This window comes from Pseudomonas sp. Kh14 (assembly GCF_900291005.1).
Classification (GTDB): domain Bacteria; phylum Pseudomonadota; class Gammaproteobacteria; order Pseudomonadales; family Pseudomonadaceae; genus Aquipseudomonas; species Aquipseudomonas alloputida.
Map to the genome: position 1 here is coordinate 1 of NZ_OLKJ01000021.1, position 57,362 is coordinate 57,362.

General features: G+C 62.5%; 47 protein-coding genes, 4 tRNA genes and 1 pseudogene (1 of these 52 running past the window's edge). 31 read left to right on the plus strand and 21 right to left on the minus strand.

The window, feature by feature from the left end:
* The first annotated feature begins 861 nt into the window (after positions 1-861).
* A complete protein-coding gene (locus FQ668_RS09065) occupies positions 862-1,305 on the plus strand; it encodes an Hsp20 family protein (protein ID WP_019437397.1) in 444 nt (147 codons plus the stop codon).
* An 88-nt stretch (positions 1,306-1,393) separates the two neighbouring features.
* Here FQ668_RS09065 and FQ668_RS09070 read toward each other — a convergent pair whose 3' ends face one another.
* Positions 1,394-4,690, minus strand: coding sequence for a bifunctional diguanylate cyclase/phosphodiesterase (locus FQ668_RS09070; protein ID WP_014591911.1), 3,297 nt, complete (start codon positions 4,688-4,690; stop codon positions 1,394-1,396).
* A 61-nt stretch (positions 4,691-4,751) separates the two neighbouring features.
* Positions 4,752-5,630 carry a LysR family transcriptional regulator gene (locus FQ668_RS09075; protein WP_019437396.1) on the minus strand — a complete coding sequence of 293 codons (879 nt, stop codon included), beginning with the start codon at positions 5,628-5,630 and terminating at the stop codon, positions 4,752-4,754.
* Positions 5,631-5,761: 131 nt separating this feature from the next.
* Between FQ668_RS09075 and leuC the strand changes: the two genes are divergently transcribed.
* From leuC to FQ668_RS09205, 21 genes are all read left to right on the plus strand, one after another.
* Positions 5,762-7,195, plus strand: a complete 1,434-nt coding sequence (leuC, locus tag FQ668_RS09080) for a 3-isopropylmalate dehydratase large subunit (RefSeq protein WP_010953002.1) — start codon at positions 5,762-5,764, stop codon at positions 7,193-7,195.
* A complete protein-coding gene (leuD, locus tag FQ668_RS09085) occupies positions 7,192-7,836 on the plus strand; it encodes a 3-isopropylmalate dehydratase small subunit (protein WP_014591909.1) in 645 nt (214 codons plus the stop codon). The genes leuC and leuD overlap by 4 nt, the downstream gene beginning before the upstream one ends.
* A gap of 118 nt (positions 7,837-7,954) precedes the next feature.
* Positions 7,955-8,719, plus strand: coding sequence for a class I SAM-dependent methyltransferase (locus FQ668_RS09090; RefSeq protein WP_019437395.1), 765 nt, complete (start codon positions 7,955-7,957; stop codon positions 8,717-8,719).
* A 54-nt stretch (positions 8,720-8,773) separates the two neighbouring features.
* Complete coding sequence (leuB, locus tag FQ668_RS09095) at positions 8,774-9,856, plus strand: 3-isopropylmalate dehydrogenase (protein WP_003247194.1); 1,083 nt, start codon at positions 8,774-8,776, stop codon at positions 9,854-9,856.
* Positions 9,857-9,919: 63 nt separating this feature from the next.
* Positions 9,920-11,032, plus strand: a complete 1,113-nt coding sequence (gene asd, locus FQ668_RS09100) for an aspartate-semialdehyde dehydrogenase (protein ID WP_019437394.1) — start codon at positions 9,920-9,922, stop codon at positions 11,030-11,032.
* A 938-nt stretch (positions 11,033-11,970) separates the two neighbouring features.
* The gene (locus tag FQ668_RS09115; RefSeq protein ID WP_014591908.1) at positions 11,971-12,975 is read left to right on the plus strand and encodes an aspartate-semialdehyde dehydrogenase; all 1,005 of its coding nucleotides are present in this window, start codon (positions 11,971-11,973) and stop codon (positions 12,973-12,975) included.
* Between the two features lie 71 nt (positions 12,976-13,046).
* Positions 13,047-15,782 (plus strand): FimV/HubP family polar landmark protein, encoded by a 2,736-nt coding sequence (locus FQ668_RS09120; RefSeq protein ID WP_019437492.1) that lies wholly within the window; start codon positions 13,047-13,049, stop codon positions 15,780-15,782.
* A gap of 194 nt (positions 15,783-15,976) precedes the next feature.
* Positions 15,977-16,837, plus strand: coding sequence for a tRNA pseudouridine(38-40) synthase TruA (gene truA / locus FQ668_RS09125; RefSeq protein ID WP_019437491.1), 861 nt, complete (start codon positions 15,977-15,979; stop codon positions 16,835-16,837).
* 61 nt (positions 16,838-16,898) lie between these two features.
* Positions 16,899-17,519: a phosphoribosylanthranilate isomerase gene (locus tag FQ668_RS09130; RefSeq protein ID WP_010953008.1), complete on the plus strand. Its 621-nt coding sequence runs from the start codon at positions 16,899-16,901 to the stop codon at positions 17,517-17,519.
* A 221-nt stretch (positions 17,520-17,740) separates the two neighbouring features.
* Positions 17,741-18,634: an acetyl-CoA carboxylase, carboxyltransferase subunit beta gene (gene accD / locus FQ668_RS09135; protein WP_004574892.1), complete on the plus strand. Its 894-nt coding sequence runs from the start codon at positions 17,741-17,743 to the stop codon at positions 18,632-18,634.
* On the plus strand, positions 18,634-19,941 hold the full coding sequence (gene folC, locus FQ668_RS09140; protein WP_019437490.1) for a bifunctional tetrahydrofolate synthase/dihydrofolate synthase: 1,308 nt from the start codon (positions 18,634-18,636) through the stop codon (positions 19,939-19,941). Before accD ends, folC begins: the two co-directional genes overlap by 1 nt.
* Positions 19,925-20,569 carry an SPOR domain-containing protein gene (locus FQ668_RS09145; RefSeq protein WP_019437489.1) on the plus strand — a complete coding sequence of 215 codons (645 nt, stop codon included), beginning with the start codon at positions 19,925-19,927 and terminating at the stop codon, positions 20,567-20,569. Before folC ends, FQ668_RS09145 begins: the two co-directional genes overlap by 17 nt.
* Before the next feature lie 196 nt (positions 20,570-20,765).
* Positions 20,766-21,323: a CvpA family protein gene (locus FQ668_RS09150; RefSeq protein ID WP_010953011.1), complete on the plus strand. Its 558-nt coding sequence runs from the start codon at positions 20,766-20,768 to the stop codon at positions 21,321-21,323.
* A 42-nt stretch (positions 21,324-21,365) separates the two neighbouring features.
* Complete coding sequence (gene purF, locus FQ668_RS09155; protein ID WP_003247207.1) at positions 21,366-22,871, plus strand: amidophosphoribosyltransferase; 1,506 nt, start codon at positions 21,366-21,368, stop codon at positions 22,869-22,871.
* Positions 22,872-22,887: 16 nt separating this feature from the next.
* Complete coding sequence (locus tag FQ668_RS09160; protein WP_012053270.1) at positions 22,888-24,099, plus strand: O-succinylhomoserine sulfhydrylase; 1,212 nt, start codon at positions 22,888-22,890, stop codon at positions 24,097-24,099.
* Positions 24,096-24,869, plus strand: a complete 774-nt coding sequence (locus FQ668_RS09165) for an SDR family oxidoreductase (protein WP_019437488.1) — start codon at positions 24,096-24,098, stop codon at positions 24,867-24,869. Before FQ668_RS09160 ends, FQ668_RS09165 begins: the two co-directional genes overlap by 4 nt.
* A gap of 218 nt (positions 24,870-25,087) precedes the next feature.
* Positions 25,088-25,163: transfer RNA gene (locus FQ668_RS09175), tRNA-Val, on the plus strand.
* Between the two features lie 65 nt (positions 25,164-25,228).
* Positions 25,229-25,302 (plus strand) — tRNA-Asp (locus tag FQ668_RS09180).
* Positions 25,303-25,480: 178 nt separating this feature from the next.
* Positions 25,481-25,554: transfer RNA gene (locus FQ668_RS09190), tRNA-Asp, on the plus strand.
* Between the two features lie 220 nt (positions 25,555-25,774).
* A tRNA-Asp gene (locus tag FQ668_RS09200) sits at positions 25,775-25,851 on the plus strand.
* A 200-nt stretch (positions 25,852-26,051) separates the two neighbouring features.
* Positions 26,052-26,936, plus strand: coding sequence for a DUF2242 domain-containing protein (locus tag FQ668_RS09205; protein WP_014591902.1), 885 nt, complete (start codon positions 26,052-26,054; stop codon positions 26,934-26,936).
* 308 nt (positions 26,937-27,244) lie between these two features.
* Here the strand turns inward: FQ668_RS09205 and FQ668_RS09210 are convergent, their stop codons facing one another.
* From FQ668_RS09210 to FQ668_RS09260, 11 genes are all read right to left on the minus strand, one after another.
* Positions 27,245-28,285 carry an AraC family transcriptional regulator gene (locus tag FQ668_RS09210; RefSeq protein ID WP_019437487.1) on the minus strand — a complete coding sequence of 347 codons (1,041 nt, stop codon included), beginning with the start codon at positions 28,283-28,285 and terminating at the stop codon, positions 27,245-27,247.
* 4 nt (positions 28,286-28,289) lie between these two features.
* Entirely contained in the window at positions 28,290-29,408 is a 1,119-nt protein-coding gene (locus tag FQ668_RS09215; RefSeq protein WP_019437486.1) for a nitrilase-related carbon-nitrogen hydrolase, read from the minus strand.
* Positions 29,409-29,580: 172 nt separating this feature from the next.
* Entirely contained in the window at positions 29,581-32,136 is a 2,556-nt protein-coding gene (locus FQ668_RS09220) for a fimbria/pilus outer membrane usher protein (protein WP_144180030.1), read from the minus strand.
* Positions 32,137-32,219: 83 nt separating this feature from the next.
* Positions 32,220-32,966 carry a molecular chaperone gene (locus FQ668_RS09225; RefSeq protein ID WP_014591898.1) on the minus strand — a complete coding sequence of 249 codons (747 nt, stop codon included), beginning with the start codon at positions 32,964-32,966 and terminating at the stop codon, positions 32,220-32,222.
* A gap of 72 nt (positions 32,967-33,038) precedes the next feature.
* Positions 33,039-33,638: a fimbrial protein gene (locus FQ668_RS09230; protein ID WP_012053263.1), complete on the minus strand. Its 600-nt coding sequence runs from the start codon at positions 33,636-33,638 to the stop codon at positions 33,039-33,041.
* Positions 33,639-33,755: 117 nt separating this feature from the next.
* Positions 33,756-34,403, minus strand: coding sequence for a response regulator (locus tag FQ668_RS09235; RefSeq protein ID WP_012053262.1), 648 nt, complete (start codon positions 34,401-34,403; stop codon positions 33,756-33,758).
* A 69-nt stretch (positions 34,404-34,472) separates the two neighbouring features.
* On the minus strand, positions 34,473-37,685 hold the full coding sequence (locus FQ668_RS09240; RefSeq protein WP_019437484.1) for a hybrid sensor histidine kinase/response regulator: 3,213 nt from the start codon (positions 37,683-37,685) through the stop codon (positions 34,473-34,475).
* A gap of 84 nt (positions 37,686-37,769) precedes the next feature.
* Positions 37,770-38,963 carry an EAL domain-containing protein gene (locus tag FQ668_RS09245; protein ID WP_144180033.1) on the minus strand — a complete coding sequence of 398 codons (1,194 nt, stop codon included), beginning with the start codon at positions 38,961-38,963 and terminating at the stop codon, positions 37,770-37,772.
* Positions 38,960-41,767, minus strand: a complete 2,808-nt coding sequence (locus FQ668_RS09250) for an ATP-binding protein (RefSeq protein ID WP_144180036.1) — start codon at positions 41,765-41,767, stop codon at positions 38,960-38,962. The genes FQ668_RS09245 and FQ668_RS09250 overlap by 4 nt, the downstream gene beginning before the upstream one ends.
* A 69-nt stretch (positions 41,768-41,836) precedes the next feature.
* Positions 41,837-42,826, minus strand: coding sequence for a fimbrial protein (locus FQ668_RS09255; RefSeq protein ID WP_144180040.1), 990 nt, complete (start codon positions 42,824-42,826; stop codon positions 41,837-41,839).
* Between the two features lie 25 nt (positions 42,827-42,851).
* A complete protein-coding gene (locus tag FQ668_RS09260; protein ID WP_014859530.1) occupies positions 42,852-43,556 on the minus strand; it encodes a molecular chaperone in 705 nt (234 codons plus the stop codon).
* A 197-nt stretch (positions 43,557-43,753) separates the two neighbouring features.
* Between FQ668_RS09260 and FQ668_RS09265 the strand changes: the two genes are divergently transcribed.
* A complete protein-coding gene (locus FQ668_RS09265) occupies positions 43,754-44,098 on the plus strand; it encodes a hypothetical protein (protein WP_019437482.1) in 345 nt (114 codons plus the stop codon).
* 129 nt (positions 44,099-44,227) lie between these two features.
* Here the strand turns inward: FQ668_RS09265 and FQ668_RS09270 are convergent, their stop codons facing one another.
* The 3 genes from FQ668_RS09270 to FQ668_RS09280 are packed head-to-tail and all read right to left on the minus strand — an operon-like array spanning position 44,228 to position 46,194.
* A complete protein-coding gene (locus tag FQ668_RS09270; protein ID WP_019437481.1) occupies positions 44,228-45,067 on the minus strand; it encodes an oxidoreductase in 840 nt (279 codons plus the stop codon).
* Positions 45,068-45,110: 43 nt separating this feature from the next.
* Positions 45,111-45,398 (minus strand): putative quinol monooxygenase, encoded by a 288-nt coding sequence (locus FQ668_RS09275; RefSeq protein ID WP_014591890.1) that lies wholly within the window; start codon positions 45,396-45,398, stop codon positions 45,111-45,113.
* A 31-nt stretch (positions 45,399-45,429) separates the two neighbouring features.
* Positions 45,430-46,194: an SDR family NAD(P)-dependent oxidoreductase gene (locus FQ668_RS09280; RefSeq protein ID WP_014591889.1), complete on the minus strand. Its 765-nt coding sequence runs from the start codon at positions 46,192-46,194 to the stop codon at positions 45,430-45,432.
* 297 nt (positions 46,195-46,491) lie between these two features.
* On the opposite strand from FQ668_RS09280, the gene FQ668_RS09285 reads away from it, so the two are divergent.
* Positions 46,492-47,397 carry a LysR family transcriptional regulator gene (locus FQ668_RS09285; RefSeq protein WP_014591888.1) on the plus strand — a complete coding sequence of 302 codons (906 nt, stop codon included), beginning with the start codon at positions 46,492-46,494 and terminating at the stop codon, positions 47,395-47,397.
* A gap of 137 nt (positions 47,398-47,534) precedes the next feature.
* The gene (locus FQ668_RS09290) at positions 47,535-47,717 is read left to right on the plus strand and encodes a nuclear transport factor 2 family protein (protein WP_019437479.1); all 183 of its coding nucleotides are present in this window, start codon (positions 47,535-47,537) and stop codon (positions 47,715-47,717) included.
* 149 nt (positions 47,718-47,866) lie between these two features.
* On the opposite strand, the gene FQ668_RS09295 is transcribed toward FQ668_RS09290, so the two are convergent.
* The 3 genes from FQ668_RS09295 to FQ668_RS09305 form a co-directional block, all read right to left on the minus strand.
* A complete protein-coding gene (locus FQ668_RS09295) occupies positions 47,867-48,772 on the minus strand; it encodes an AraC family transcriptional regulator (protein WP_019437478.1) in 906 nt (301 codons plus the stop codon).
* Between the two features lie 213 nt (positions 48,773-48,985).
* Entirely contained in the window at positions 48,986-49,240 is a 255-nt protein-coding gene (locus FQ668_RS09300; RefSeq protein ID WP_014591885.1) for an Atu4866 domain-containing protein, read from the minus strand.
* A gap of 29 nt (positions 49,241-49,269) precedes the next feature.
* Positions 49,270-50,007, minus strand: coding sequence for an SDR family oxidoreductase (locus FQ668_RS09305; RefSeq protein ID WP_014591884.1), 738 nt, complete (start codon positions 50,005-50,007; stop codon positions 49,270-49,272).
* Between the two features lie 268 nt (positions 50,008-50,275).
* Here FQ668_RS09305 and FQ668_RS09310 point away from each other — a divergent pair.
* The 6 genes and pseudogenes from FQ668_RS09310 to FQ668_RS09335 form a co-directional block, all read left to right on the plus strand.
* Positions 50,276-50,458, plus strand: a pseudogene (locus FQ668_RS09310) (LysR family transcriptional regulator); the annotation flags it as partial.
* Positions 50,459-50,516: 58 nt separating this feature from the next.
* Positions 50,517-51,440, plus strand: coding sequence for an NADP-dependent oxidoreductase (locus FQ668_RS09315; RefSeq protein ID WP_014591882.1), 924 nt, complete (start codon positions 50,517-50,519; stop codon positions 51,438-51,440).
* 346 nt (positions 51,441-51,786) lie between these two features.
* Positions 51,787-52,011, plus strand: coding sequence for a hypothetical protein (locus FQ668_RS09320; protein WP_178095678.1), 225 nt, complete (start codon positions 51,787-51,789; stop codon positions 52,009-52,011).
* 136 nt (positions 52,012-52,147) lie between these two features.
* Positions 52,148-53,056: an AraC family transcriptional regulator gene (locus FQ668_RS09325; RefSeq protein WP_019437475.1), complete on the plus strand. Its 909-nt coding sequence runs from the start codon at positions 52,148-52,150 to the stop codon at positions 53,054-53,056.
* Between the two features lie 263 nt (positions 53,057-53,319).
* The gene (locus FQ668_RS09330; RefSeq protein WP_014591880.1) at positions 53,320-55,356 is read left to right on the plus strand and encodes an NADPH-dependent 2,4-dienoyl-CoA reductase; all 2,037 of its coding nucleotides are present in this window, start codon (positions 53,320-53,322) and stop codon (positions 55,354-55,356) included.
* 161 nt (positions 55,357-55,517) lie between these two features.
* Positions 55,518-56,411: a 1-aminocyclopropane-1-carboxylate deaminase/D-cysteine desulfhydrase gene (locus FQ668_RS09335; RefSeq protein WP_019437474.1), complete on the plus strand. Its 894-nt coding sequence runs from the start codon at positions 55,518-55,520 to the stop codon at positions 56,409-56,411.
* On the opposite strand, the gene FQ668_RS09340 is transcribed toward FQ668_RS09335, so the two are convergent.
* Together FQ668_RS09340 and FQ668_RS09345 are read right to left on the minus strand one after the other, a co-directional pair.
* A complete protein-coding gene (locus FQ668_RS09340) occupies positions 56,402-56,947 on the minus strand; it encodes a cytochrome b (RefSeq protein ID WP_014591878.1) in 546 nt (181 codons plus the stop codon). The two genes, FQ668_RS09335 and FQ668_RS09340, sit on opposite strands and share 10 nt — an antisense overlap.
* A 223-nt stretch (positions 56,948-57,170) precedes the next feature.
* Positions 57,171-57,362 carry the final stretch of a DUF1853 family protein gene (locus FQ668_RS09345; protein ID WP_041167046.1) on the minus strand. Its footprint extends 831 nt past the window's final position, so the window shows 192 of its 1,023 coding nt (coding positions 832-1,023); its start codon lies beyond the right edge, outside the window — the gene reads right to left on this strand; its stop codon occupies positions 57,171-57,173.

The following is a 57,362-nucleotide window of genomic DNA, read 5'->3' on the forward strand; positions in this document are numbered from 1 at the left end:
TATCAGGTAGTGGCTGCGTGAGGCTTAAAAAAACAATGGGTTGCATTTTGTTTGATGAGAGCGGGTTTACCCGCGAAAGGGCCGGCCCTGCTGGCCAATCCCCACCCGCCGTTCACCGATGCCGCCGCTACCGTATTCGCGGGTAAACCCGCTCCTACACAGATTGGTGGTGGACACAGGTCGGTGATTGGGCGCCGGATCGAGGGTGGACACAGGTCGGTGGTTGGGCACAGGCCGTCGTGTAGGAGCGGGTTTGCCCGCGAAGAGGCCGGCCCTGCTGGCCAATTTTCACCCGCCGTTCACTGTTGCCGCCGCTGCCGTATTCGCGGGTAAACCCGCTCCTACGCCGGATCGAGGATGGACACAGGTCGGTGGCGGGGCACAGGCCGTCGTGTAGGAGCGGGTTTACCCGCGAAGAGGCCGGCCCTACTGGCCAATTACCACCCGCCGTTCACTGTTGCCGCTGCTACCGTATTCGCGGGTAAACCCGCTCCTACGCCGGATCGGGGGTGGACACAGGTCGGTGATTGGGCGCAGGCCGCCGTGTAGGAGCGGGTTTACCCGCGAAAGGGCCGGCCCTGCTGGCCAATTACCACCCGCCGTTCACCGTTGCCGCTGCTACCGTATTCGCGGGTAAACCCGCTCCTACGCCTGATCGAGGATGGACACAGGTCGGTGGCGGGCGCAGGCCGTCGTGTAGGAGCGGGTTTACCCGCGAAGAGGCCATCAAACCCCGTGCAAAAAACAAATTTTTTCTAACTACCCCTTGAAAGCATTTCCCTCGGCCATATCTTTTGAGTACGCGATGCCGAAGCCGGGTCGCGTAATGACTTACTTGCTGAATCTCAGGAGTTTATGACCATGACTACTGCTTTCTCTCTTGCTCCACTGTTCCGTCATTCCGTTGGTTTCGACCGTTTCAACGACCTGTTCGAATCCGCGGCACGTAACGAGGCCGGTAGCAGCTACCCGCCCTACAACGTGGAAAAGCATGGCGATGACCACTACCGCATCGTGGTTGCTGCAGCTGGTTTCCAGGAAGAGGACCTCGACCTGCAGGTCGAAAAAGGTGTCCTGACCGTGACCGGTGGCAAGCGCGACAATAGCGCCGCTGAAGTGACCTACCTGCACCAGGGTATCGCACAACGCGCCTTCAAGCTGTCGTTCCGCCTGGCAGATCACATCGAAGTGAAGGCCGCCGGCCTGGCCAATGGCCTGCTCAGCATCGACCTGCTGCGCATCGTGCCTGAAGAAGCCAAGGCCAAGCGCATTCCGATCAATGGCGAAAAACCAGCGCTGAACTGACCGCGCAGCACTGAAAAAGGGCACCTCCAGAGGTGCCCTTTTTCGTGCTTCTCACATGGTCCCGCGTAGGCGCGCGGCCGTCATGCGATCAGTAATCTGCCGGCGCCTCCAGCAACATCTGCCGAAACTCCAGCAACGGCAATGGCCGGCTGTGCAGATAACCCTGGTACAGATGGCACCCCAGCCGCTCGAGAAACGCCAGCTGTTCGGTCAGCTCTACCCCTTCGGCAATCACCGCCAGGTCCAGGCTGCGCGCCATGGCGACAATGGCGCGGACAATTTCTGCGTCGTTGGGGTCGACCGGTGCATCGCGTACGAAGCTTTGGTCAATTTTCAGCGCATCGACCGGCAGGCGCTTCAGGTAAGTCAGCGAGGAATAGCCGGTGCCGAAGTCATCCATGGCAAAACTCACCCCATAGCGCTTCAGCTCGCGCATCTTGCTGATGGTGTCTTCCAGGTTCTGGATGACGATGCCTTCCGTGATTTCCAGCGTCAGCATCTGCCGCGGCAGGCGGTAATCGTCCAGGCTGCGCAGCACCCGCCCGACAAAGTCGTTCTGGCGGAACTGTCGCGGGCTTATGTTCACGCACAGGCTGAAATCATCAGCGTCGATCAACCCGTCGGTGAGCATGCGGGCGCAGGCGTCGCAGGCTTCGTCGAGAATCCAGCTGCCAACTTCAAGGATCAGGCCGCTTTCTTCCAGTACCTGAATGAACTGCGAGGGCGGTTGCTGGCCCAGAAGCGGGTGGTGCCAGCGCAGCAGTACTTCAGCACCGACGATGCGGTTGTCGCGGGCATCCACCTGCGGCTGGAAGTGCAGCGCCAGTTCGCCACGGGCCAAAGCCAGGCGCAGGTCGTTTTCCATGCGCAGGCGCTCGCTGGCGGCCTTCTGCATGGTGGTGTGGAACAGCTGTGTGGTGTTTCGACCGGAGTCCTTGGCCCTGTACAGGGCGATATCGGCACGCTTGAGCAGGTCGGCCGGTGTGGTGCCGTGGTCCGGGATCAGCGCCACGCCGATGCTGGGCGTTACTTGCAGGCGCTGGCCATCCAGTGACATTGGCTCGGCCAACAGTTCGCGCAGGGTGTCGGCCAGCTCGCGCACTTTCTCTTCCACGTGTTCGCGGCTCCCTTCCAGGCCGCTGAGCAGCACCACGAATTCGTCGCCCCCCAGACGCGCCACGGTGTCCTCCAGGCGCACGCTGGCCTCAAGGCGGGCGGTGATGATCTTCAGCACAGTGTCGCCCACCGGGTGGCCCAGCGAGTCGTTGATGTGCTTGAAGTGGTCGAGGTCGAGGAACAGCAGGGCGCCACGCAGGTTATGGCGCTTGAGCAGGGCGATCTGCTGGCTCAGGCGGTCCATCAGCAAGGCGCGGTTGGGCAGGTTGGTCAGCGGGTCGTGATAGGCCAGGTGGCGTATCTGCGCCTGGGCGTTCTTCAACTGGCTGACGTCGCGGGCGGTCAGCAGCAGGCAATCCACTTCGTTGAGGGTGATCGGTTCCACCGAAACCTCGACCGTGAGGATATCGCCACGCTTGTTGCGCCCGAGCATCTCGCGGTGGTGTACCCGGCCGCGCTCGCGCAACTCGGCCAGCAGCGCGCCGCGCTGCTTGTCGTCGGCCCAGATGCCGATCTCATACACCGTGTGGCCGATCACTTCATCAGTGCTGTAGCCGGTCAGGCGGCAGAAGCCGTCGTTGACCTCCAGGTAGCGGCCGCTGTGGCGTTCGGTGATGGTGATAGCGTCGGGACTGGAGTGGAAGGCCTTGGCGAACTTCTCCTCGCTGGACTTCAGCGCGGCTTCGGCGCGCTGTTGCTGGGTGATGTCGCGCAGGGTGGTCACGCTACAGGGCTGGTCGTCGACGGTGATCAGGCGGCTGGAAATCACACAGGTCAGCGGGTCGCCGTTGCGGTGGTTGAGTACCACGGCGACGTTGCTCAAGGCCTGTTCGCGGATCACCTGCTCGATACGTTTCGCGCGCTCGACGGACTCGGCCCACAGGCCGATTTCCTCGGCGGTACGCCCAAGCACCTGCGCGCTGCTCCAGCCGAAGGTCTGGGTGAACGCCGGATTGATCTCGATGAACTGGCCAGTGTCCTGGCGGGTGACGCAGATCGGGTCGGGGCTGACCTGGAACAGGCTGGCAAACTTCTCTTCCGAGGCGCTCAGGCGCTGTTCGCGCTCCACCTGATCTGTAATGTCGAGCAAGGTGCCCGCCATGCGCAGGGGGGCGCCCTGGTCGTCGCGATACAGCCGCGCGCGGCTTTCGATGTAGCGTGAAGTGCCGTTTTCCAACTGTACCCGGTAGGTGATCTGATAGTTGCCGGCAGGCCCTTCGCGCAGGCTACGGTAGGCCTGTCGCATCGAGTTGCGCTCTTGCTCCGGCACACCTTCGAAGAACGCATCGAACGATTCATGAAAAGGGATGGGCGGCAAGCCATGCAGCTGCGCCGCGCGGGCTGAGCCGTAGAGCATGCCGCTTGGGATGTGCCAGTCCCAGGTGCCCAGTTGCGCCGAGTCCAGGGCCAGGTCCAGCCGCTCCTGGCTGTCCTTCAGGGCCTGCTCGGCACGCTTGCGTTCGGTGGTGTCGACGAATGTACTGATCAGGAAGGTCACGCCTTCCAGCTCGATGCCTTGGGTGCACAGGATGCCGTCATGCACCTTGCCGCTGGTCGCACGAAATTGCACCTCCATGATCAACGGGCCGCCGTTGGCGCAGGTCGACTCCATGATCTGGTGGCGCTGTTCGGGGTTGACCCACAGGCCCAGTTCCAGGCTGGTCTTGCCGATCACCTGACTGCCGGGCCAGCCGAACATGTTTTCGAAGTGCTGGTTGACCTCGAAGATCATGCCATCGTGGCGACGGGTCAGCAAAATGGCGTTGGGGCTCAGGTGGAACAGCGTGGCGAAGCGCTTTTCCGAATTGATCAGTGCTGTTTCCCGTTCGCGCTGGCGGGTGATCTCGCGGATCACGCCGATCATCTGCGGTCGGCCGTGCGGGTCGTGGGTCAGGCTGCCGTTGATCTCCAGCCAGTGCAGGCTGCCGTCCGGCCAGCGGATACGGTGGCGCATGGCTTGCTCCACCGGCTCGCCATTGACCACCGCCTGGAACACCTGGCGCGTGCGGGCGCGGTCCTCCTCGGGCAGCAGGTCGAGGTAATCGATATCGGCGGGCAGTGGCCGCTGTGGATCGAAACCGAACAGGGCCTGGGTGCCCCGCGACCAACTGACCCTGCCGCTTTCGATATCCCATAGCCAGGCACCCAGGCGCGCACCGTTGAGCGCTGCCAGCAGTTGTGGGGCGTTCTGCCAGGCCTGCTCGGACTCCTGGGGATCAGCTGCAGGTATGCGCGGCAGGCGCAAAAAGCGGTTTGCTGATTTGGGCATCGGTACCAGACCTTTGGCGTATGGCGTGTCCTTGGAATCGGAATAGCTGGCTGGCAGCCAGTCAGGTGGGCCCTGAGTGGCTGTCGAGCAGGGCCATGAAAGCCCTGGCCGCATTCGATAGCGTACGCTCCGTGTGCAGAATGTAGCCTAGCTGGCGCGACAGCTGTATGCCGGGCAAAGCGATGGGTGCAACCTGTTCGTCGAGCATGGTGCGTGGCAGCACGCTCCAGGCCAGGCCGATCGACACCATCATCTTGATGGTTTCCAGGTAGTTGGTGCTCATGGCGATGTTCGGCGTCAGGCCCTGGCTTTCGAACAGGCGCTGGACAATATGGTGGGTAAAGGTATTGCCGCCGGGGAATACCGCCGGATGGCGGGCGATGTCAGCCAGGCTGACCGAATGGTTGTTGGCCAGCGGGTGCTCGGGGGCGGCGACAAAGTCCAGGGCGTCATCCCATACCGGCACGGCCTTGACCAAGTGGTGCGGCTCGGGCGCAAGGGTGATCACGGCGATTTCGGCACGGCCATGCAGAATCTCGTCGTAGGCCTGTTCCGAATCCATGAACTGAATATCCAGTGCCACTGCCGGGTACTGGCGGGTGAAAACCCGTAACAACGGGGGCAGGCGGTGCAGGCCGATGTGGTGGCTGGTGGCCAGGGTCAGGCGACCGCTCACGGCCCCGGTCAGATTGGTCAGCGCCCGTCGGGTATCATCCAGGACGTTGAGGATCTGGTAGGCCCGCGGCAGCAGTGCGCGCCCGGCTTCAGTCAGGGTCACCTCGCGGCCCAGGCGGTCGAACAGGCGCACGTCCAGTTGCTGCTCCAGGCCGGCGATGCGTTTGCTGATGGCCGGCTGGGTCAGGAACAGACGTTCGGCTGCGCCGGAAAAGCTGCCGGTTTCGGCAATGGCGATGAAGGCACTGAGGTTGGCCAGGTCCATGGTGTTGTATTCCTTTGGGTTATCCAAAGCATAAAAATTATGAATTTGAGTTATTCAATCTAACCCCCTAGCATCGTCCGTACAAGCCAAGGGGTCTTTGGCATAGAAAGACGCTGATGAGGAACAGTCTGATGGCTGGCAAAACGCTCTACGACAAACTCTGGGAAGCCCATGAGGTCAAGCGCCGTGATGACGGCTCGTCCTTGATCTACATCGACCGCCACATCATCCACGAAGTGACGTCGCCCCAGGCCTTCGAAGGCCTGCGCCTGGCCAACCGCAAGCCATGGCGTATCGACGCCAACATCGCCACACCTGACCACAACGTGCCGACCACGCCAGAGCGCAAGGGCGGTATCGAGGCGATCGTCGACCAGGTGTCGCGCCTGCAGGTGCAGACCCTCGACGAGAACTGTGACGAATACGGCATCGTCGAATTCAAGATGAACGACGAGCGCCAGGGCATCGTCCACGTCATCAGCCCGGAGCAGGGCGCCACCTTGCCGGGCATGACCGTGGTCTGCGGTGACTCGCACACCTCCACCCACGGCGCTTTCGGTGCCCTGGCCCACGGCATCGGCACCTCCGAGGTCGAGCACGTGCTCGCCACCCAGTGCCTGGTCGCCAAGAAGATGAAGAACATGCTGGTACGCGTGGAAGGCCAATTGCCGGCCGGCGTTACCGCCAAGGATATCGTGCTGGCCGTGATCGGCAAGATCGGCACCGCCGGTGGCAACGGTCACGCCATGGAATTCGCAGGCAGTGCCATTCGCGAATTGTCGATGGAAGGCCGCATGACCATCTGCAACATGTCCATCGAAGCCGGTGCCCGTGTGGGCCTGGTGGCGACCGATGCCACTACCGTTGCCTACGTCGAAGGGCGTCCTTACGCGCCGAAGGGCGAGCAGTGGAAGCAAGCGGTCGAGTCGTGGAAGGACCTGGTGTCGGATGACGATGCCGTATTCGACACTGTGGTCGAGCTGGATGCCAGCCAGATCAAGCCACAGGTCAGCTGGGGCACTTCGCCCGAAATGGTCCTGGCCGTCGACCAGCGTGTGCCAGACCCGGCTGCCGAGACCGACCTGGTCAAGCGTGGTTCGATCGAACGTGCCTTGAAGTACATGGGGCTGACCGCCAACCAGGCGATCACCGATATCAAGCTGGACCGTGTGTTCATCGGCTCGTGCACCAACTCACGAATCGAGGACCTGCGCGCTGCGGCGGAAATCGCCAAGGGCCGCAAGGTGGCCGCCAGCGTCAAGCAAGCCATCGTCGTGCCGGGTTCGGGTCTGGTCAAGGCCCAGGCCGAGCGTGAAGGCTTGGACAAGATCTTCCTCGAAGCCGGTTTCGAATGGCGTGAACCAGGCTGCTCGATGTGCCTGGCGATGAACCCGGACCGCCTGGAAAGCGGCGAGCACTGTGCGTCCACCTCCAACCGCAACTTCGAAGGCCGTCAGGGCGCCGGTGGCCGTACCCACCTGGTCAGTCCGGCCATGGCCGCCGCTGCTGCTGTAGCGGGCCACTTCATCGATGTTCGCGAGTTGATCCAAGGGAGCGCAGCATGAAAGCCTTTACCCAGCACACTGGCCTCGTCGCGCCGTTGGACCGTGCCAACGTCGACACCGACCAGATCATCCCCAAGCAGTTCTTGAAGTCGATCAAGCGCACCGGCTTCGGCCCGAACCTGTTCGACGAGTGGCGTTACCTGGACGTGGGTCAGCCCTACCAGGACAACAGCAAGCGCCCGGTCAACGAAGAGTTCGTGCTCAACCACGCGCGCTACCAGGGCGCCAGCGTGTTGCTGGCGCGGGAAAACTTTGGTTGTGGCTCCAGCCGTGAGCATGCCCCTTGGGCGCTGGATGAGTACGGCTTCCGCAGCATCATTGCGCCGAGCTTTGCCGACATTTTCTTCAACAACAGCTTCAAGAACGGCTTGCTGCCGATCATTCTGAACGATGAGGAAGTCGACGAGCTGTTCAAGCAGGTCGAAGCCAACCCGGGCTACCAGCTGACCATCGACCTGCAGGCGCAGGCTGTGACCCGCCCGGATGGCAAGGTGCTGCACTTCGAAATCGATGCGTTCCGCAAGCACTGCCTGCTCAACGGTCTGGACGATATCGGCCTGACCCTGCAGGACAGCGACGCGATCAAGGCCTTCGAAGCCAAGCACCGCGCCAGCCAGCCTTGGCTGTTCCGTGATGCCTGAAGTTCGTAGGTGACAGTGCGGGCCTCTTCGCTCCTACAGACAGTTACGCGGTCGTTGTAGGAGCGGGTTTGCCCGCGAAGAGGCCGGCACAGGCAACAAAAATCTAAAGGAACGAGACATGACCAGCACCCAGCACATCGATGTGGTCCAGCGCCAGTTCGGCGAGCAGGCCAGCGCCTACCTCAGCAGCACCGTGCACGCCCAAGGCAGTGAATTCGCCCTGCTGCAGGCTGAGCTGGCAGGGCAGGCCCATGCCCGCGTGCTGGACCTGGGCTGCGGTGCCGGTCATGTCAGCTTCCACGTCGCCCCGCTGGTTGCCGAAGTGGTCGCCTACGACCTCTCGCAGTCCATGCTCGACGTGGTCGCCAGCGCCGCCGCCGAACGCGGCCTGGCCAATATCACGACCGAACGCGGCGCTGCCGAACGCCTGCCGTTCGCCGACGCGTCGTTCGAGTTCGTCTTGAGCCGTTATTCGGCCCACCACTGGAGCGACCTGGGCCTGGCCCTTCGCGAGGTGCGCCGGGTGCTCAAGCCAGGTGGAGTGGCGGCGTTCATCGACGTGATGTCGCCGGGCAGCCCGCTGCTCGACACTTACCTGCAAACGGTCGAAGTGCTGCGCGACACCAGCCACGTGCGCGACTACTCCGCCGCCGAGTGGCAACGCCAGGTCAGCGAAGCCGGCCTGCACGTGCGCAGCCACACCCGCCAGCCGTTGCGCCTGGAGTGGAGCACCTGGGTTGAGCGCATGCGCACCCCCGAGCCGATGCGTGTGGCCATCCGCCAATTGCAGCAAGCCATGGGCGAAGAAGTACGGCAGTATTACCAGATCGAGGCCGACGGCTCGTTCAGCACCGATGTGCTGGTGTTGTGGGCCGAGCGTTAAGCACTTTTCGGTGGGGCCCGCTTGGCCACGCCGCGTGAATGGATAGAGGAAAGCATGAGCAAGCAGATTCTGATTCTCCCAGGTGACGGTATCGGCCCGGAAATCATGGCCGAGGCAGTCAAGGTACTGGAGTTGGCCAACGACAAGTTCCAGCTCGGCTTCAGCCTGGCGCACGACGTGATTGGCGGTGCCGCCATCGACAAACACGGTGTGCCGCTGGCCGACGAAACCCTGGAGCGTGCGCGCAAGGCCGATGCGGTGCTGCTGGGAGCTGTGGGCGGGCCGAAGTGGGACAAGATCGAGCGAGACATTCGCCCCGAGCGCGGCCTGCTGAAGATCCGCTCGCAACTGGGCCTGTTCGCCAACCTGCGCCCAGCCATCCTTTACCCGCAACTGGCCGATGCCTCGTCGCTGAAGCCGGAAATCGTATCGGGCCTGGACATCCTCATCGTCCGAGAGCTGACCGGCGGCATCTACTTCGGTGCCCCGCGTGGTCAGCGCGAGCTGGAAGGCGGCGAACGCCAGGCCTACGACACCCTGCCGTACAGCGAAAGCGAAGTGCGCCGCATTGCCCGTGTCGGCTTCGACATGGCCCGCGTGCGCGGCAAGAAGCTGTGCTCGGTGGACAAGGCCAACGTTCTGGCCTCCAGCCAGCTGTGGCGGGAGGTGGTCGAAGACGTGGCCAAGGACTACCCGGACGTGGAACTGAGCCACATGTACGTCGACAACGCTGCCATGCAGCTGGTGCGTGCCCCCAAACAGTTCGACGTGATGGTGACCGACAACATGTTCGGTGACATTCTGTCGGATGAAGCTTCCATGTTGACCGGTTCCATCGGCATGCTGCCGTCGGCGTCCCTGGATGCCGACAACAAGGGCATGTACGAGCCGTGCCACGGCTCGGCACCGGACATCGCTGGCCTTGGTATCGCCAACCCGCTGGCGACCATCCTGTCGGTGTCGATGATGTTGCGTTACAGCTTCAATCAGTCGGCTGCCGCCGAGGCGATCGAGAAGGCCGTGAGCCTGGTTCTGGACCAGGGGCTGCGTACCGGCGACATCTTCTCGGAAGGCTGCCGCAAAGTTGGTACGCAGGAAATGGGCGACGCAGTAGTCGCAGCGCTGCGGAATCTGTAATCTCTCTGGCCCGCCCCCCAAAATTCCCGGTGGCGGCCCACTTTTAGCAAAGGTGTAGTTGCGATGAAACGTGTAGGTCTGATCGGTTGGCGCGGTATGGTCGGTTCCGTGCTCATGCAGCGGATGCTGGAGGAGCAGGATTTCGACCTTATCGAGCCGGTGTTCTTCACTACCTCCAATGTTGGTGGCCAGGGTCCGAACGTGGGCAAGGATACAGCGCCCCTCAAGGACGCTTATTCGATTGAAGAACTCAAGACCCTCGACGTGATCCTGACCTGCCAGGGCGGCGACTACACCAACGAGGTCTTCCCCAAGCTGCGTGAAGCCGGCTGGCAGGGTTACTGGATCGACGCCGCTTCGTCCCTGCGCATGCAGGATGACGCGGTGATCATCCTTGATCCGGTCAACCGCAAGGTCATCGACCAGCAGCTGGACGCAGGTACCAAGAACTACATCGGTGGCAACTGCACCGTCAGCCTGATGCTGATGGGCCTGGGTGGCCTGTTCGAGGCCGGTCTGGTCGAGTGGATGAGCGCCATGACCTACCAGGCGGCTTCGGGTGCCGGTGCGCAGAACATGCGCGAACTGATCAAGCAGATGGGTGCTACCCACGCGGCAGTGGCCGATGACCTGGCCAACCCGGCCAGCGCCATTCTCGATATCGACCGCAAGGTTGCCGAGACCATGCGCAGCGAAGCGTTCCCGACCGAGAACTTTGGCGTGCCACTGGCGGGCAGCCTGATCCCGTGGATCGACAAGGAACTGCCGAACGGTCAGAGCCGCGAAGAGTGGAAGGCCCAGGCCGAAACCAACAAGATCCTCGGCCGCTTCAAGAGCCCGATCCCGGTCGATGGTATCTGTGTGCGCATCGGCGCCATGCGTTGCCACAGCCAGGCGCTGACCATCAAGCTGAACAAGGACGTGCCGATCGCCGACATCGAAGGCATGATCAGCCAGCACAACCCTTGGGTGAAGCTGGTGCCGAACCAGCGTGAAAACAGCATGCAGGAACTGACCCCGACCAAGGTCACCGGCACCCTGAACATCCCGGTTGGCCGCCTGCGCAAGCTGAACATGGGTTCACAGTACCTGGGCGCGTTCACCGTGGGTGACCAGCTGCTGTGGGGCGCCGCCGAACCGCTGCGCCGCATGTTGCGGATTCTGCTGGAGCGTTGATCGTTCAGGCTTTACCTGAAAAATACCGCACTGGTGACAGTGCGGTATTTTTTTGCCTTATACATTGGCGAAATGTCTGATCTGACAGAGTCCTTGCCCTTGCTTTTGCTTGTAAGTGCGCGATAGTTCAAGCGACGCAGATTGCGACTTCAGGAGGCCGAGCGCAGGGCTTGCGGAGGGAGGTGACGGGCATGGATGCCCGTCAAGCGCTGGGCCCCAGGATGGGGCCTGCAGCGCGGTCCTCCCGGGAGCAAGCCCGGAGCGAGGGGACCCCGGAGCGTAGCGCAGGGGCCGGATGATGGGAGCCGACGGTTTTTGGTTCCTTTTTGCCACGACAAAAAGGGACCCGCCGTAAGGGCGGAAAGGTGACTATGCTCCACCTGCGTGAATGAATACCTACTCGGTGTGAATGCCCACATCCAAGAAGCAAGAAGCAAGAAGCAAGAAGCAAGAAGCAAGAAGCAAGAAGCAAGAAGCAAGAAGCAAGAAGCAAGAAGCAAATTCGTCTGTTTTGACTCAGCGAACAGTCCATTCACGATGGCGACACATACTCACCTTTTCGCCTTTACGGCGAGTCACTTTTTGTCAAACGCGACAAAAAGTAACCAAAAAACGCTGCGCTCCCATCATCCGGCCCCTGCGCTGCGCTCCGGGGTCCCCTCACTCCGGCCTTGCTCCCGGCAGGACCGCGCCGAAGGCCCCATCCTGGGGCCTCAGCGCTTGACGGGCATCCATGCCCGTCACCTGCCTCCGCAAGGCCTGCGTTCGGCCTCCTGAAGTCGCGAAGATCAAGATCAAGAGCAACAGCAACAGCAACAGCAACAGCAACAGCAACAGCAACAGCAACAGCAATAGGCAACGCTGGGGGAGGCACAGACAAAACCCTTCAATCCGAGTAAAGTGCCGCCCCCGCCGTTTACAGCAAAAGGATCCCTTCCATGACACACCCTTTGGATATCGCCGTCGTCGGCGCCACCGGCAGCGTCGGTGAAGCCTTGGTGCAGATCCTCGAGGAACTGGCATTCCCGGTTGCCACCCTGCATCTGCTGGCCAGCATGGAATCGGCGGGCAGCAGCGTGATGTTCGCTGGCAAGAAACTGAAGGTGCGCGAAGTCGACAGCTTCGACTTCGCCCAGGTCAAGCTGGCCTTCTTCGCCACCGGCGCCGCCGTCAGCCGCAGCTTTGCCGGCAAGGCGCTGCAGGCGGGCTGCACGGTGATCGACCTGTCCGGGGGCCTGGACGACGCCCTGGCCCTGGTGCCGGAAGCCAACGCCGAACGCCTGGCCAGCCTGTCGTTGCCAGCGCGTATCGTCAGCCCATGCTCGGCCGCAGTAGCCCTGGCCGTCGCGCTGGCGCCGCTCAAAGGCCTACTGGACATCGAGCGGGTGCAAGTGATGGCCGCGCTGGCGGTTTCGGCGCAAGGCCGTGAAGCGGTCAGCGAGCTCGCCCGGCAAACCGCCGAACTGCTCAATGCCCGCCCGCTGGAGCCGCGCTTCTTCGACCGCCAGGTGGCATTCAACCTGCTGGCCCAGGTTGGTGCCGCCGACGAGCAGGGCCATACCGCGCTGGAGCGCCGCCTGGTCAGCGAACTGCGCGTGCTGCTCGGCCTGCCTGAACTGAAGATTTCCGTGAGCTGTGTTCAAGTACCGGTGTTTTTCGGCGATAGCTTCAGTGTGGCTGTGCAAAGCCGTCGCCCGGTAGACCTGGCAGCGGTCAACCAGGCCCTGGAGGCAGCCGACAGCATCGAGCGGGTGGAAAACGATGATTATCCGACCCCGGTAGGTGACGCAGTGGGCCAAGACGTGGTCTATGTTGGACGTGTACGTCACGGTGTTGATGAAGACCGGCAACTCAACCTCTGGCTAACCACCGACAACGTGCGCAAAGGCGCCGCGCTCAATGCCGTGCAAGTGGCGCAATTGTTGATTAAACACATGCCGTAAAAGATACTGGCGAGCACTTTTGTCCTGCTCCGCATGCAGGTTCCGGGACGATTCATACAAGGGAAGAGGTCATGCTTCGAATTCGCAAACTGGTTCTGGCCATGGCTGCAGCATCCGCGCTGTCGTCTGGCATGGCGAATGCGCTGGGCCTGGGGGAGCTGACCCTGAAGTCGGCACAGAATCAGCCGCTGGACGCCGAGATCGAATTGCTCGACGTGCGCGACCTCAAAGCCGCCGAAGTGGCGCCGAGCCTGGCGCCACCGGAAGAGTTCAGCAAGGCCGGGGTGGCGTTTCCGACCTACCTTGAAGACCTGACCTTCACACCGGTGATCAACCCCAACGGCAAAAGTGTGCTGCGCGTGACCTCCAGTCAGCCGCTGCCAGGTCCGGTGGTCAAGTTCCTGGTGCAGGTAATGTGGCCGCAGGGCCGCCTGCTGCGTGACTATAGCGTGCTGCTCGACCAGGCCAAGGCGCAGGGCGACAAGCCGGCGGCAGGCAATGTCACACCGGCCATCACCGGTGCCAGCAGCTACACCACCCAGCGTCGCGACACCTTGTGGCAGATTGCCGCGCGTAACACCCAGGGTGGATCGATCCAGCAGACCATGATCGCGATCCAGGCTTTGAACCCGGACGCCTTCATCGGCAACAACATCAACCAGCTGAAGGTTGGCCAGGTACTGCGCCTGCCCGACCAGCAGCAGATCCAGAGCATCACCCAGGGCGAGGCGAACCGTGAGGTGGCCGAGCAGTATGCGGCCTGGCGTGAAGGCCGTCGCCTGGGGCCGCGTGCCCGCCAGCTGGATGCCACCCGCCGTGGCGCCGCCGAGGCTGCACCGTCGCGTATCGCCCAGGGCGACAACCTGCGCCTGGTCAGCCCGGGCAAGCAGGCCGGTGCAGGTCAGGCCAAGGCGTTGAATGACGAGCTGGCCATGGCCCAGGAAAGCCTGGACACCAGCCGTCGCGACAACGAAGAACTGAAAAGCCGCATGGCCGACCTGCAGAGCCAGCTGGACAAGCTGCAGCGTCTGATCGAACTGAAGAACAACCAGTTGGCACGCCTGGAAGGCCAGGGCGCAGCCGGGTCGGCAGCGGCTGCCGCTACCCCGGAGCAGCCCGTGGTCAATCCGGCGCCTGCTGCTGCAGATACCGCACCCAAGCCTGTGCCGGACGTCCAGCCAGCACCCGCCAGCCAGCCGAAGGGTTCACTCGACTCGGTTCTGGGCAACCCGTGGCTTCTGGGGGTGATTGCCGGTTCCAGCATTCTGGTGCTGGCACTGCTGCTGTGGCTGCTGGCGCGTAAGCGCAAAGCCCAGCAAGAAGCCGAGAAGCACCTGCGCATGGCGCGGGCGCTGGAAGAAGAGCAGGGCGCAGGTTTCGACAGCGATACCGAGAGCTTCGACGGCGTAGAAACCCGGGAGCCTGGCGTAACCCTGTCGCCGGCTGTGGTTGCCGCTTCGGCTGCAGCTGCCGTCGCTGCGGAAAAAGTGGCAGAACCGGTCGCTGATGCAGAACCCGAGCCTGAACCGCAAGCAGACCCGCACGCCGCGCTGCTGGCGCAAGTCGACCAATGCCTGGCCGAAGGCCGCCTTAATCGTGCCACCGAGCTGCTGGAGCCCGCCGTGGCCGCCGCGCCGGAGCGTGACGACCTGCGCCTGAAACTGATGGACGTGTACGCCCGTCAGGGTGACCAGAGCGCGTTCGCCGAACAGGAGCGTCAGCTGCCGGCCAGCGAGCAGAATGTTGCCCAAGTCGCCGGCCTGAAAGAGCGTTACCCCGCCATGCTCGGCCTGGCCGCTGCCGGCCTGGGTGCGGCGGCGCTGGCTGCCGAAATGGATGAGCAGTACGTGCAAGAGTTGCTGCACGATGAGCCCGAAGCGCCGGTGGTTGCCGACGTGGTTCCTGGCGAGTTGTCCGGGTTCGAGCCGCAGGAGCAGGCTGAGCAAGAGGCTGTGGCGCAAGCAGGGCCGGACGCTGAGCTGGACGCCTTCGATGAAGTGCCAACGCTCGATGCAACGGACCTGGCCGAGCAGGATCTGGACAGCGCCTTCGACCTGAGCCTGGGTGAAGACCTGGCCGATCAAGACCCGCTGGCCGCGTCCGTGCTGGACGAGCCGATGGCACAGGTGGGCGTACCCGACGAGCTGGTAATCGCTGAGCCTGTGCTGGATGAGCCCGTACAGGAAGAAGCTCAGCCAGAAGAACAGCCCTTTGCCGTGGATGCCGAGCTGCAAGCCGACGCCGACGCTGATTTCGAGGCCATGCTGGCTCAGGCCGAGCCTCAGCCTGCCGTGGACCTGTCTGATTTCGACCTCGACGTCAGCGAGCCGGTTGCCCCGGCTGCCCCGCAGGCGCTGGAGCAAGATCCGCTGGATGTCGCGTCCGAACTGGCTGCCTTCGACAGCGAGCCGGAGTTCGACCCGGTCTCCGAGTTCGACCTGCCATCGGACTTCGACTTGTCCCTGTCGCTGGAAGACGATTCGCCGGCCGCCAAGAGCTTTGCCTCCGAGCTCAATGACGTCAATGCCGAGCTGGACAAGCTGTCGCAGAGCCTCGAAACGCCATCGCTGGAGCCGCATTTTACCAGTGAAGACGCGGTTGCGCAGCCAGAGCTCGAGCCTTTGGATGACTTGGACTTCGACTTCTTCTCCGGCAGTGACGAAGTCGCCACCAAGCTCGACCTGGCCCGTGCCTATATCGACATGGGTGACAGCCAAGGCGCGCGCGACATCCTCGATGAAGTGGTCAAGGATGGCGACGACAGCCAGCGCCAGGAAGCCGAGGACATGCTCTCCCGGTTGGTCTGATGCAAGCAGGGCAGGCCTCTTCGCGGGCTTGCCCGCGCCCACGGGATCCCCACAGGTTGTCGACCTTGTGAGTGACCTGTGGGGGCGAGCCCGCCCACGAAGAGGCCCGCACATGCAGTGCGCATCCACCGGCAGCCCTACGAGGCTGCCGTTGTCGTTATAATCCCCGCCATTCCGTACACCCCACAGGTTTCATGCTCTTGGACATCATCGATACCGCTACCGCCGAATCCGCGGCCGAAGGCTACTCCCGCATCGCCCTGGGCGTGGAATACAAAGGCGCGCGCTACCGCGGCTGGCAACGTCAGGCCAGCGGCGTGCCGAGTGTCCAGCAAGCCTTGGAACAAGCGCTGTCCAAGGTCGCCAACGAGCCAATTTCGGTGATCTGCGCCGGGCGCACCGACGCCGGCGTTCACGGCTGCGGGCAGGTCGTGCACTTCGATACCCGTGCCGTGCGTGACGAGCGCGCCTGGACCATGGGTACCAACTTCAACCTGCCGCACGACATCAGTGTGGTCTGGTCGCGGCCAATGCCGGCCGACTTTCATGCCCGCTTCAAGGCCTGCGCCCGGCGCTACCGCTACGTCATCTACAACGACCCGATTCGCCCGGCGCACCTGGCCGAAGAAGTGACCTGGAACCACCGTCCGCTGGACGTCGATCGCATGGCCGAGGCGGCGCAGTTCCTGCTGGGTACCCACGACTTCAGCGCCTTCCGTGCCAGCCAGTGTCAGGCCAAGTCACCGATCAAGCACATCTACCACCTGCGTGTTACCCGCCATGGTCAGATGATCGTGCTGGACGTGCGTGCCACCGCCTTCCTGCACCACATGGTGCGTAACATTGCCGGTGTGCTGATGGCCATCGGCGCCGGCGAGCGTCCGGTTGCCTGGGCACGCGAGGTGCTGGAAGGGCGCAACCGCCGTGAAGGTGGGGTAACGGCCCACCCATACGGGCTTTACCTGGTGCAGGTGGAGTACCCCGAAGCGTTTGCGTTGCCCAAGCGTTACATTGGCCCACACTTTTTGAGTGGTTACGAGGCGTTGGCAGACTGACGAGCGAAAAGCCATTTGCTAACATCCGCCCTTTCGCCGCAACAATCAGGGTTCTTGTTCCATGAGCAATGTTCGCAGCAAGATCTGCGGGATTACCCGCATCGAAGACGCACTGGCCGCTGCCGAAGCGGGGGCCGATGCCATCGGCTTCGTCTTCTATGCCAAGAGCCCGCGGGCGGTGGACGTGCGCCAGGCGCGGGCGATCATTGCCGAGCTGCCGCCGTTCGTGACCACGGTCGGGCTGTTCGTCAATGCCTCGCGCTGTGAGCTGAACGAGATCCTCGAAGTGGTTCCGCTGGACCTGCTACAGTTTCACGGCGATGAAACCCCGCAGGACTGTGAAGGCTACCACCGCCCCTGGATCAAGGCCCTGCGTGTGCGCCCTGGCGATGACCTGGAGGCGGCCTGTCGGCTTTACGCGGGTGCCCGCGGCATTTTGCTCGACACCTATGTGCCGGGCGTGCCAGGGGGAACCGGCGAGGCGTTCGACTGGTCATTGGTACCGGCGCGTCTTGGCAAGCCGATCATCCTCGCGGGCGGGCTGTCGGCCGATAACGTTGGCCAGGCCATTGCCCAGGTAAAGCCTTATGCGGTGGATGTCAGCGGTGGCGTCGAACAGGCCAAGGGCATCAAGGATGCGGCGAAGATCGAGGCCTTCATGCGTGCGGTGAAACAGGCGTGATGGCAGATGTGACGGCTGGCTGCGCGCCATCGTCCATAGCTTTCGCAGCCCTGCGGGCCGCATGCCAGCACCTGTGGCGGCAAAAAACACATTAGCGGTGGAGTGGCGCGCTGGAAGCCCCGGCGGCCGGTCCACCATCGTTTCATAAAAGATTTTGAGCTCAAGGGCAGGGCAGGGCCGGTGACACCGTCCCCCGCCTGCCAATACTGGAGAAAGAAAGCATGAGCAACTGGTTAGTCGACAAACTGATCCCTTCGATCATGCGTTCCGAGGTGAAAAAGAGCTCGGTGCCTGAGGGCCTGTGGCACAAGTGCCCGTCCTGCGAGGCCGTGCTGTATCGTCCGGAGCTGGAAAAGACCCTGGATGTCTGCCCCAAGTGCAACCACCACATGCGCATCGGCGCACGTGCGCGTATCGACATCTTCCTTGACGCCGAAGGCCGTGCCGAACTGGGCGCTGACCTGGAACCGGTCGACCGCCTGAAGTTCCGTGATGGCAAGAAGTACAAGGACCGCCTGACCGCTGCGCAGAAGCAGACTGGCGAAAAGGACGCGCTGATCTCCATGAGCGGCACCCTGATGGGCATGCCGATCGTGGTTAGCGCCTTCGAGTTCTCGTTCATGGGCGGTTCCATGGGTGCCATCGTCGGCGAGCGCTTCGTCCGCGCGGCCAACTATGCCCTGGAAAACCGCTGCCCAATGGTTTGCTTCTCCGCTTCGGGCGGTGCGCGCATGCAGGAAGCGCTGATCTCGCTGATGCAGATGGCCAAGACCTCTGCCGTGCTGGCGCGCCTGCGCGAAGAAGGCATTCCGTTCATCTCGGTCCTGACCGACCCGGTGTATGGCGGTGTTTCCGCCAGCCTGGCGATGCTCGGCGACGTCATCGTCGGTGAGCCGAAGGCCCTGATCGGTTTCGCCGGCCCACGCGTGATCGAGCAGACCGTACGCGAGAAGCTGCCTGAAGGCTTCCAGCGCAGCGAGTTCCTGCTGGAGCACGGTGCCATCGACCTGATCATCTCCCGTGGCGAATTGCGCCCGCGTCTGGCCCGCCTGCTGGCGCAGATGACCGGTCAGCAAACGCCGGAAGAAGCGCGTGAGGCGGCTGCCGTCGCGTGATGAAACAACGATCCCTGGGCGAATGGCTCGCCTACCTCGAGCAGTTGCACCCCTCGGCCATCGACATGGGCCTGGAGCGGTCGCAGAAGGTGCTTGCCCGCTTGGCGCTGGGCAAGCTGGCGCCGCGCGTGGTGACAGTAACCGGCACCAACGGCAAGGGTTCGACCTGCGCCTTCGTGGCGTCGTTGCTGCGTGCTCAGGGGCTCAAGGTCGGTGTGTACAGTTCGCCGCACCTGCTACGTTACAACGAGCGGGTGGTGATCAATGGTCAAGAGGCCAGCGATGAGCGCCTGTGCGAAGCCTTCGCCGCCGTCGAGGCGGCGCGAGGCGATATTTCCCTGACCTACTTCGAGATGGGGACGTTGGCCGCGTTCTGGTTGTTCTACCAGTCGCAGCTGGATGCGGTGGTGCTGGAGGTGGGCCTGGGTGGCCGCCTGGATACCGTCAACGTAGTGGATGCCGACTTCGCCCTGGTGACCAGCATCGGTGTCGACCATGTTGATTACCTGGGTGATACCCGCGAGCTGGTGGCCTTCGAGAAGGCGGGTATCTTCCGCCCGGGCAAGCCGGCCCTGTGCGGTGATCTGGATCCGCCCGGGCCGTTGCTGGACAAGGCCGCTGAACTGGCCGCGCCACTGTTCCTGCGCGGTCGGGAATTCGACCTGGCCAGCGCCGATGGCTGCTGGAGCTGGCGTGGTACTGCCGCCGATGGCGCGCAGGTCGAGCTGCGTGACCTGCCTTTGCTTGACCTGCCCATGGAAAACGCCACGCTGGCCTTGCAGGCTTACCTGCTGATGGGGCTGCCGTGGGACGCGGGGCAAGTTCGCCAGGCGCTGCTGGATACCCGCATCACTGGGCGTCTCGACCTCCGTAACTTGAACTGGCAGGGCAAACCGGTAGCGTTGCTGCTGGATGTCGGGCACAACCCGCATGCGGCGCAGTACCTGGCCATGCGCCTGGCGGCCCGACCGCTGAAGGGGCGCCGCCTCGCGGTCTTTGGCCTGCTCGCCGACAAGGATCTGGAGGGCGTTATCGCGCCGCTGCAGGGCCTCATCGACGACTGGGCGGTGGCGCCGCTGGATACCCCGCGCAGTCGCCCGGCCGCAGAACTGGCCTCGTCCTTGGCGAACCTCGGTGCCACGGTGAAGTCTTATGCCAGCGTCGACGCCGCCCTTGAAGGGCAATGTGCGCAGGCGACGGGGGATGATCAGATCCTGCTGTTCGGTTCGTTTTTCTGTGTCGGCCAGGCGCTGGAATGGCTGGAGCGGCACGCCCAGGAGGGTGGAATAGATGGCTGTGCTGGATAAAGGGATGAAACAGCGCATGGTGGGTGCGCTGGTGCTGGTGGCGCTGGCGGTTATCTTCCTGCCGATGCTGTTTACCCGCCAGGACGAGATGCGCCAGGTGCACGTCGAAGCTCCGCAGGCACCGGCCATGCCCAGCCTGCCGGAAGTGAAGGTGGAGCCGGTTGCCGTGCCGGAGCCACAGGTTATTGCGCAGGAGGCGCAGCAGGCGCCGGTGGTGATCGACGAGGCCACTGCGCCGGCGAGTACACCCAGCCAGCCAATCACCCCGTCGCCACAGACCCAGGCGCAGGTTCACCCACCCAAGCCGCAGGCGCCCGCGCCCAAGGTGGAGGCCAAAGCTGCTGCAACACCAGCGCCTCCCGCGCCATCGAAGATCGACGCCAATGGCCTGCCCGTCAGCTGGTCGATCCAGCTGGCCAGTCTGTCCAACCGCGCCGGAGCCGAAAAGCTGCAGCAAACCCTGCGTAGCCAGGGTTACAACGCCTATATTCGTACGGCGGGCGGCATGAACCGCGTGTACGTGGGGCCGTTGATCGAGCGCGCCGAGGCCGAGCGCGTGCGTGACGCCATCAATCGTCAGAACAGCCTCAAGGGCTTTGTGGTGCGTTTCCAGCCTGAGCGCAGCTGATTCCCCGGGGCGGCTAGGCCGCCCATTCGCGGGTGGGCCCGCGCCGGCAGGTACTGTGCCGCTGCAAGGCTTACCCAGAACCTGTCGGGGCGGGTTTGCCTGCCAATGGCCCAACACCAATCCAGCTGACATTCCGCTTACTCCCGGCCCGCCGCTCTGGTAAAATGCGCCGCCTCAAACGTCTGCAGGCAACACCGTGGCATTTACCTTGGTTGATTGGGCGATCATCGCGATCATCGCCGTCTCCACACTGATCAGTCTCAAGCGCGGCTTCGTCAAGGAGGCCTTGTCCTTGCTCATCTGGATCATTGCCGGTGCGGTTGCCTGGATGTTCGGCGGTTCGCTCTCGGTGTATCTTGAGAGCTATATCCAGACGCCATCGATGCGCATCATCGCTGGCTGCGCCATTCTTTTCGTCGCCACCTTGCTGGTGGGGGCCATGGTCAACTTCCTTGTCGGTGAGCTGATCCGCGTGACCGGGCTGTCCGGCACCGATCGTTTCCTGGGCATGGCCTTCGGTGCTGCGCGCGGGGCCTTGCTGGTAGTGGTGGCCATTGGCCTGATCAGCCTGGGGCCGGTTCAACAAGACACCTGGTGGCAGGAATCACGCCTGATACCACAATTTCTCTTGGTCGCCGACTGGTCGAAAAACCTGATTCTGGGTTTCACCGACCAATGGACGCCCAGTGGGCTGATCAGCACTCCGGCTGATCTTCCGTTCAAGGAACAGTTGCTCGGGCCGTCCAAGCCCTGAGCACTATTCACTCAAGTTTCATCAAAGTAGGGGTTGCGTCGCATGTGTGGCATCGTCGGTATCGTCGGTAAGTCGAACGTCAATCAGGCGCTGTATGACGCGCTTACGGTCCTCCAGCACCGCGGCCAGGACGCTGCCGGTATCGTGACCAGCCATGACGGCCGGTTGTTCCTGCGCAAGGATAATGGCCTGGTGCGCGACGTGTTCCAGCAGCGCCACATGCAGCGCCTGGTTGGCAACATCGGCATCGGCCACGTGCGCTACCCGACTGCGGGCAGCTCGACCTCGGCCGAGGCCCAGCCGTTCTACGTCAACTCGCCTTACGGCATCACCCTGGCTCACAACGGCAACCTGACCAACGTCGAGCAGTTGGCCAAGGAGATCTACGAGTCCGATCTGCGCCACGTCAACACCAACTCCGACTCGGAAGTGCTGCTGAACGTGTTCGCCCATGAACTGGCGGTGCGCGGCAAGTTGCAGCCGACCGAAGAAGACGTGTTCGCTGCGGTCTCCCATGTGCACAGCCGCTGCGTTGGCGGTTACGCCGTGGTGGCCATGATCACCGGCTACGGCATCGTCGGTTTCCGCGACCCCCATGGCATTCGCCCGGTGGTGTTCGGTCAGCGTCACACCGACGAAGGCGTGGAATACATGATCGCGTCGGAAAGCGTCGCCCTGGACGTGCTCGGCTTCACCCTGATCCGCGACCTGGCACCGGGCGAAGCGGTTTACATCACCGAAGAAGGCCAGTTGTTCACCAAGCAGTGCGCCGAATCGCCAAAGTTGCAGCCGTGCATCTTCGAGCACGTCTACCTGGCGCGCCCGGACTCGATCATCGATGGGGTCTCGGTGTACAAGGCGCGTCTGCGCATGGGTGAAAAGCTGGCCGACAAGATCATGCGCGAGCGCCCCGATCATGATATCGACGTGGTCATCCCGATCCCGGATACCAGTCGCACTGCCGCGCTGGAACTGGCCAACCGGCTGGGCGTCAAGTTCCGCGAAGGTTTCGTCAAGAACCGTTACATCGGCCGTACCTTCATCATGCCCGGTCAGGCCGCGCGCAAGAAGTCGGTGCGTCAGAAGCTCAACGCCATCGAGCTGGAGTTCCGCGGCAAGAATGTGATGCTGGTGGACGATTCGATCGTGCGCGGCACCACCTGCAAGCAGATCATCCAGATGGCCCGCGAAGCCGGCGCCAAGAATGTCTACTTCTGCTCCGCGGCCCCTGCAGTACGCTACCCCAACGTCTACGGCATCGACATGCCGAGTGTTCACGAACTGATCGCCCACAACCGCACCACCGAACAGGTGGGTGAGTTGATTGGCGCCGATTGGCTGGTCTATCAGGACCTGCCAGACCTGATCGACTCGGTCGGCGGCGGCAAGATCAAGATCGAGCAGTTCGATTGCGCGGTGTTCAACGGTGAGTACGTCACTGGCGATATCGACGAAGCCTACCTCGACCGCATCGAGCAGGCCCGTAATGACCTGGCCAAGGTCAAGAACCAGGCCGTCAGCGCGATCATCGACCTTTACAACAACTGATTTTGGGAGCGACGGCATGACGGATCAATGGGATGCCGGGCGACTGGACAGTGACCTCGAGGGTGTCGGTTTCGACACCCTGGCGGTTCGCGCTGGTCAAAACCGTACCCCGGAAGGCGAGCACAGTGAAGCGCTGTTCCTGACCTCCAGCTATGTGTTCCGCACGGCAGCCGATGCTGCTGCGCGCTTTGCCGGCGAAACGCCGGGCAACGTCTATTCGCGCTACACCAACCCATCGGTGCGTGCCTTCGAGGAGCGCCTGGCGGCCATGGAAGGTGCCGAACAGGCCGTGGGTACGTCCACCGGAATGGCGGCGATCCTGGCCGTGGTCATGTCGCTGTGCAGCGCCGGTGACCATGTGCTGGTGTCGCAGAGCGTATTCGGCTCTACCATCAGCCTGTTCGAGAAGTACTTCAAGCGCTTTGGCGTACAAGTGGACTACGTGCCACTGGTCGACCTCACCGGTTGGGAAAAGGCCATCAAGGCCAACACCAAGCTGCTGATCGTCGAATCGCCCTCCAACCCACTGGCCGAGTTGGTCGATATCACTGCGCTCAGCGAAATCGCCCATGCTCAGGGTGCCATGCTGGTGGTGGACAACTGTTTCAGTACCCCGGCGTTGCAGCAGCCGCTGAAGCTGGGTGCCGACATTGTGTTCCACTCGGCCACCAAGTTCATCGACGGCCAGGGCCGCTGCATGGGCGGTGTGGTTGCCGGCCGTACCGAGCAAATGAAAGAAGTGGTGGGTTTCCTGCGAACCGCAGGTCCAACCCTCAGTCCGTTCAACGCCTGGATCTTCACCAAGGGCCTGGAAACGCTGCGCCTGCGTATGCGTGCACACTGCGAAAGCGCTCAGGCCCTGGCCGAATGGCTGGAGCAGCAGGACGGCGTGGAAAAGGTGCATTACGCCGGCCTGCCCAGTCACCCGCAGCACGAACTGGCCAAGCGCCAGATGAGCGGTTTTGGTGCAGTGGTCAGCTTCGAGGTCAAGGGTGGCAAAGAGGGCGCGTGGCGTTTCATCGACGCTACCCGTGTGATTTCCATCACTACCAACCTGGGTGACAGCAAAACCACCATCGCTCATCCGGCGACCACCTCACACGGTCGCCTGTCGCCGCAGGAGCGTGAAGCGGCTGGTATCCGCGACAGCCTGATCCGCGTTGCCGTGGGCCTGGAAGACGTGGCCGACCTGCAGGCTGACCTGGCGCGCGGGCTGGCGGCGTTGTGATCGAAATCAGCGGCAGCACCCCGGGCCACAATGGCCGGGTAGCCTTGGTCACGGGCGCGGCCCGCGGCATTGGTCTGGGCATTGCCGCATGGCTGATCTGCGAAGGCTGGCAAGTGGTGCTGAGTGATCTGGACCGCCAGCGTGGTACCAAAGTGGCCAAGGCGTTGGGCGACAACGCCTGGTTCATCACCATGGACGTTGCCGACGAGGCCCAGGTCAGTGCCGGAGTGTCCGAAGTGCTCGGGCAGTTCGGCCGGCTGGACGCGCTGGTGTGCAATGCGGCCATTGCCAACCCGCACAACCAGACGCTGGAAAGCCTGAGCCTGGGCCAATGGAACCGGGTGCTGGGGGTAAACCTCAGCGGCCCCATGCTGCTGGCCAAGCATTGTGCGCCGTACCTGCGCGCGCACAATGGGGCGATCGTCAACCTGACCTCTACCCGTGCTCGGCAGTCCGAACCCGACACCGAGGCTTACGCGGCAAGCAAGGGCGGCCTGGTGGCTTTGACACATGCCCTGGCCATGAGCCTGGGCCCGGAGATTCGCGTCAATGCGGTGAGCCCGGGCTGGATCGATGCCCGTGATCCGTCGCAGCGCCGTGCCGAGCCGTTGAGCGAAGCTGACCATGCCCAGCATCCAACGGGCAGGGTAGGGACTGTGGAAGATGTCGCGGCCATGGTTGCCTGGTTGCTGTCACGCCAGGCGGCATTTGTCACCGGCCAGGAGTTTGTGGTCGATGGCGGCATGACCCGCAAGATGATCTATACCTGAGCACCTTGTTTAAACTGCGCCGGCTCTTCACGGGTAAACCCGCTCCTACGGTCGGCCATTAACCGTTGTAGGAGCGGTTTTACCCGCGAAGAGGCCGGCACAGGCAATAACCTCACGTTGCTTTTTTGAAAAAAATTCAATGGGGCTATTGACTTAGCTTCGCCACCTGCGTAAATTTCGCGGCCTCAGCGAAGAAAACGCAACAAGCAACATCGCGAGGGTGATTAGCTCAGCCGGGAGAGCATCTGCCTTACAAGCAGAGGGTCGGCGGTTCGATCCCGTCATCACCCACCACTTCCTGAGATGTTCCTGGAGCATCGGGTTCGCAAGAAGCCGATAGCCAGAGAGGAACGCACTGCGCAGCGGTAGTTCAGTCGGTTAGAATACCGGCCTGTCACGCCGGGGGTCGCGGGTTCGAGTCCCGTCCGCTGCGCCNCAGCGGTAGTTCAGTCGGTTAGAATACCGGCCTGTCACGCCGGGGGTCGCGGGTTCGAGTCCCGTCCGCTGCGCCATTTTTCAGTAACAGACGGGTGCCTGGCACCGGTCTGAAGCCACAAGGCACACGCCTTGGGCTGATCCCAGTTTCAATCGGGCGCAAGCCTGAACGATACGCAGCGGTAGTTCAGTCGGTTAGAATACCGGCCTGTCACGCCGGGGGTCGCGGGTTCGAGTCCCGTCCGCTGCGCCNCAGCGGTAGTTCAGTCGGTTAGAATACCGGCCTGTCACGCCGGGGGTCGCGGGTTCGAGTCCCGTCCGCTGCGCCATCTTCGCTTCAAGGTCCCTAGAACACCTTGAAGCAAACACAAGAGAAGCGATCGTGTTATCGCTTTTTTTGTGCCTGCCCTGAGGCCATCGCGCCGGAAGGGTAGACCCAGGTTTCAATCGGGCGCAAGCCTGAATGATACGCAGCGGTAGTTCAGTCGGTTAGAATACCGGCCTGTCACGCCGGGGGTCGCGGGTTCGAGTCCCGTCCGCTGCGCCATCTTCGCTTCAAGGCCCCATGAACGCCTTGAAGCAACGTTAAAGCGACCTTCGGGTCGCTTTTTTCGTTGGTGCGCCTGGCAAGTGCCTGCCTTTACCCAGATTTACACCAGCCTGACAGATTCTTCACCGACCAGCGGTTCCTGTGCCTGCCTGCTGTGTTGCACAATAGGCACTTTCCCGACATACCCGGAATTCGCAATGACCAGATCTTCCGTCTTTGGTGCGCTCGGGCTGGCCCTGGTGCTGGCGGGCGTGACCGGTTGTTCCTCGAAAAAAGCGGCCGTCTACGAGCACGAGAATTTCGATGACTCGGGTACCTTCTCGCGCAGCTTTCCGGTGAGCGATGCCGGCTCTTGCGAGGCCGCCCGGCGTGCTTTGCTTAGCCAGGGGTACATCATCACCAGCAGCGGCGCCAACCAGGTGGCGGGTAACAAGAGCTTTCAGCAAAACAGCGAGAACCACCTGCAGATCAGCTTCAATGTCACCTGTGCACCAGACGTGAGCGACGACCAGCACTCGACCATGTTCGCCAACGCCCTGCAGGACCGCTATGCACTGAAAAAGTCCAACACCTCCGCCAGCCTGGGCGTGGGGGTGCTGGGTTCGGTGTCGATGCCTATCGGCTCCAGTGACGACTCGCTGGTCAAGGTCGCCAGCGAGACGGTGACCGCGGCGCAGTTCTATGACCGCTATTTCGCCCTGGTGGAGAGCTACCTGCCCAAGCCGAAAAAAGTGAGCAAGGCCAAGGTGGAAGAGCCAGTGCCGAAGGTTGAAAAACCGGCGGTTGATCTTGGGCTTCCGGAGCAGGCTGCGGCGAACCCGGTGGCGCCGGCCCCGGCAGCTGCACCTTTGGTTGAAGCGACGCCTGCACCTGCACCGTTGGTTGAAGCGACACCTGCACCTGCACCTTTGGTTGAAGCAACGCCTGCACCTGCAGGGGTGGCCCCGGCCAGCGAGGCGGCAGCGGCGCCGGTGGTGGATGACAGCCAGGGTTCGCAGCCGGTGGCTCCACCGGTGGAGGCTGCGCCGATTCAAGTGCAGCAGGATGCGCAGCCGGCCGAGCCTGCGTCTCCCGCCCTTTGATTGCTAGCCTGTAACGCGAACCCTGTGGCGATCGCCTGAGCAGCCTTGTGCTTGCCTTGCGGTCGTCGCCCGCCGTCCACACCCCTTGTTACAGACGCCCCGCGATAACTTTCTGAACACCTGCTACGTTTACCACTCATAAGCTTGTCATCATCCCTTCATCCCACCTGCTTAGGCTGAAGGCGATACCTACAAAGGCAAAATGAGCAAAGAGGACGCAGGGCAATGGATGAATACCAGGAAGAACTTCTCGAAACCCAGGCTTACGAACTGGACACCCCGGAACCGGCCGACGACGCCACCGAACTCTAGCTCGGCTGCCGCTGGCTGCGGCGGAACTCCCCCGGCGTGAGGCCCGTCCAGCGCTTGAATGCGCGCTGGAAGGCCTCGGCCGAAGCAAACCCCAACAAATAGGCAATCTCGCCAAAGGCCAGCGCCGTGTCACGGATGTAGGTTTCGGCCAGGTCGCGTCGGGTTTCGTTGAGCAGGTCGCGAAAGCGCGTGCCTTCCTCGGCGAGCTTGCGGCGCAAGGTCCAGCTTGGTAGCTGCAAGTGCAGCGCCACTTCTTCCAGGTCCGGTTCACGGCCGCCATTGAGCAGCGGGCCCAGCAGGTGGGTGATGCGCTCACCCAGGCTGCGCACCCGCGTGCGCTGCAGCAGCTCTGCTTCGCACAACTGCAACAGGTGCTGCCAGGTACTCGGGCAATGCCCGGGGTTGGGCAGTTGCAAGGTGGCGCGGCTCAGACGCAGCTGATTGCCGTCGGCGGCGAATTGCACAGGCGTGCTGCAGAGCGTTTGGTAGCGGGCGGCATAGGGGGGAGCGGCAAACTCGATCTCCAGGCGTTCGGCTTGCACCGGGGTGCCGGCAAGGTCGGCCAACTGGGCCAGCCAGCCGGCCAGCAGTGAGTCGACCACAAAGCGGTTGTAGTCGTTATACGGGCTGATGGAGTAGAAGCGCAGCCAGGCGCCTTGGGCATCTTCCTCAAAGCTGGAATGGCCGCGGTAGTTGGCCGCATAAAGCGGCTCGAAACGCAGCAGGGTACGCGCGGCCTCACCCAGGGTGGGGGCCTGGGCCGCAGTGACCCCGGCCAGGCCCGTATGCGCCAGCCGGCTCAGGCGCCCCATACGCAGACCTAAAGCGGCCTCACCGCTCATTTCGATGGCTGCGTGGCCCAGGTGCATGTAGCGGGGTATGGACAGGCGTGCGCCGGCTTCGCCCAGGCGTGTCGCGTCCAGGCCGTAGCGGCGCAGCAATGGCTCAGGGTCGTGGCCCAGCTCGCGTAGAGCTTCGCTCAAAGGCTGGACAAAACCAACCGACAGTTCGCCCAGGCGCACGCGGGGGCGGGCCACGTGCTTACAACCACACATTCAACAGGCGGGCGCCTGGGCTGGGGGGGCCGGCGAGCAAAGCTCCCGACTGGCGGGCAAAGCCCTGGCCATCGCTGCCCTGTTCCCAGAACTGCCCGCGCATGAACACGCTCATGCTGCTGATGCCGGTTCCGGCCACTTCGGTCAGGCGTTGCCAAGCCATCTGTTCACTGACTTCGCCGCGCTGCAAGGCAAGCCCGGCGCTGGCATCCTGATGGCGATTTCCCCGCCAGGGTGCTTGCCAGCTGCCCTTGCCACTGAGAAACGCCGGGTTGGCGACCAGTTGTACGGCTTGTTCAGTCAGTTGCTGGTGGTTTTCCGGGTACCAGCTGTCACTGCCCACCAGTATCCCCAGGCGCCCGGCCGGGGTCTGCACGACCTGCAGCGGGTGCTGGCGGCCGTGGTGGACGTAGCGGCGCATTTCACTGTCGGGATATTGCTGGCGCTGGGGCTGCCCCAGTAGCGAGCCGTCTCCGGCAAACACCACACTGCTGTTGAACAGCGGGCCACGGCCGGTATGCAGTACGCCTTGTTTCACATAAGGTTCGGGCAGCACGATCGAACCGGCCACCAAGGTCACGCCAAATTCCTTGGCCAGGCCGCCGAACAGCTGCTGGTAATCTGCGGCCATCTGCTCGGCCTTCATGCGCAAGTGCGCATCGGCGCGCCAGTCGTCGCCGTCAGCGCCAAGAACCGCGAGGCCATAGCGCAGTGGGTTGCTCAGTTCCAGCCATTGTTGGGCTTCGTGGCTCTGGGTGACTTGATACAGCTCGTTCTTCTCTCCGCGCGCCCACAGCCAGGTACCGATGTGTTCCGGCAGCACCACCACCGTGCGCGGGTTCACCAGGCCTTGGTCGCGGGCTTGCTCCAGATAGGCTGAGAGCTTGCGGTGCAGGCGTTGCAAGTTCTGATAGTCGCCCGGGTACAGCAGTGGTTCGACACCGAGCAGGTTGCCGTGCTCGCCCGGGACGCCATGGTTAAGCGCCAGTTCGATGCGCAGGTCGGACAGATAGTGGCCTTCCGGGCGCTGTTGGGTCCAGAAGCCATAGCCGCAGAGGGCGGCGATCATCACCAGCGCCAGGGCGCTTGCCAGGAGTTTTCGCATCAAGCGTGGGTATTCGCTAAAAATGGAGTGGCCATGCAGGAAATCAAGGACATGGTGCGGCCTTATTCATCAGCATCGGAATCCTTGTTGCGCTGCCTTCTTGCAGAGTCGCGTTTGATCATACCAAAGCTACCGGGCGCTTATGAGCATTCTCTGCAGACAAGAGCGGGTGTCACGGCCGGCAAGCCAGGCGCTGACGTTCATAGTTAACTGCCTTGTCCCGTTCCGGAAGGTTGTAAGGTGCCGCACACTGGCGCTCACCCCACTTGATGGTCAGGCTGCCCTGGTCCTGTTCCAGGAGTAACAATGCCTTGCCGCTGGGGTCGGAAATTGCCAGTTGCTGGCCCGCGGCGTCCTCGACCGAGGCCCCGAACGGTATAAGTTGACCGCGCTCGTCGAACAGCTCGAACTGCACCCGACGCCCGCTCTTGCCGGTATAGCGGGCAAGCACAACGGCGCCGCGGCGAGGCACCAGTTGCTGGGTGGCGTTGTCGATCTCGATGTCGCCCCCCAGGTCACTGGTGTCCAGGCTGATCCAGTTGACCCGATAGGGCTGGGCGTTGGGGATCACCGCATAGCCATTGCGCCCGGTCTCCACACCGCTATAGCTGCTGATCTTTGCGCCCTTCACACCCGGTACTTCGGCCAGGGCGAAGGTCTCGCTGAGCGACTGGCCGAGGTTGATGCCGCCCTGGTGGGCGACCACGGCGCCGGCAATGTTCAGGTTCTGCGAGTCGTAGCCGCGCCCCTGGCTATAGCCCAGGCTGATGTCGGCGACCGAAGTGCGGGTGTTCAGGTTGGCCGATGCCGAGCTGCCGCTGGTGCGGCTGTGGCCGCCCTGGATCGAGTAGAAGGTGTCGCTGGTTTCCGACAGGTAGCCGTTGATGCCGGCCTGGGTGATGTCGTTGCCTTTCTGTGTGCTGGTGGTGACGAACGCCCGCGGTGCGCGGGCCCGGCTGCCGAGTGGGAACGATACCGACAGGTTGAGCTGGGTATCTTGCCCCGAAGGGCCTGAGTTCCCCAGCTCCTTGGTGCGGCTGACGTCCAGGTTGTAGGAGATCTCGCCCCAGTTGTTGCTGTATCCGGCGGTCAGGCTCTGCGAACCGCCGCGGTTCCAGTAGCGCTGGTCGGTGGCCGTCAGGTACAGGCTGCCGAACGCGCGGTTGCGGCCCAGGCTCTGGTTGATGGTCAGGTCGGTGCGGGTCTTGGAGTTGCCACTGCGCTTGATCGCGTTGGCGCTCAGGTCCTCGACATGCTGGGTGAGGGTACGGAAGCCCTCGGTGGAATAGCGGTAGGCCGCGAGGGTAAAGTTGGTGTCGGTGCCGGTGAACGTCTTGGCGTATAGCGCCCGCAAGCTGTTGCCCTGGGTGGTCTGGCCCTGGGCCTTGCTCGAGGAGTGGGTGACATCGAGCGAGAAGGCGCCCAGCAGTGTGTTCAGGCCGCTGCCCACGGCCATTGCCTTATAGTCTTGCGTGGCTTGCAGGCCAACGACGCCGGTCACGTTGTTGGTCAGACCGTAAGCCAGCGTCGTACTGAGCATCTGCGGCGTGGCCAGGCCCTCCGTGTTGCTGTTGTAGCGTCCAGCGGACAGGCTGTACTTGACCTGACCGCCACGGACCATGAGCGGCAGGCTGGAGAAGGCCTGCACGGTGACCCGCCGACGGCCGTCGGCCTCGATGATGGTGACTTCCAGGTCGCCATTGGAGCCGCTGGGGTAGATGTCGCTGATCTCGAACGGGCCGGGCGGCACGTTGGCGGTGTAGAGCACGTAGTTGTTCTGGCGAATCTCGACCCTGGCGCTGGTCTGCGCCACGCCACGCACCACAGGTGCGTAGCCGCGCTCGCTGTCGGCGCGCATGCCTTCGTCCGAAGCCAGCTTCAGGCCCCGGTAGCGCACGCTGTCGAACAGGTCGGTGTCGCTGAAAATGTCACCGGCGCTGAACTGGCCTTTGAGCGCGGTCACGTCGTGCTGCATATAGCTGCGGTTGCTTTTGAAAGTGTCCGGCTGCCCGGTGCCGCTGCTGAAGTTCGACTCGTTGCGCAAGCGCCAGCTGCCCAGGTTGATGCCGTTGCGCAGGCTCAGGTTGTTGGCGATGCGGGTCTCGGCATCGCCGGCGCTGCGGCTGGTGTTGAACTGATAGTTCACGAACGCAGCAGACACCCCGGCGTCCCACAGTTGCGGGTCGACGTAGCCGCGCAGGCCGCGTTTCATGGCGACCTGCGGGATGCTGGCGGACAGGCGCAGGTGACCCGAGTCGTAGCTCAGGCTGGCCTGGTCGATCAGTGCGGCCAGGTCGTGGCAGGCCAGGGCGGTATCCAGGCGCCCCTGTGCCTTGAGCTTGTCCATGTCGATACCCAGTTGCTCGAGCAGTTCCAGGGTCAGGCAGGGTTCCACCCGCCCAGTCTGTGGGTGGCGGTTGAATTCGATGTCACGCCGGCCTACCAGCACGTCGTTGCTGTACAGGTCTACCCGGTAGTTGCCCGGCAGCATGCTGTTGGCCGACAGCAGCAGTTGCAGGTCGACCGCCGATTGCGCGCCCTGCAGAAAGGTGGTGTTGAAGCCCTGCAGGTGGGCGGCGTCCTGCGCCGTTGCAAGGCCGGGCAGTGCGGTGCAGATGACCAATGACAGGGCGTTGAGCTTCCAGGCCGGACGAAGCGTGCCGCCACTGAACGCGTGCGCGCCTGCATCGGCTCCCTCGACAGGGTGGGGGGCGATGGACAGAGACATACCAGAAACCTATTTCATATCGCGGCACGGGCGGGGCACGGGGAGGCCGCACGCGACCAGGGCACAAGGTGGGGGCTACGATTTCACAAGGTGATGGCGGGTTCGGCAGGCTTGGCGCTACCCGGCTGGGCAGTGTTCAAACGCAAGAAATATCCATGTTGGGCGCCATAGTCGTTGATGCTCTTGAACGTCAGCGTCAACGGTCCGTCTACCTGGGAAAATACCGAGGTGAATGTTTTTTGTTCGCCAGGGGCGATCATGGTCGAATCGGCGCTGAGCACGGTTTGTTTCCCGCTCTTAAGTTCGATATCGGCCATCGACACGTGATACAGGCTGGGGTTGTTCACGGTCAGTTGTGGATTCCCGGCGCGCCGGGTCAATTGCCAGACCAGTTGTTCGGGCGCCAGCAGGGCGTTGCCGGGCAAGTTGGCCGGGCGGAAGAAAATCTTGATACGTTGGCGCACCGCCAACTGCAAGGTATTGGCCTTGGTACTGGCTTGCGGAATTTCCTGGACATTGAGCCAGACCACCGACTCGCGATCGGTCGGCAGGCCCTGGCCTTCATAGAGAATGCGCAGCAGTTGTTCCTGCTTGGGCAATACCCTGGCCAACGGTGGAGTAATGGCGAACGGCGCCTGCGCGCTGTCGCCGGCATCCACCCAGGACTGCACCAGGACTTCCTGGTTGCCATTGCGCACGATGACATTGGCTTCTTTGTGCGCACCGTCGAACACGACGCGCGTAGCGCTCAGGGAGATGCTGGCAGTTGCCTGGGCGGCGACGAGCATGCCCAGCAACCCGAGAACGGGATACAGAGAACGACGCAACATGGTTGGGTACCTTGCGGGGGCGAAGAAGTGGCGAGGCTGTTCAGCCTCGCGCAGGGAGCAGCGCCGAAGTGATTACTCGTACTGCAGGATGAATGGCAGGGTGGCGTCACCACGACCGGCGGTGGCAGTGCCGGCGGCGCCAGTGGTCACGTACGCCGCAGAGAAGCTCAGGGTAGCGTCGCCGCCCTCGGCGCCAGTGCCGTGTACATCGCTCTGGATCTTGGCGGTGGCGGCCGAGCTCAGGTCGATCAGGTTGCCATTAGGGTCGAGCAGGGCAATGCCAACGTTGGCAGCAGTGCCGGTGCCTTTGGTCAGGGCCAGGACCTTCTTGCCGGTCACCAGGCCCGAGCCGCCGCTGTTGGCATCGAAGATCATCGCCACCTTGGTGCCGAGGTTGCAGTTGACGTTGAGGTTGAAGTCCTTGCCGGTCACGCGGCCAGCCGTCGGGTTTTCGGCGGTGCCCATGTCCTTGATCGAGACGCTGCCCATGTCTACGGCGATCACGCGGTCGGCGTTGGCGCCATCGACCGAGCAGGCGTCATTGTTGATCACGCCAGTGAAGGAAATCTTGCCGCTGCCGCCGTTGACTGGCCCGGTGGCCTCGACGGCCAGTGCGCCTGCCGAAGCGGTCAGGAGCGAGAGGGTCAGGGCGGCCAGGGAGAATTTATTCATATTGATGTCCACATGAGAGTGAGTAAGTGCTGCAACTTAATGCACGCTCACAATAAGTCAGGTGGTTTCTCTGGCCCATCAGACGAATCTTAATGGTGGAACAATGACGCTCGCTAGTTAATTAAAGATATGACTCGCCAGGCAATAGGCCAACAATTCCTGATCGCTGTTCACTTCAAGTTTGCGCATCGCGGAAACTTTCTGTGCACTAATGGTCTTGGTACTTCGATGTTGGCTGCGGGCGATCTCACTGACACTTTGTCCGGCAACAAACAGGCGCAGTATTTCGAATTCCTTGGGTGACAGGTTTTCCACCCTTTGATCGATGGCGGTGTTACAGGCGATCACCGATTGCCTTGCCGGTGCCGGCGCCCGGTAGGTGCTGTTGCGGGCGACGGCATTGAGGGCCTTTTCGATTTCGCCATGCAACTGGCTCTTCTGGATCACGCCGTCCACGCCCAGTTCCTGCAGCCGTGTCAGGATCAGCGGGTTGGAAATCATCGTCAGCACGAGGATGCGGACGGCGGGATAGTGACGTTTGAGGTAGTCGATCAGTTTCAGGCCGTCACCGTAGGGTGAGTCTGCCGGCATGTTGTAGTCGGAGATGACCATGTCCACGGGTTGGCGTTCGAGCAGTTCGATCAGCCCTTGCGAACAGACGGCTTCGCCGACCACGCTAAAGCGTGGGTCGCGTTCGACCAGTTCCCGGACGCCGAGCAGCACGATGGGGTGATCGTCGGCGATGATGACCTTGAGTTTTTCCATAAAAGACGACCCGTTAGCCGGTGCGGATGGGAGGGTTGTTTCCATGCGCTATCAGCGCTGAAGTTGATTCTATGCGAGGGCATCGAGTATTGCTGACAGCCTGTCCAGCACCCCCCCCAGCTTATCGGCCAGGGCCGCGTCGAGCGGCGACTCGGCCAGCGCGGACTCCAGTGCACAGCACTGCTCGGCCAGGGACCGGGCCTGTACCGCGCCCAGGGCGCCGGCGATGCTGTGCAGGCGCTCGCCAAGGCGCCGCTGGTCGCCTTGCTCAAGGGCCAGGCGCAACTGCTGCATATCCTCGCGCAGGGTGGTGATGAACAGCGCGCGCATGGCGTCGGACACTTGCACGGTATCGGTGGCTGCAGGGGAGGGGGAGGCGTTGAGGCTGTCCGCTTGCGCACGGCTGGGCGCTTCGGCCAGTGCTGGCCGACACAGACGGACCAAATGGCTGCGCAACGCCTGCAGGCTCAACGGTTTTACCATCCAGGCATTCATGCCCACCTCGAGGCAGCGCTGGCCTTCTTCTCGCAGTGCATTGGCGGTGACGCCGATGATCGGCAACCGGGCGTCGTGCTGGCGCAGGGTCCTGGCCAGTTCGTAGCCATTCATCAACGGCATGTTTACGTCGGTCAGGACCAGGTCGAACAGGCCTGGCTGCCAGCGTTGCATGGCCTGTTCGCCGTTGGCCGCGACCACCGTGGTACAGCCCAGCGCCTCGAGTTGCTCCTGCAGGATCGCCTGGTTGATCGGATTGTCCTCGGCCACCAGGATATGCAGGCGCAGAGCGGCGCGTTGCTGTTGCGCGGTGTTTTGGTCATCGGGCGACCCGCCCTGGCGCACGACCGCGATGAGCTGGGCGATGGCCCGCACGTCATGCAGATCCACCCGCCAGCAGCCGTCGATGAACGCGCCGGGGGCAGGGCCGTCGCTGCTGGCGCAGATCCGCTGGCCATGCCAGGTGGCAGCGTCCGGGCAGTCGAGCAGGTCTACCAGCAGGGCCTGGTGGTTGTCCTTCTCCAGGGGGGGAATCGTCAGGGTCGCGGCGATACCCAGACGCTGCAGCCAGTCAACGCCATGCTGGGCAAGCTCCGGTATCGGCGCACGCACATACACCGGGGTCGGGTCGGGCACTACGCTTGGGCAGTCGCTCAGCTCCCCCTGGGCCAGTGGCAGGCTGATGTTGAGGGAAAAGCTGCTGCCCAGGCCCGGCTCACTGACCACCTTGATCTGGCCACCCATCATGTCGGCCAGCCAGCCGCAGATCGGCAGGCCGAGGCCCGCACCGCCCTCGCTGGAGGCGTCGGCGACCTGGTAGAACAGCTCGAAGAGCCTGGCCTGCTGCGCCTGGGAAATGCCAATGCCGCTATCGGCAACCTGCCATTGCAGGCGCACGTGGGTGTCGTCGAGCGCCAGCACGCGGGTGCGCAGTACCACCCGGCCGGTGTCCGTGAACTTGATGGCGTTGCTCAGCAGGTTGTTGAGGATCTGGCGGATGCGTATCGGATCGCCCACCACCTGCGCCGGCAGGCGGGCGTCATGGCAAGCATAGAGCAACAGGCCCTTGCGCTCGGCGAAGGCGCGATAGGTGCGCACGGTGTCTTCGAGCATGTCCAGCGGGCAGAACGGCACGGGTTCGAGCGCCATCTGCCCGGATTCGATCTTGGTCACGTCGAGCACGTCACTGATCAGCTGGAACAGGGTTGCCGAGGAGCGCTGGATAGTGTGCAGGTAGCCTTGCTGGCGTGCATCCAGGTGCGTCAGGCCGAGCAGCTCGAGGGTGCCCAGCACGCCGTACAGTGGGGTGCGGATCTCGTGGCTCATGGTGGCCAGGAACAGGGTCTTGGCGGTGTTGGCGGCGTCGGCGGCGCGCCGGGCTTCGTCGAGCGCCTGGGCGTCCTCGACATGGCGGGTGACGTCGTTGAATGCGTAAAGGCGCACGTCTTCGCCGTGGTAGCGGGTGGATACGAAACCGACCTGCAGGTGGCGGCCTTCGACCTGCAGATAGTGCTCGCCACTGCGGGTGCTGCCCACTGCCGAGGCGAGGGTGCTGACCAGCTCGCGGGTGCCCTGCCATTGCTGCGCCCGCTGGTTCTCCAGCAGCACCTCGTTGTCGGCGCTGCGGACCACGCACAGGCCGGTCGGGGCGGTGTCGATGACCACCCGGCTGAAGGCCTCGCTCTCGGTGATGATCTCGTGAGCCGCGCGCGCAGGCAGGATGACCTGGCGCTGATACCAACGGATGACCACCCGGCCCAGCCCGATGAGGACCAGGAACGTGGCGGCGATGCCGGCCAGCGACCAGAACGCGTAACGGAAGAAGTGCCGGTAGGTCACGGTGTAGATCGCACTCCAGCCACCGTTGGCCTGTTCGTGGAGTCGGAACACCAGGCCTTCGGGCTTGATGTTGAGACCTTCATGCACCCCCTTCAGGGGCGCGGGCGCGCCGATCAGCACCTCGCCGGATGGGGTGATGAGGTTAAAGTGGTCATACACGGTCCAGTCCATGATGCGTTCGAAATCATCGATCTGGGCCAGGTCCACCAGCGATGCAACTTGCGTGGCTTGGCCCTCTGCCTTGCCCGAGCGCAGGGGGACGTTGGCGTAGGCCAGCACGCGTGGCGGGGAGGCCTGGTCCGGCTGCTCGACATAGCTGCGCCAGACGATCCTGCTGCCTGGGCCCCAGTCCTTGTCCTGAGGCTGGCGCGCAATGACCTGCCTGATCACATCGATGAACGGTTCATTCTCCAGCTTGCCCCGCCCGCGTCCTGCGGCGGGAACCGTGATGTCGTAACGGGCATCCGGCGAGAACAGGAACACCTGTGGCGAACGGTACGGAGAGGCCGACCAGAACATGCTGTAGAAGCTGGCCAGGTTCGCCCCCAGGGTGAAGATGTCCGATACTTCGCGGTCAGCCAGGTTGCGTGGGTCGAATTTGAGGCTGAACGGCATGGAAAATGGAAAGATCTGGCCCTTGTAGATGTCCGGCCCTTCCTCGGGCATGGGTGCCAGCGCCGGCTCGAGCGCACGTGGGTAGTCGAGCAGCTCCCCCTTGGCGCTGCGTTGCACGAGGGCCTCGAGGAAGGTTTCCTGCTCTTGGACATTCTCCATCAGCCGGGCGAAATGGATGCTGACCGTGTCGCTGTGTTCGTCGATCAGGCGCTCGAGCGACCAGAGACTGAAGCCGGCCAGCAGCAGCGCCAGGCCCAGCAGGACGGTCATGCCTTTGTTCAGGCGCAGAGAGCTGCGGGCCAGGTTTTCCAGCAGGGCGTTGTACTGTTTCATGCAAGGGTCCGCAAGGGCGTGGGGGCATCGATACCCAACGAATATTACCTTTGATGCCCGGCCGGCGCTGTGAGTTACAGCCGGTCAGTAGGCTGACGGGGGACCGTCGTTGTGCAGCAGGCGCTGGAACTGTTCCGCCGACACGGCATGGGAGATCAAAAAGCCCTGCACCTGGTTGCAGTCGACCTTGCGCAGCATTTCGAGCTCCTGAGGCGTCTCGACCCCTTCGGCGACCACGGTGAGCCCGAGCTTGCGACCCAGGGCAACGATGCTGGCCAAGGCCGAGGCCAGGCTCTCGCTTTCATCGCAACGCTGCACCAGCGCCCGGTCTATCTTCAGTTCGGTGAAGGGCGTCGAGACCAGGCTCATGTACGAGCTGTAGCCTTTGCCGAAGTCGTCCTGGGACAGGCCGAAACCTTTCATGCGCAAGCGGCAGGCGCCTGCATAGAAGTTGCTCAGCTCTTCGGGAATGGAGCATTCCATCAGCTCGAAGCACAGCTTGCCGGGCACGCCTTGGTGGTGCAGGACGAATTCCAGCAGCCGGTCGGCCAGGTCATGGCTATTCAGCAGGTGAGTCGGCAGGTTGATCGAGACCGGGATGTCATAGCCCCGTTCGCGCCAGCGCGCCTGGGCATCCATGGCTTGCTTGAGCATCACCCACAGCAGCCTTTCCTCCAGGCCGAAGGCATTGATCGTTGGCAGGAAGGTGCCTGGCAGCAACACCCCTTGCTCCGGGTGCATCCAGCGCACCAAGGCCTCTGCCGCGACGATGCGACCATTGTGCAAGGACTTCTTGGGTTGGAACCAGGCCTGAAAAGCTCGGTTGTTCAAGGCATCGACCAAGGTCTGGCGATCGAACTCGAGCGTGGCCGGTACTGCCTGGGCCGGTGCCTGATGGTGCAACTGCAATTGGTCGATCAGGCTGCGCAGCGCGGCGGGTTCGACCGGCTTGGAGATCAGCCCGAGCACGTCCACGCCGAGGTTCTTGGCCACCAGGCTCGCCGCCATGAGCATGCGCCGCGAGGCCACGCTCATGATCGCCAGGCCTGGCTTGTGGCGCAGGCCGGCAAGGTGCTGGATGAATTGCACACCGTCCATGCCGGGCATCAGCAGGTCGGTCAGCACCAGGTCGAAGTCACGCTGGCGCAGGCGCTCCAGCGCTTCCTGGCCATCCCGGGCTGCTTCCAGGTTGAAGCTGCCAAGCTCGCTGAACAAGTGTTGCAGGTACATATGCTGGAAGGGGTGGTCTTCGACGATCAGGATGTTAAAGGTCTTCAAGGGCTACCTCGATACGGGGCCAGGCAGTTGAACAGGACTTGCAGGTTGAAGGGCTTGATCAGGCAGCGATCCATGCCGGCGGCCAGGCACAGTTCTTCCTCGCCGCGCAGAGCATTGGCAGTGGCGCCGACGATGGGGCGGGTGCAGCCCAACCGGCGCAGGGCCCGGGTCAGTTCGTAGCCATTCGTGCCGGGCATGTTGACGTCGGTCAGCAGCAGGTCGAAATGCTCGCGCTGCCAGGTTTGCAAGGCCTGCTCGCCATCGCTGACCAAGGTCACGCTGCAGCCGAGCTCCTCGAGCTGGTCTCGCAGGATCAACTGGTTGATGACGTTGTCCTCGGCAACCAGCACGTGCAGCCCGAGCGGCTCGGTCAAGGGGGCCGGCGCGGCGGGGTCCCTGGGACGGCGCAGGCCCTGGGCCTGGCCGACAGCATGGTGCAGGGCGCCCAGGTCGTTGAGGTTGACCTGCCAGTGACCGGCCTCGTGCCGCGCCTCCCAGCAGTCCTGGGCGCTGGCCAGGATTCGCGGGCCAGGCCATTCGGCGACCAGCCAGCGTTCGACATTGCCGGGATGCAGCTCGACCAGCAGTTCGCCGGGCAGGGCGCTGGCTGGCGCCGGCGCGCCGACCTGCGCACGCGCCCCCCAGCGGCAGAGCCAACCACTGATGGCTTCAGCCAGTTCGTGTACGGGCGATACCACGTGAATGCGTTCGCCTAGCAGGTTGAACGGGGCGCTGGCGCGGCCTGACGCCACTTCCAGGGGTAGGGTCAGGCTGAAGCTGCTGCCCAGGCCCAGCTCGCTGACCAGGCGCAGCTGGCCGTTCATCAATTGCGTCAGGCGCTGGCAGATCGGCAGGCCGAGCCCGGTGCCGGGAATGACCTGGCTATGGCCTTCGGTCTGGTAGAACGGGTCGAAGATGAACGGCTGGTCCTGTTCAGCGATGCCCTTGCCCGTGTCCGAGACCTGCCACAACAGGCAGGAGCGTTCGCCGTCGCGGTTGAGCAGCCTGGCCCGCAGCACCACGCGGCCGCAATCGGTGAACTTGACCGCATTGCTCAGCAGGTTGTTGAGGATCTGGCGGATCCGGTTGACGTCGCCGATCAGGTGTTCCGGCAGGCATGGGTCCAGGCAGCTGTAGAGCTGCAGCCCCTTGCTCCTGGCTGCCGCGCTGTAGCCCTGAACCACCTCGCGGACCAGGTCCGGGGCACTGAATTCGCTGAGTTCGAGGGCCAGCTGACCGGCCTCGATCTTGGACACGTCCAGCACGTCGCAGATCAACTGCAGCAAGGTTGACGAGGAGCCTTCGATTGCCCGCAGGTAATCGCGTTGCTGGGCGTCGAGCACGGTGCGCGACAGCAGCTCCAGGGTACCCAACACGCCGTACAACGGTGTGCGGATTTCGTGGCTCATGGTCGCCAGGAACTGGGTCTTTGCTTCGTTGGCGGTGTCGGCCGCGCGCCGGGCGTCCTCCAGCGCGGCCTCGATCTGCTTGCGTGCGCTGATGTCGCTGAACGCGCAAAGCAGCACCGGCTCGCCCTTGTAGCGGGTTGGCGAGCAGCTCAGGTACAGGTGGCGCCCTTCGGCGCTCTCGAAATAGTCGCTGCACTGGCCTTCGTGTCGCTCGAAAGCCTGCTCGATCCATTGCGCGCTGCGCGCGCCGCGTGCCGAGTCCTGGCCCAGCCACTGCTGGGCCAGGTGGTTCTCCAGCACCACCTGGCCATCGCTACGGCGCAACACGCACAGGGCGACGGGGGCGGTTTCGATGACGTCACGGCTGAATATCTCGCTTTCCACCAGTGCACGGATGCGTTCGACCGTGGGGGTGAACAAGCGTTGGTCGAACCGCTGGATCAACACCCGTATCAAGGTGATGCTGAGCACGCAGAACAGCAGGGCACCGAGCAGTTGCTGCCACAGACCGGCAAGGATCGCGGACAGGTCGATCGCGTAGACCAGTTGCCAGTCCGAAGACATCAAAGGTTTGCTGATGACCAGGTACTCTGGCAAGAGCCCCTGGCCGGCGAAGCCGAAGAAGTTGTTACCCACGGGATGGTGCAGCGAACGGTCCAGCGTCGGGCCTGGGGTGTTGGTGAACACCAGCATGCCGTCGGCATTGAACATCATGAATTTACCCGCGCTGGCATCCTCGAGCGACGGCGACACTGCCTGGCTGTCGATTTCCAGGCCTAGCCAGCCAGAGTCCGGGTCGCGTGCGTCCAGGCGCAGGAAGATGAACAGGCGCGAACCTTGGGCGCCCTGGTCGGCCAGCCATAGTTCCCGAGGGGCCGTGGCCCGCAGTTCCGAAGCGCGCAACTGCTCAAGCAGGGCGGGCGAAGGCAGCGAGGCCTGGGCGTCAGCGTTGTACAACCAGCGCATGGGGGCCTGAGCCGCTGTGTCGACATACAGCAGGTTGACCCGCCGGGCCTCTAGGTAGGCACACATGCGCTGGGTCAGCCACAGGCTCCAGCGTTTGCCCGGCTGGCTGCCCAGTTGCAGGTGCACTTCCTCGCCCGGTGCCAGGGGCAGCCAGTCGACACCCGGCGCCGTTTGACGCACGGCTGCGAGGCTCAGGCTCTCCAGCAGCGCCTCGCGGTTGGTGAAGAAGGTATGGGCCTCGGCGATCGCGCTGCTCATGGCGCCATGGCGCCGAGCGATATCGGTGTTGAAGGTAAAGGACAGGAAATTGTAGGCCGCGCCGAGAATGCCGGCCGATAGCACGATCGCCAGCAACCGAAGCAGGCGGCGTGCTGCCTCGGGGTTGGAGAGCAGGGGGTTGATCTGTTGCAGGTAGGCTTTGAGTCGCATCCCGCAAATCTAGGCAGGCCGCTGGCAACTGGACATCAGACGATCCTTAAAGGCCGCCTGGCCGAGGGTTTACTGGTAGTACAGGTCCACCAGCGCCGTGGCTTCGAACGGACCGGGGATGGGCGCCGAACGCCAGATCAGGTCGGCGCGGAACGGGTTGTGGCTCACGCCCGGCGCGGCCAGGTCGACCAGCTTGAACCAGGTGGCGAAAGGCACCGATTGGTTACTGTCCTGCTGGGTCAGGGCGATGCCGACAGAGGTGTTGTTGGTGGGCACCAGCAGCTTGTCGATGATGCTGGCGCTGCCAGCGACCGGGGTGAAGCGGGCGCTGACGGTGTAGGGCGTGTCGCAGGATCTGGTCAGGTCGAGGCTGAAACTGGCCGAGCTGGCGACCTGGCCGACCTGTGCCGAGCTGGCCAGGGCACGGCGGAAATTGACCACCGAAGGCAAGATGGTCAACTCGGGAGAGCAAGGCACGAAGCGGATGTTGTTCATGCCGGTGACGACATAGTTGAGGTTGCTGTCGGGTTTGGGGTTGAGCATGTACCCGCCGTCCAGCTGGAATACCCGGTATTCGCTGAGCGTGCTGGCTTGTCCGTCGGTTGGCGTTGCGCCGTACTTTTCGATGAACACCGTAAAGTTCAGGGTGAAGCGGGCCTTGTACCAGCCTGTACAGTTCGCCCAGTCGCAACCATGAAACGAGTTGTAGCCAGTGGTGACGGCGCCCGAAGTCTGAGTGATTTTCTGCGAGCCGTAGCGAATCCCGACCCGTATGCCCTTGCCTATACTGGCTTTGGCCGGGTTGACATAGAAATAGACATCTTCCTTGATGCCGGTTTCATAGTCGTCGGCGCAGATGACCGGAAGCGAGTGTGGTGCCGACTCCCAGATGATCGTGCCGTCGGGCGCGTCGGCCGGTACCGCCAGTGCAGTGCCCAGTGCCTCCTTGAATACCGTCGCCATGGACGGGTCCAGCTTGCAGGACAGCGCGTAGCTGGTGGCGGGGCAACTGGCGGCGACGAAAAGCAGGCCAAGCAAGTGTTTCCGGATCAGGTTCATGAGTGGGTATCCTGTGGCGGTGTGTTCACGGCAGCGCGATGTGGTGGCGCTTCTGCAGGCCGATATCGGTGAGTTCGCTGAACGCCACGCGACTTTGCGCGGGCAGGGGCGAGGGCGCCTCGAGGGTGAGCGATGCCCCCGGGCGCAGGAGGACGTAGTCCGCAAGCTGGCGCGACTGCCCAGGGCTGTCGAGCTGGAGGTTGACCAGCGAAACATGAAAGGCACTCGGGTTGCTGACTTCGATCAGGCCAGGCTGACGTGCGCGCCATGCCAGGCCCTCGACCGCCTCGCTGGCCGAGCCTGGCAGGCCGGCAGGGCGGTAGAACAGCTTCAGGCGCTGGCGAACGGCGAATTGCAGGGTATTGGCCTGTTCGGGTTTGCGCGGGATCTCGAGGATGTTCAGCCAGAACAGTGACTCCCTGTCCTCGGGCAGGCCCTTGCCGGCGTACAGCACACGCAGCATGTGCCGGCCGTTGGGCGGTATCAATGCCAACGGTTGGACGATGGCGAAGGGCGCATCGGCGCGTTCGTCGGTACTGCTGACCCAGCTTTGCATGACCGTGTCGAGGTCGCTGCGATTGACCACGCTGATGCTTGCTTCCTTGTTCGAGCCTGGGTAAATGAGGCGTGTGCCCTCGACTTTGAGCTGGCCCCAGGCACCGGACGCCAGGCCCATCAGGACCAGCGCCGCCATGGCTGGGCGCGAGAGGGTATGAAGCAAGCGCGACATGGTCAGGGCAGGGCTCCGGTGAGGGTGACTGGGAAGGACCTGGGCATCCTAGACAGCTGGGCCGCCCCCGGCTTTGAGACGTTTCTTAAATTGCCGCGTGGTTTAAATGCCTGCTTTGTGAACTGCCTCACGCGCGCAGACGGCCCGGTCACTGCTCATCCGATAGGCTCAAACGTGGGTATCGGGGAGTGGAAACCATGAGCGGCAAGCGATTCGCATTGAGTGTTGCAATTGGCCTGGCCCTGGTCGGTCAGGCCCAGGCAGGCGCCGTCGTCGCCTCGGGCATGCTGCAGTTCACTGGCAGCATCGTCGAGCCGTCCTGCACGACCACCGTGGGCAGTGCCGGTTGGCGCATGGATGACTGTCCGGCGCTGGCGCGTGACAGCGTCATCGGCATTGAGGGCGTGGACGGCCAGGCACTGCCGGTGCAGGCGGTACGCGTCGATCAGGGGGCCACGGTCGACCAGGCCTACAGGCTGGTCGACGGGCGCGGCGAGCCGCTGACCCAAGGCCATTACGTGGTGATCCTGACCTCACCTTGAGGGGCGGGCAGCCGCTCGCTCACGCCTTGGAGAACATCTTCAGCTTCAGCTTTCAACACAACATGAATTGCCGTACAGGCAATCCGCCAGTTCGTTTGGATGGCGGCTCGGGAAGCGAGCCGCTGGTTCTCAAACCTGTGACTCTGGAAAATCGACGCCGCGAGCGGTGGCTTCCCAGACGCTGAACTCCGTACGCATGGCGGACAGCTTGGCCATCGCCACATCGAATGCTCTGTTGCCCAGCAGCAGGCGGTGTGGTGGCTGAGGCGAAGTAACCGCAGTATGAATCGCCGCAGCTGCACGGGCCGGGTCCCCCTCCTGCTTGCCGACCGAGGCGTGGTAGGCACGGCGCGCCTCACCTGCGGTAACCTCGTAATCCGCTATCGGTTCCGGCACTTCACCCGATGAGCCTGCCCATTGGGTGCGAAATGCGCTGGGCTCGACCGTCATGACACCGATCCCCAGGGGCTCAAGCTCAGCACGCAAGGTTTCCGATAACCCCTCGACAGCGAACTTGCTCGCGCAGTAGTAGCCCACTGCGGGGAAGCCCGCGAGCCCACCTATGGAGGTCAGGTTCACGATCATGCCCTGACGCCGCTGGCGCATGCCGGGCAGCACTGCTTGGATCATATGGGAGGTGCCGAAGAAGTTAACGTCGAACAGGCGGCGCGCCGCCTGCGGGTCTGTTTCCTCGACAGCGGCGAAGTAACCGATACCGGCGTTGTTGACCAGTACATCCACCCTGCCGAATACGCGTTCAGCTTCAGCCACCACGGCCTTGGCCTGTTCGGCATCGGTTACATCCAGTGGCAGTACCAGCGATTGGCCGAGGCTGGCGAGATCCTGCACCTGTTCGGTCTTGCGTGCGGTGACAACCACGCGCTCGCCTTGCTTGAGCAAATGGGTTGCAATGTGGCGGCCAAAACCGGTGGAACAGCCGGTTACCAGCCAGGTGTTCTGTGTACTCATGGGAGGGTCCTCCTGCAAGTGGTCGGGTTCAGTGCTTGATCGTCTAGGCGCGCCGCTCGAACGTATGGATCTTGGGGACCTCGCTGCAGAACGTGTCGAGTTCGGTCATGAAGGCCTGCACATAAGGTGTCTGCAGATGTCCGTCAAAGGCCTCGGACGAGTGCCAGTCCTCGTAAACAAGCCACCCCTCGACCGAGTCGCCCGATTGGTAGATGTCGTAACGGATGCAGCCAGGCTCCTGCCGTGTGGGGCCGACCAGCGCCAACAGGCGCTGGCCGAGGGCACCGCTTTGCCCGGGGCGTGCGGTGAAGAACGCGAGCTTTGTGAGCATGCTATGGGCTCCTTTATGGGTGATAGACCGATCAACCGGCGGTCACGGTCATGCCGCCGTCGGCCATGACAACCGAACCGACCATGAAGCTCGCCCGTTCGGACGCGAGAAACGCGACGAGCTCGGCAATTTCTTCCGGCTGTGCGGCACGGCCGATGGGGGCCGCTTCGCCGTGCTTGGCAAGAAAGCCAGGACCGTCTTCGACCACGTCATTGAGGATGTTGGTGACTACGTCGCCGACGCCGATGGCATTGACGCGGATACCGTACTCGATGGCTTCGAGTGCCAGCGTACGGGTCAGCTGTGCCAGCGCACCCTTGGAGGCGGTGTACGCCGCGATGGTTGGAAAGGCGAAGTAGGCTGCATAGGAGGCGATATTGACGATTGCGCCGGACTTGTTAGGCATCATTGCCTTGACTGCCTCGCGGCAATGCAGAAAGGCCGCGGTGGTATTAACCGCCTGGATGCGCTCCCAGTCTTCGCGGGTCATGTCGATGACCAGTTTGTTGATGATGATCCCGGCGTTATTCACCAGGATGTCCAGCCGGCCGAACCGCTCGACGGCAAGGCCGACGGCACGCTCTGCAGCGCCATCTTCGCTGATGTCCGCCACCAGTGGGACCAGCCCTGGACGTGCGAGGTCTTCTACGGCAGGGTTGATATCTTCGGCAACGACCTTGGCGCCACGTGCATGCAGCAAAAGCGCAATTGCCTTGCCGATGCCACTGGCGGCGCCGGTGACCAGCGCGACTTTGCCTTCGACTTCATGGGGAATGTTGGGCGTGATAGTAGTCATGATGCTCTCCTGCGTTGTGAGCCGAGGAGACATTCGCCGGCTCTAGCCTGTAAGGGACGGCTTTACTGTCGCGCAACGCGCAGAGAGAGGCTTTCGTAAGCTTGCCGAGGCTGTCGGGATTTTGCGCCGATATGCAGTCCCTCGGTCCGTAAGCGCAAATCATGCTTTGAATCGCCAGCCAACCCCGCCATCGAGGAGCGGAGTAAACACAGGGGCACCTGGCTCATCGGGGCTTTGACCCGCTGGCTTACCTGCAAACCTCAGATAATATGAGTCGGAACGTTCGAGAGAAGAGCAATGATTTCAGACCCGGGTACCCCAACGCTCGATCAACTGCGGGTATTTCTTGCAGTAGTCGATGTCGGCAGTTTTGCTGGAGCAGCGCGCAAGTTGCATCGCGCCACTTCAGTGGTGAGCTACTCCATTGCCAACCTGGAACTGCAGCTGGGCGTCAGCCTTTTTGATCGCAAAACCACCCGTAAGCCGCAATTGACCGACGCCGGCCGGACAGTGCTGGCCGAGGCGCGCACCATCTACAGCAGTATTGACGGGCTGCGCGCCAAGGTTCGCGGTTTGCTGCATGGCCTTGAAGCCGAAGTGCATCTCGTGCTTGACGTAATGTTGCCTCGCGAGCGTATGGTCGATGCACTGAAAGCCTTCCGAGAAACGTTTCCAACCGTATCCCTACACCTGCATATAGAGGCTCTTGGCGCAGTGACCCAACGGGTGCTCGACCGCGGCGCCACGTTGGGTGTGAGTGGCCCTCTGACCACAAGCATTGATGGCATTGAACGTATCGGCGTAGGTAAGGTGGCGCTGGTTCCGGTGGCTGCGCCTGACCACCCGTTGGCGCAACCGGGTCCACACCCGCCGGGTTCAGGTCGCGCACATGTTCAACTGGTCCTGACAGATCGTTCACGGCTCACTGCAGATCAGGAATTCGCGGTGGTCGGCACACGCACGTGGCGCCTGGCGGATTTGGGCGCCAAGCACATGCTGCTTCGCGAAGGCATCGGCTGGGGCAACATGCCGATAGACATGGTTCGCGATGACCTGGCCACCGGACGCCTCGTGCAAGTCGAACTACCCGACTGCTTTGGCGGCGATTATGCGTTCGATGTTATTTACCGCACCGACACGCCTCCCGGCCCGGCCTCGAAATGGCTGATCGAACGGTTTAAGGCTCAGGCCCGATCCTCCTGAACATTCGAAAAAGTCGAACCTGACGCCCGGCGCATCTCCAAGGGCGTGAACAGGTGCTTGGGCATGTCGGCTGGTTCGTCGGGACGGTGGAAAATTTTCGTTTCTTTGATTTGCACATTCACCCCGGCTCAACCCCGATGGAAGCCAGCGCCGAGGTCAAGGCTGAGGGGCTGATCAAGCCGACCCGGCGCATCTATGAACAGGAGTATGTGCTCTTCGTGCGTGTCAAGGACGGCAAGCTTGCCTTTATCCGTGAGTACTTCGACCCGGTCCGGGCTGCCCTTGCCCTGAATGCGCCGATTCCTGCGTTGGCCAGTTAAGGTGTCGCTCGCGCTTGCGCAACGCCGCAGCACGGTTGCCGGCTCGCTGAGCCCCTGGTAGTTCGGCTGGAGGGATCCTGAAGGCACACTGGGCGGTCGGTAACAAGAACCGCTGCGTTCGCCGAGCTTCTATACGGCATCGTGTTCCCCTATTGGCGGTATTGCGTGGGCGTTACGCCTACCTCGCGTTTGAACACCTGTGAGAAATGGCTGTGACTGCTATACCCAACCTCCAGGCCTATATCGATGATGCTCTGATCGGTCTCGAGGAGAAGCTGCCGGGCACGAGCCATCCTCAACCTGATGAAGAACTGCAAGGGTGAATATCCGGCGGCTTTCTTGAACATTCGGCTGAAGTGGCATTCACTCATCCCGGCAACCTCGGCCAACTGCCTTAAATTGAAGTCCCTTGCCAGATCGGCTTCCATGGCCGCCAGCACGCGCCGAAACTTGTACGCAGGGAGAGCGTTGCGGCGTGGGCGATCGTCCGCTGAGCTATCCAGATAATTGCGGGCAAGGTAGACGGCGATGCATTGGGCCAGACCTTGCAAATAGAGCGGGCTCGCGCCACGTCCCATGAGTTCCAGCCGAACATGCTCCAGCAGTACCGACAGTCCTTCGTCACGCCCGCCTGACACTTCCCGCAGGCGAACGGCCTCGGCAGGCCCGCCCAGTACTTCATGGATGGCTTTTTCCAGGAGCGGGACACCGAGATAGATGTGCATGACTTCAAAGTCGTCTGCGCTGGAGACGTTCCAGCGCATCTCATACGGTTGCGCCGAAGTGGTCAAAAAGAAATCGCCTTTAGCAACTTCGCTGGTTTCCCATTGGCCCCCAAGCTCACGTTCCTGTACGGCAGCGTTTCCCGAAATGATCCAGACCAGCAAGGGTTCGGCCACCGCTGGGACGATGAAGTTACCTTCCTCACGTTCCCGGTTGAAAATCTGCACCAAGATGTCCCGGTCGGCCAGCACGTCCGAAGCGGCAATTCGCTTGCCCCGGATGTGTGCCTCCAAACCATGGGCAGAAGTCCGCTCTGTCACATCCATGGTCATATTGTCCTCCCCTCTTTTTTGGCGAGTACGCAGGATAAAAGCTGCCTCGCTTCCTGGGTGCCGTACTGACAGGTACAGGTTCAAGGCGGACAGAGTGCGGTGTATTTCACCTGATCTGGTCACGGCAGTGAGAACACACTCTGGACGCAACGGCAGGGCTTTCAGGGTTCAGAGTCACGACAAAGCCGGAATGTCTCCATTCCGGCTTGCGCTTTAACGTTCGGGGTATAAAACCATCCCGGCGTGGTACAACACATTGTTGCGAAACTCACCATCAGCGGTAAATCCAGTGTCATCGACATACTCGATGTGATCACCCTCCAACCAATAGCGGCCCTGGTAAGCACTTGCTTGCCGACCGCGTGCTTCGTCGTAGCGGCCCCCGGGCAAGAGTTCATGGCGGATCCGACCGTCAGCCGTCACCCACATGCCAACGTATTTGTTCTGGCTTCCATATGGCTTGGCCATCTCTGTTCCTCGCTATCGTCAATAGAGAATCAGAATGGACTCGCGGTTGGACGCACGATCAGCTCGCTGACGTCGACATCCGCTGGCTGCTCGACCGCGTAGGCAATCGCACGGGCAATGGCCGCAGCGGGAATCGCGATCTTGCGGAACTCCCTCATCTCCGCGCGTCCGCCTTCATCCGAAATGCTGTCGGCCAGCTCCGATTCGGTAACGCCTGGTGCAATCACCGTGACTCGAATATCACCCCCGACCTCTTGACGCAGACCTTCGGAAATTGCCCGGACGGCATATTTGGTGGCGCAGTACACTGCAGCGGTAGGGCTCACGGCGTAGGCACCAATTGAGGCGATATTGATGATCTGGCCAGCACGCTGCTGTTGCATGAGCGGCAACGTTGCAGCAATACCGTGTAGTACGCCGCGAATGTTCACGTCGATCATCCGGTTCCACTCATCGACCTTCAACGCTTCCAGTTTCGAGAGTGGCATTACGCCGGCATTGTTGATGAGTACGTCGACGCGACCATGCAATTCGACAGCGAAATCGATGAAGGACTGCATGTCGTCCAGGCTGGTGACGTCCAGCGCCAGCACATCAGCGGTACCGCCTGCTGAACGAATGTCATCGGCCAGGGCTTCAAGGCGGTCGGTACGGCGGGCCCCCAGAACGACGCGAGCGCCTTTGCTGGCGAGCAGGCGGGCCGTGGCTTCGCCGATACCACTGCTGGCGCCTGTAATCACGATGACTTTGTGTTCGATGCCGTGCATTTTTCTCACTCCTGTTACTGGTTTCAGAGGCACCTGCTGACCGGCAGGTGTTGAAGCAAGAGTAAAAATCCTGGGGGGAACAGCGTTATGTGATTCCTGCGGCGGTCATGCACGATCCTGCATGATTGATCTGCGACTCCTTTCAGCCCTTTGCCCGATCCTGGCCTGTCTGAGGGCTGCATGAACCGGATACGACATTTCTATTTATTCGAACATAAATGCCGAAACTAACCGGCTATTAAGCAAAGGCGTATGGAGCCACACTCTCACCCGGACTGCTGCAGTCGTACTGGCGTTGTTCAGTGTTCTCACCGCAGCGATTTTCCACAGCGCGCTGGCCGACCAGGCCCAGTTCATCCATTTCTTCAAGAACATCGCGATGGCCGGTGGCTTGCTGCAGATCGTGGCTTTTGGTGCAGGCCGCTTCAGCTTTGACGCCCGTCGTCAGTAGTCGAAGTGCAGCGCCACAGAGCATCTGGGGCATCATCACCTTACCAATGGGAAAACTTATGAAAGCTATCCAAGTGGCACAGTACGGTCAGGTTCAGGGGTTGGAACTCAAAGATGTCCCAGATTTGATGCCCAATGACGACCAGGTTTTAATCAATGTCGCGGGGAGTGGAGTCAACCCGATTGACTGGAAGATCCTCTCAGGGGCAATGAAGCAATTCATCCCATTGTCCTTGCCCTATACACCGGGTGTCGAGGTTGCCGGTACCGTTGCAGCGGTTGGCAAAAATGTCCAAGGGTTTGTTGTGGGTGATGAGGTATTCGGTTTCATAGGCATAGTCGGTGGCTACGCGACTCAGGTCGTGGCAGCCGCCGACAGGCTTGCGCATAAGCCCGCCGGCCTGCCGCTCCTCCACGCCAGTGGCATTCCTGCTGCAGCGCTTACCGCCTGGCAAGCACTGCATGAACACGCCAACCTACAGTCGGGTCAAACAGTCTTGATTCACGGGGCTGCGGGAGGTGTAGGAAGTTTCGCCGTACAGCTGGCTCGCCTGGCCGGTGCCTATGTATTGACAACGGCATCGGCCGGCAACCGAGACTACCTGTATTCACTCGGGGCACAGCAGGTCATTGACTATACCGCGCAACGGTTCGAAGACGTGGCTGAAGAGATCGATGTTGTTCTCGACCTGGTAGGAGGAGAAACGCAAGACCGTTCCTGGACGATTGTCAAACGAGGAGGTGTACTTGTATCTACCGTCAGCCCACCCGACCCGCAGAAGGCGCGTGAACACGACGCTGTCGGCAAACATTTCGCTACCCGTTCGGACGGGCGCCAGTTAGCACAGATCGCGCAATTGATTGCTGAGGAGAAGTTGCGCGTCGAGGTTGAGGTGATGCCACTTTCCAAGGTGAACGACGCTATAACGCTGAGCTCAGGGGGGCATACCCGCGGCAAGCGTGTCCTGGATGTCAATCGTTGAACAGCGGTTAACTGTATTAGGCTTTTTATGCAAAGCCTGGGAAAGGGACGCCTGCTCCTGGCTGAAGCCTGAGCCCCGAGATGCCTCGCCGCAGGAATGTGCAAAATCATCGCAGGAAACCAATAACGGGTTCATTACCGCCGCCTTAATCTGAGCCCAAGCAGCAAGCGAACCACTGCTGCTGCCGGCCATCAGAGCGACCTGGCCTGGAAGCATACAGGCATCAACGTCACGCTTTGCACTGACAACCGGCAACGAATCCATCGCTAATTTCGGAGTCGCTGTCATGAAAAATGTTAACAAAATGATGATTGGAGTCGCCTTAACTGTTCTGAGCGCAAGTTCGATGGCGCTTCCAGCCAAGGAGCAAGGCAACTGGACCCATAAGCCTTGCAAATACCTGTGTGCACCAATCCTGGTCGAGGACGGTGCAGACCGACTCAATGGCCGTCGGGTTGCCGAGGACGGTGCAGACCGACTCAATGGCCGTCGGGTTGCCGAGGACGGTGCAGACCGACTCAACGACCGGCGTGTAGCCGAGGACGGTTCGGACCGAGTCATCAATGCTTGATGTGCCTGGGCTGCGCCAAAAGCCCGGAAAAACCGGGCTTTTTGGCAGATCAAATGATCCATTCGGCATCTACCCAAATGGATGCGAACCCACCTATCCTCTGCAATCGGGACAGCCGAACGGGGAGGTAACGGTAGTGAGTGATCTGGACGATGAGCTGACACGCCTCAGGGCCGAACTGGCATCAGCGATGCAACGTTTTGCTCCGACATACGGCGTCTATCAAACGGCGATTGATCCGTTGCATTTTATACGCAGCGACACGCCAACAGACGTCATCCATACGGTTCATAAACCCGGATTGTGCATAATTGTACAGGGCCGGAAACAGATCCAGTTGTGGGATGAAAGCTATACCTACGATCAACTGAACTATCTGGTTGTCTCTGTGACACTGCCTCTGGCTGGGCAAGTGATCGAGGCCTCTCCACAGAGGCCCTACTTCTGCATTCGCCTGGATATCGACCCGGCAGAAATCGCTCAGCTGATTGCCGACGTCAGCCCGATCGGCGTACCCAGCCAGCCATCTCGCCGCGGCCTCTATCTGGACAGGATTGATACCCCATTGCTTGATGCCATGTTGCGACTGGTACGTCTGTTGGATGTGCCCTCCGATATCCCGGCATTGGCTCCGCTAGCCCTCAGGGAAATATTCTACCGGTTGCTCAAAGGCCAGCAGGGCCAGCGATTACATGAGATAGCCATCAACGACAGTCAGACCCATCGAGTGACAAGAGCTATCGAATGGTTGAACAACAACTATGCGCAGCCGTTGCACATCGATGAGTTGGCGAGCTATGTCAATTTGAGTAATTCCACGCTTCACCACCGATTCAAGGCAATCACCGCGATGAGCCCGTTGCAGTACCAGAAACAACTGCGCTTGCAGCACGCACGAAGGTTGATGATTTCAGAAGGGCTGGATGTTTCCACGGCCGGGTTCACGGTGGGCTATGAGAGCCCGTCACAGTTCAGCAGAGAATACAGCCGGATGTTCGGAGCCCCTCCAAGCAAGGACATCGCAAAGATTCGATCGATGGGATGAGTTGTAAGGTGGAAAGGGAATGCAAAGAGGCTCCCCCTATGCCCCGCAAGCAAGTAAAGGGGTGCAGCGTAGGGGTATTGATACCGGTCGGGCTGATGCGTCAGCCCTCAGGCAGTCTCGCTGTGCGCCAGGATCAATAACTTGTCAGTTTCGATCATTGAGCCCTTTCAAACGGCTGTTTAATGTCGCTGACAGACAAACGACGGGGCCCGCCATTCAGTGAGGTGCCCGCAATCCGTGATCACGCCATCAGGGGACTTTCCATGGCCGCCGACCGCTACCCGCACCTGCTTGCCCCGCTGGACCTGGGCTTTACCACCTTGCGCAACCGCACCCTGATGGGCTCGATGCACACCGGCCTCGAAGAGCGCCCCGGCGGCTTCGAGCGCATGGCTGCATACTTTGCCGAGCGGGCCCGCGGTGGCGTTGGCCTGATGGTCACTGGCGGCATTGCGCCCAATGATGAAGGCGGGGTGTACTCCGGTGCGGCAAAGCTCAGCACCGAGGAAGAGGCCGACAAGCACCGCATCGTCACCGAGGCGGTGCACGCTGCCGGTGGCAAGATCTGCCTGCAGATCCTGCATGCCGGGCGCTACGCCTACAGCCCACGCCAGGTGGCACCTAGCGCGATCCAGGCGCCGATCAACCCGTTCAAGCCCAAGGCGTTGGACGAGGAGGGTATCGAGAAGCAGATTGCCGACTTCGTCAATTGTGCCGTGCTGGCCCAGCGTGCCGGTTACGACGGTGTCGAAATCATGGGTTCGGAAGGTTACTTCATCAACCAGTTCCTCGCCGCGCACACCAACCACCGCACCGACCGCTGGGGCGGCAGTTATGAAAACCGCATGCGCCTGGCAGTGGAAATCGTCAGCCGGGTGCGTGGCGCGGTAGGGCCGAACTTCATCATCATCTTCCGCCTGTCGATGCTCGACCTGGTCGAGGGTGGCAGCACCTGGGACGAGATCGAGCTGCTGGCCAAGGCCATCGAGCAGGCCGGCGCTACCTTGATCAACACCGGAATCGGTTGGCACGAGGCGCGCATCCCGACCATCGCCACCAAAGTGCCGCGTGCGGCCTTCAGCAAAGTCACCGCCAAGTTGCGGGGCGTGGTGAGCATTCCGCTGATCACCACCAACCGCATCAACACCCCGGAGGTGGCCGAGGCGGTGCTGGCCGAGGGCGATGCGGACATGGTCTCGATGGCCCGACCGTTTCTCGCCGACCCGGACTTCGTCAACAAGGCCGCTGCCGGTCGCGCGGATGAGATCAACACCTGCATCGGCTGCAACCAGGCCTGCCTGGACCACACCTTCGGCGGCAAGCTGACCAGTTGCCTGGTCAACCCGCGTGCCTGCCACGAGACCGAACTCAACTACCTGCCTGTACGTACGGTGAAGCGCATTGCCGTGGTAGGCGCCGGCCCGGCTGGCCTGGCGGCGGCCACCGTGGCGGCCGAGCGGGGCCACGCGGTGACCCTGTTTGACGCCGCCAGCGAAATCGGTGGCCAGTTCAACGTGGCCAAGCGGGTGCCGGGCAAGGAAGAATTCTTTGAAACGCTGCGTTACTTCCGCAACAAGGTAAAAAGTACGGGCGTCGACCTGCGCCTGAATACCCGCGTGGACGTGCAGGCACTGGTGGGCGGCGGCTTTGATGAAATCATCCTCGCGACTGGCATCGCCCCGCGGACACCGGCCATTGCGGGCGTGGAGCATGCCAAGGTGCTCAGCTACCTGGACGTGCTGCTCGAGCGCAAGCCGGTGGGCAAGGCTGTAGCGGTAATCGGTGCCGGTGGTATCGGCTTCGATGTGTCCGAGTACCTGGTGCATCAGGGCGTGGCCACCAGCCAGGACCGAGCGGCATTCTGGAAAGAGTGGGGCATCGATACCCATCTTCAGGCGCGAGGTGGTGTGGCCGGGATCAAGGCCGAGCCGCATGCTCCGGCGCGGCAGGTGTACTTGTTGCAGCGCAAGAAATCCAAGGTGGGCGACGGGCTCGGCAAGACGACCGGCTGGATTCACCGCACCGGGTTGAAGAACAAGGGGGTGCAGATGCTCAACAGCGTCGAGTATCTGGCTATCGACGATGCCGGCCTGCACATTCGTGTGGACGGTGGCGAACCGCAAGTGCTGGCGGTGGATAACGTGGTGATCTGTGCCGGGCAAGATCCGCTGCGCGAGCTGCAGGAAGGGCTGGTGGCGGCAGGGCAGTCGGTGCACCTGATTGGTGGCGCGGATGTGGCGGCCGAGCTGGATGCCAAGCGGGCGATCAACCAAGGCTCGCGGTTGGCGGCTGAGCTCTGAGGTCGTCGGGGCTGCGTGAACCCGACACCTGCACGTGTGGGCGCGGGCAAGCCCGCGAATACGGTGGCGGCGGTGAACACCACCCTGGCACTGTGATGCCTCGGCGGGGGCGAGTTCATCGATTACAAGCGCTTGCGGGATTACCCTGTAAACTGCGATCCATGCATGTATCCGACCTCCCCCAAGCACCGCTGCAATTTCTGAACTTGCCCTGGCTGGAACAAGCCCAGGTCCAGGCCGCCATTCTGCGCCTGGACCTGATTGACCCGCTGATCAGTGGCAACAAGTGGTTCAAACTACGCCACCACCTGCAACAGGCCGGCGCCAGCAATGCTCCAGGCCTGATCAGCCTGGGCGGTAACCATTCCAACCATCTGCACGCCTTGGCTGCTGCCGGCAAGCGTTTCGGCTTCGCCACCGCCGGCCTGTTACGCGGCCATGCCCAGGACACGCCAACCGTGCGTGACCTGCAGGCGCTGGGCATGGAACTGCATTGGCTAGGCTACGGCGGCTACCGTGCGCGCAACCAACCAGGCTTCTGGGCCCCTTGGCAGGCGCGCTACCCAGGCTGGCACTGCATCCCTGAAGGGGGCGGCGGGCTGGCCGGTGCGCAGGGCTGCGCGCTGATGATGCAGCAGGCGCGCGCGCAAATCTCGTCCTTGGGTTGGTCAGACTACGACGCCTGGTGGTTGGCTGCCGGAACGGGGACTACCTTGGCCGGCCTGGTGATGGCCGAAGCAGGGGCGCATGCCGTGCATGGCGCCTTGGCCGTACCCAGGGATCATGGGGTGGCGCAAGTGGTGGCAGCACTGGCCGGCACGCACGGCTACCAGCTACACGACGCCTGCCGGGGCGGTTTCGGAAAATTCGACGATGCGCTACTGACGTTCATCGCCGACTGCGAGCAGCACACTGACGTGCCGCTCGAAGCCCTCTATACCGGCAAGGCTCTGCTGGCCTTGCGTGATCAGGTCGCTGCCGGGCTGTTCGAGCCCGGCAGCCGCCTGATCTTCGTACACACAGGTGGCCTGCAGGGGCGACGCGGTTACTTGTAAGGGAGCATGCGCAACAGCGTGTTGTCGCGCTGTACATAGTGGTGGTAAAGCCCGGCCAGTGCATGCAGGCCGATCAGCCAGTAGCCCCAGCTGCCAATACGCTCATGCCAACCTTTGATGAACTTGGCCTGGTCCGGGTTCGGGCCGATCAGATGGGGCAGCTCCAGGCCAAAGAACGGCACCGGTTTGTCGGCGGCGCTGAGGATCAGCCAGCCGGCCAGCGGCAGGCCGATCATCATCAGGTACAGTGCCAGGTGCATCAGGTGCGCCAGGCCAGTCTGCCAGGCCGGTGGTTTTGGCACGATGGGCGGAGTCGGGCGGCTCAGGCGCATGGCCAGGCGCAGCCAGACCAGCACGAACACGCTGAGCCCGAGCATGAAGTGCAGGTCTTTCATCAGGTTGCGTTCGACGCTGTCCTTGGGGAACAGGCCACGCAATTCGATGAGGGCATAGACAGCGGCCAGCAACACCAGCATCAGCCAATGCAGGGCGATGGACAGGCGCGCGTAATGGGGCGCGGGGTTGGATGAAACCATGATCGGTCCTCGTCATCAGGTCGGAAAGGCGCTCTTGCTGGCGCTCAGGTACCATTCTAATGGTTACCAGAAACGAATCTTTGCGCTGGGTCTGTGAAAATTGTGTTGCCAGCCACCGGCCTCTTCGCGGGCACGCCCGCTCCCACAGGTACTGCACAGTCTTTGAAACCGTGCAGTACCTGTGGGAGCGGGCGTGCCCGCGAAGGGGCCGGAACAGGCGACATCAGTTACCGGGCAGATACGGCCAGTCATCAGCCACCAGAAACACCCGCTCTGCCTCCTGCCAGGCACCCTCGGCATCAGGCTCCAGTCGTACCAGCAACTGCGCCGGTGCCTGCTGCTCCAGCACATGCAGCCACGCCGCAAACTGCTCCGCCTGCCAGCACTCACCTGACTCCACCCTAGCCGGCGCCAG

What these genes read in the sequence shown, in the direction of transcription:
- FQ668_RS09065 (WP_019437397.1), top strand. Translation starts at nt 862, where the DNA reads ATGACTACTGCTTTCTCTCTTGCTCCACTGTTCCGTCATTCCGTTGGT.
- FQ668_RS09070 (WP_014591911.1), bottom strand. Translation starts at nt 4,690, where the DNA reads ATGCCCAAATCAGCAAACCGCTTTTTGCGCCTGCCGCGCATACCTGCA.
- FQ668_RS09075 (WP_019437396.1), bottom strand. Translation starts at nt 5,630, where the DNA reads ATGGACCTGGCCAACCTCAGTGCCTTCATCGCCATTGCCGAAACCGGC.
- leuC (WP_010953002.1), top strand. Translation starts at nt 5,762, where the DNA reads ATGGCTGGCAAAACGCTCTACGACAAACTCTGGGAAGCCCATGAGGTC.
- leuD (WP_014591909.1), top strand. Translation starts at nt 7,192, where the DNA reads ATGAAAGCCTTTACCCAGCACACTGGCCTCGTCGCGCCGTTGGACCGT.
- FQ668_RS09090 (WP_019437395.1), top strand. Translation starts at nt 7,955, where the DNA reads ATGACCAGCACCCAGCACATCGATGTGGTCCAGCGCCAGTTCGGCGAG.
- leuB (WP_003247194.1), top strand. Translation starts at nt 8,774, where the DNA reads ATGAGCAAGCAGATTCTGATTCTCCCAGGTGACGGTATCGGCCCGGAA.
- asd (WP_019437394.1), top strand. Translation starts at nt 9,920, where the DNA reads ATGAAACGTGTAGGTCTGATCGGTTGGCGCGGTATGGTCGGTTCCGTG.
- FQ668_RS09115 (WP_014591908.1), top strand. Translation starts at nt 11,971, where the DNA reads ATGACACACCCTTTGGATATCGCCGTCGTCGGCGCCACCGGCAGCGTC.
- FQ668_RS09120 (WP_019437492.1), top strand. Translation starts at nt 13,047, where the DNA reads ATGCTTCGAATTCGCAAACTGGTTCTGGCCATGGCTGCAGCATCCGCG.
- truA (WP_019437491.1), top strand. Translation starts at nt 15,977, where the DNA reads ATGCTCTTGGACATCATCGATACCGCTACCGCCGAATCCGCGGCCGAA.
- FQ668_RS09130 (WP_010953008.1), top strand. Translation starts at nt 16,899, where the DNA reads ATGAGCAATGTTCGCAGCAAGATCTGCGGGATTACCCGCATCGAAGAC.
- accD (WP_004574892.1), top strand. Translation starts at nt 17,741, where the DNA reads ATGAGCAACTGGTTAGTCGACAAACTGATCCCTTCGATCATGCGTTCC.
- folC (WP_019437490.1), top strand. Translation starts at nt 18,634, where the DNA reads ATGAAACAACGATCCCTGGGCGAATGGCTCGCCTACCTCGAGCAGTTG.
- FQ668_RS09145 (WP_019437489.1), top strand. Translation starts at nt 19,925, where the DNA reads ATGGCTGTGCTGGATAAAGGGATGAAACAGCGCATGGTGGGTGCGCTG.
- purF (WP_003247207.1), top strand. Translation starts at nt 21,366, where the DNA reads ATGTGTGGCATCGTCGGTATCGTCGGTAAGTCGAACGTCAATCAGGCG.
- FQ668_RS09160 (WP_012053270.1), top strand. Translation starts at nt 22,888, where the DNA reads ATGACGGATCAATGGGATGCCGGGCGACTGGACAGTGACCTCGAGGGT.
- FQ668_RS09205 (WP_014591902.1), top strand. Translation starts at nt 26,052, where the DNA reads ATGACCAGATCTTCCGTCTTTGGTGCGCTCGGGCTGGCCCTGGTGCTG.
- FQ668_RS09215 (WP_019437486.1), bottom strand. Translation starts at nt 29,408, where the DNA reads ATGCGAAAACTCCTGGCAAGCGCCCTGGCGCTGGTGATGATCGCCGCC.
- FQ668_RS09220 (WP_144180030.1), bottom strand. Translation starts at nt 32,136, where the DNA reads ATGTCTCTGTCCATCGCCCCCCACCCTGTCGAGGGAGCCGATGCAGGC.
- FQ668_RS09225 (WP_014591898.1), bottom strand. Translation starts at nt 32,966, where the DNA reads ATGTTGCGTCGTTCTCTGTATCCCGTTCTCGGGTTGCTGGGCATGCTC.
- FQ668_RS09230 (WP_012053263.1), bottom strand. Translation starts at nt 33,638, where the DNA reads ATGAATAAATTCTCCCTGGCCGCCCTGACCCTCTCGCTCCTGACCGCT.
- FQ668_RS09235 (WP_012053262.1), bottom strand. Translation starts at nt 34,403, where the DNA reads ATGGAAAAACTCAAGGTCATCATCGCCGACGATCACCCCATCGTGCTG.
- FQ668_RS09240 (WP_019437484.1), bottom strand. Translation starts at nt 37,685, where the DNA reads ATGAAACAGTACAACGCCCTGCTGGAAAACCTGGCCCGCAGCTCTCTG.
- FQ668_RS09250 (WP_144180036.1), bottom strand. Translation starts at nt 41,767, where the DNA reads ATGCGACTCAAAGCCTACCTGCAACAGATCAACCCCCTGCTCTCCAAC.
- FQ668_RS09255 (WP_144180040.1), bottom strand. Translation starts at nt 42,826, where the DNA reads ATGAACCTGATCCGGAAACACTTGCTTGGCCTGCTTTTCGTCGCCGCC.
- FQ668_RS09260 (WP_014859530.1), bottom strand. Translation starts at nt 43,556, where the DNA reads ATGTCGCGCTTGCTTCATACCCTCTCGCGCCCAGCCATGGCGGCGCTG.
- FQ668_RS09265 (WP_019437482.1), top strand. Translation starts at nt 43,754, where the DNA reads ATGAGCGGCAAGCGATTCGCATTGAGTGTTGCAATTGGCCTGGCCCTG.
- FQ668_RS09270 (WP_019437481.1), bottom strand. Translation starts at nt 45,067, where the DNA reads ATGAGTACACAGAACACCTGGCTGGTAACCGGCTGTTCCACCGGTTTT.
- FQ668_RS09275 (WP_014591890.1), bottom strand. Translation starts at nt 45,398, where the DNA reads ATGCTCACAAAGCTCGCGTTCTTCACCGCACGCCCCGGGCAAAGCGGT.
- FQ668_RS09280 (WP_014591889.1), bottom strand. Translation starts at nt 46,194, where the DNA reads ATGACTACTATCACGCCCAACATTCCCCATGAAGTCGAAGGCAAAGTC.
- FQ668_RS09285 (WP_014591888.1), top strand. Translation starts at nt 46,492, where the DNA reads ATGATTTCAGACCCGGGTACCCCAACGCTCGATCAACTGCGGGTATTT.
- FQ668_RS09290 (WP_019437479.1), top strand. Translation starts at nt 47,535, where the DNA reads ATGGAAGCCAGCGCCGAGGTCAAGGCTGAGGGGCTGATCAAGCCGACC.
- FQ668_RS09295 (WP_019437478.1), bottom strand. Translation starts at nt 48,772, where the DNA reads ATGACCATGGATGTGACAGAGCGGACTTCTGCCCATGGTTTGGAGGCA.
- FQ668_RS09300 (WP_014591885.1), bottom strand. Translation starts at nt 49,240, where the DNA reads ATGGCCAAGCCATATGGAAGCCAGAACAAATACGTTGGCATGTGGGTG.
- FQ668_RS09305 (WP_014591884.1), bottom strand. Translation starts at nt 50,007, where the DNA reads ATGCACGGCATCGAACACAAAGTCATCGTGATTACAGGCGCCAGCAGT.
- FQ668_RS09315 (WP_014591882.1), top strand. Translation starts at nt 50,517, where the DNA reads ATGAAAGCTATCCAAGTGGCACAGTACGGTCAGGTTCAGGGGTTGGAA.
- FQ668_RS09320 (WP_178095678.1), top strand. Translation starts at nt 51,787, where the DNA reads ATGGCGCTTCCAGCCAAGGAGCAAGGCAACTGGACCCATAAGCCTTGC.
- FQ668_RS09330 (WP_014591880.1), top strand. Translation starts at nt 53,320, where the DNA reads ATGGCCGCCGACCGCTACCCGCACCTGCTTGCCCCGCTGGACCTGGGC.
- FQ668_RS09335 (WP_019437474.1), top strand. Translation starts at nt 55,518, where the DNA reads ATGCATGTATCCGACCTCCCCCAAGCACCGCTGCAATTTCTGAACTTG.
- FQ668_RS09340 (WP_014591878.1), bottom strand. Translation starts at nt 56,947, where the DNA reads ATGGTTTCATCCAACCCCGCGCCCCATTACGCGCGCCTGTCCATCGCC.